Source organism: Candidatus Kaistella beijingensis, from assembly GCF_020084865.1.
Lineage (GTDB): Bacteria > Bacteroidota > Bacteroidia > Flavobacteriales > Weeksellaceae > Kaistella > Kaistella beijingensis.
Genome location: NZ_CP071953.1, coordinates 1,845,487 through 1,903,157, shown reverse-complemented (window position 1 = coordinate 1,903,157; position 57,671 = coordinate 1,845,487). Strand labels below are relative to the sequence as shown.

General features: G+C 37.7%; 48 protein-coding genes (2 of these 48 only partly in view). 17 read left to right on the top strand and 31 right to left on the bottom strand.

The features are described 5' to 3' along the window. From J4771_RS08860 to J4771_RS08835, 6 genes are all read left to right on the top strand, one after another. Window positions 1-518 carry the 3' portion of a GLPGLI family protein gene (locus tag J4771_RS08860; protein WP_224134620.1) on the top strand. The gene continues 379 nt to the left of window position 1, outside the view, so only the last 518 of its 897 coding nucleotides appear in the window; its start codon lies off the left edge, out of view; its stop codon occupies window positions 516-518. 141 nt (window positions 519-659) lie between these two features. Continuing rightward, the gene (locus tag J4771_RS08855; protein ID WP_224134619.1) at window positions 660-914 is read left to right on the top strand and encodes a FeoA family protein; all 255 of its coding nucleotides are present in this window, start codon (window positions 660-662) and stop codon (window positions 912-914) included. Window positions 915-968: 54 nt separating this feature from the next. Then, on the top strand, window positions 969-3,005 hold the full coding sequence (feoB, locus tag J4771_RS08850; protein WP_224134618.1) for a ferrous iron transport protein B: 2,037 nt from the start codon (window positions 969-971) through the stop codon (window positions 3,003-3,005). Between the two features lie 121 nt (window positions 3,006-3,126). Continuing rightward, window positions 3,127-3,276 carry a hypothetical protein gene (locus tag J4771_RS08845; protein ID WP_224134617.1) on the top strand — a complete coding sequence of 50 codons (150 nt, stop codon included), beginning with the start codon at window positions 3,127-3,129 and terminating at the stop codon, window positions 3,274-3,276. A gap of 87 nt (window positions 3,277-3,363) precedes the next feature. Next, the gene (glmM, locus tag J4771_RS08840; RefSeq protein ID WP_224134616.1) at window positions 3,364-4,746 is read left to right on the top strand and encodes a phosphoglucosamine mutase; all 1,383 of its coding nucleotides are present in this window, start codon (window positions 3,364-3,366) and stop codon (window positions 4,744-4,746) included. 98 nt (window positions 4,747-4,844) lie between these two features. After that, entirely contained in the window at window positions 4,845-6,215 is a 1,371-nt protein-coding gene (locus tag J4771_RS08835; protein ID WP_224134615.1) for a CDC27 family protein, read from the top strand. 28 nt (window positions 6,216-6,243) lie between these two features. Here the strand turns inward: J4771_RS08835 and J4771_RS08830 are convergent, their stop codons facing one another. The 16 genes from J4771_RS08830 to mraZ all read right to left on the bottom strand — a co-directional run bounded on the left by J4771_RS08830 (window position 6,244) and on the right by mraZ (window position 26,157). Then, window positions 6,244-7,758 (bottom strand): GH3 auxin-responsive promoter family protein, encoded by a 1,515-nt coding sequence (locus J4771_RS08830; RefSeq protein WP_224134614.1) that lies wholly within the window; start codon window positions 7,756-7,758, stop codon window positions 6,244-6,246. Between the two features lie 104 nt (window positions 7,759-7,862). Then, complete coding sequence (locus J4771_RS08825; protein ID WP_224134613.1) at window positions 7,863-8,273, bottom strand: BrxA/BrxB family bacilliredoxin; 411 nt, start codon at window positions 8,271-8,273, stop codon at window positions 7,863-7,865. 379 nt (window positions 8,274-8,652) lie between these two features. Then, window positions 8,653-9,099 (bottom strand): GatB/YqeY domain-containing protein, encoded by a 447-nt coding sequence (locus tag J4771_RS08820; RefSeq protein ID WP_224134612.1) that lies wholly within the window; start codon window positions 9,097-9,099, stop codon window positions 8,653-8,655. 97 nt (window positions 9,100-9,196) lie between these two features. Beyond that, window positions 9,197-11,083, bottom strand: coding sequence for a cell division protein FtsZ (gene ftsZ / locus J4771_RS08815; RefSeq protein WP_224134611.1), 1,887 nt, complete (start codon window positions 11,081-11,083; stop codon window positions 9,197-9,199). Between the two features lie 118 nt (window positions 11,084-11,201). Continuing rightward, the gene (ftsA, locus tag J4771_RS08810; protein WP_224134610.1) at window positions 11,202-12,569 is read right to left on the bottom strand and encodes a cell division protein FtsA; all 1,368 of its coding nucleotides are present in this window, start codon (window positions 12,567-12,569) and stop codon (window positions 11,202-11,204) included. A gap of 74 nt (window positions 12,570-12,643) precedes the next feature. Continuing rightward, the gene (locus J4771_RS08805; RefSeq protein ID WP_224134609.1) at window positions 12,644-13,699 is read right to left on the bottom strand and encodes a cell division protein FtsQ/DivIB; all 1,056 of its coding nucleotides are present in this window, start codon (window positions 13,697-13,699) and stop codon (window positions 12,644-12,646) included. Window positions 13,700-13,763: 64 nt separating this feature from the next. Continuing rightward, window positions 13,764-15,122, bottom strand: coding sequence for a UDP-N-acetylmuramate--L-alanine ligase (gene murC / locus J4771_RS08800; protein WP_224134608.1), 1,359 nt, complete (start codon window positions 15,120-15,122; stop codon window positions 13,764-13,766). 107 nt (window positions 15,123-15,229) lie between these two features. Further along, the gene (gene murG / locus J4771_RS08795) at window positions 15,230-16,369 is read right to left on the bottom strand and encodes an undecaprenyldiphospho-muramoylpentapeptide beta-N-acetylglucosaminyltransferase (protein ID WP_224134607.1); all 1,140 of its coding nucleotides are present in this window, start codon (window positions 16,367-16,369) and stop codon (window positions 15,230-15,232) included. Window positions 16,370-16,531: 162 nt separating this feature from the next. After that, window positions 16,532-17,767: an FtsW/RodA/SpoVE family cell cycle protein gene (locus J4771_RS08790; protein ID WP_224134605.1), complete on the bottom strand. Its 1,236-nt coding sequence runs from the start codon at window positions 17,765-17,767 to the stop codon at window positions 16,532-16,534. A 53-nt stretch (window positions 17,768-17,820) separates the two neighbouring features. Then, window positions 17,821-19,152 carry a UDP-N-acetylmuramoyl-L-alanine--D-glutamate ligase gene (gene murD / locus J4771_RS08785; RefSeq protein ID WP_224134604.1) on the bottom strand — a complete coding sequence of 444 codons (1,332 nt, stop codon included), beginning with the start codon at window positions 19,150-19,152 and terminating at the stop codon, window positions 17,821-17,823. A 142-nt stretch (window positions 19,153-19,294) separates the two neighbouring features. Beyond that, window positions 19,295-20,536: a phospho-N-acetylmuramoyl-pentapeptide-transferase gene (gene mraY / locus J4771_RS08780; protein WP_224134603.1), complete on the bottom strand. Its 1,242-nt coding sequence runs from the start codon at window positions 20,534-20,536 to the stop codon at window positions 19,295-19,297. A gap of 111 nt (window positions 20,537-20,647) precedes the next feature. After that, entirely contained in the window at window positions 20,648-22,108 is a 1,461-nt protein-coding gene (locus J4771_RS08775; RefSeq protein WP_224134602.1) for a UDP-N-acetylmuramoyl-L-alanyl-D-glutamate--2,6-diaminopimelate ligase, read from the bottom strand. A gap of 183 nt (window positions 22,109-22,291) precedes the next feature. After that, window positions 22,292-24,283, bottom strand: coding sequence for a penicillin-binding transpeptidase domain-containing protein (locus J4771_RS08770; RefSeq protein WP_224134601.1), 1,992 nt, complete (start codon window positions 24,281-24,283; stop codon window positions 22,292-22,294). Continuing rightward, the gene (locus tag J4771_RS08765) at window positions 24,267-24,632 is read right to left on the bottom strand and encodes an FtsL-like putative cell division protein (RefSeq protein ID WP_224134599.1); all 366 of its coding nucleotides are present in this window, start codon (window positions 24,630-24,632) and stop codon (window positions 24,267-24,269) included. The genes J4771_RS08770 and J4771_RS08765 overlap by 17 nt, the downstream gene beginning before the upstream one ends. 109 nt (window positions 24,633-24,741) lie before the next feature. Continuing rightward, on the bottom strand, window positions 24,742-25,635 hold the full coding sequence (rsmH, locus tag J4771_RS08760; protein ID WP_224134598.1) for a 16S rRNA (cytosine(1402)-N(4))-methyltransferase RsmH: 894 nt from the start codon (window positions 25,633-25,635) through the stop codon (window positions 24,742-24,744). Window positions 25,636-25,689: 54 nt separating this feature from the next. Next, window positions 25,690-26,157: a division/cell wall cluster transcriptional repressor MraZ gene (mraZ, locus tag J4771_RS08755; RefSeq protein WP_224134596.1), complete on the bottom strand. Its 468-nt coding sequence runs from the start codon at window positions 26,155-26,157 to the stop codon at window positions 25,690-25,692. A 257-nt stretch (window positions 26,158-26,414) separates the two neighbouring features. Here mraZ and J4771_RS08750 point away from each other — a divergent pair, with 257 nt between their 5' ends. The 6 genes from J4771_RS08750 (at window position 26,415) to J4771_RS08725 (ending at window position 32,649) form a co-directional block, all read left to right on the top strand. Then, window positions 26,415-27,182, top strand: a complete 768-nt coding sequence (locus J4771_RS08750) for an alpha/beta fold hydrolase (protein ID WP_224134594.1) — start codon at window positions 26,415-26,417, stop codon at window positions 27,180-27,182. A 55-nt stretch (window positions 27,183-27,237) separates the two neighbouring features. Further along, the gene (gene yihA / locus J4771_RS08745) at window positions 27,238-27,861 is read left to right on the top strand and encodes a ribosome biogenesis GTP-binding protein YihA/YsxC (RefSeq protein ID WP_224134593.1); all 624 of its coding nucleotides are present in this window, start codon (window positions 27,238-27,240) and stop codon (window positions 27,859-27,861) included. After that, window positions 27,858-28,325 carry a GNAT family N-acetyltransferase gene (locus J4771_RS08740; protein ID WP_224134592.1) on the top strand — a complete coding sequence of 156 codons (468 nt, stop codon included), beginning with the start codon at window positions 27,858-27,860 and terminating at the stop codon, window positions 28,323-28,325. The genes yihA and J4771_RS08740 overlap by 4 nt, the downstream gene beginning before the upstream one ends. 121 nt (window positions 28,326-28,446) lie before the next feature. Beyond that, window positions 28,447-29,778 carry a T9SS type A sorting domain-containing protein gene (locus J4771_RS08735; protein ID WP_224134591.1) on the top strand — a complete coding sequence of 444 codons (1,332 nt, stop codon included), beginning with the start codon at window positions 28,447-28,449 and terminating at the stop codon, window positions 29,776-29,778. A 108-nt stretch (window positions 29,779-29,886) separates the two neighbouring features. Beyond that, window positions 29,887-32,025: a S46 family peptidase gene (locus tag J4771_RS08730; protein WP_224134590.1), complete on the top strand. Its 2,139-nt coding sequence runs from the start codon at window positions 29,887-29,889 to the stop codon at window positions 32,023-32,025. Window positions 32,026-32,079: 54 nt separating this feature from the next. Next, window positions 32,080-32,649 carry a DUF3267 domain-containing protein gene (locus J4771_RS08725; RefSeq protein WP_224134588.1) on the top strand — a complete coding sequence of 190 codons (570 nt, stop codon included), beginning with the start codon at window positions 32,080-32,082 and terminating at the stop codon, window positions 32,647-32,649. A 224-nt stretch (window positions 32,650-32,873) separates the two neighbouring features. Here J4771_RS08725 and msrA read toward each other — a convergent pair whose 3' ends face one another. From msrA to J4771_RS08700, 5 genes are all read right to left on the bottom strand, one after another. Further along, window positions 32,874-33,527, bottom strand: a complete 654-nt coding sequence (msrA, locus tag J4771_RS08720) for a peptide-methionine (S)-S-oxide reductase MsrA (RefSeq protein WP_224134586.1) — start codon at window positions 33,525-33,527, stop codon at window positions 32,874-32,876. 113 nt (window positions 33,528-33,640) lie between these two features. Further along, a complete protein-coding gene (locus J4771_RS08715) occupies window positions 33,641-34,609 on the bottom strand; it encodes an ROK family protein (RefSeq protein WP_224134585.1) in 969 nt (322 codons plus the stop codon). Window positions 34,610-34,709: 100 nt separating this feature from the next. Then, entirely contained in the window at window positions 34,710-37,781 is a 3,072-nt protein-coding gene (secA, locus tag J4771_RS08710) for a preprotein translocase subunit SecA (protein WP_224134584.1), read from the bottom strand. A gap of 108 nt (window positions 37,782-37,889) precedes the next feature. Continuing rightward, window positions 37,890-38,111 carry a DUF2795 domain-containing protein gene (locus J4771_RS08705; protein ID WP_002662059.1) on the bottom strand — a complete coding sequence of 74 codons (222 nt, stop codon included), beginning with the start codon at window positions 38,109-38,111 and terminating at the stop codon, window positions 37,890-37,892. 170 nt (window positions 38,112-38,281) lie between these two features. Continuing rightward, window positions 38,282-39,304: a GDP-mannose 4,6-dehydratase gene (locus J4771_RS08700; protein WP_224134583.1), complete on the bottom strand. Its 1,023-nt coding sequence runs from the start codon at window positions 39,302-39,304 to the stop codon at window positions 38,282-38,284. 83 nt (window positions 39,305-39,387) lie between these two features. Here J4771_RS08700 and J4771_RS08695 point away from each other — a divergent pair, with 83 nt between their 5' ends. From J4771_RS08695 to scpA, 4 genes are all read left to right on the top strand, one after another. Continuing rightward, on the top strand, window positions 39,388-40,239 hold the full coding sequence (locus J4771_RS08695; RefSeq protein WP_224134582.1) for a DUF389 domain-containing protein: 852 nt from the start codon (window positions 39,388-39,390) through the stop codon (window positions 40,237-40,239). 228 nt (window positions 40,240-40,467) lie between these two features. Beyond that, window positions 40,468-41,259, top strand: a complete 792-nt coding sequence (locus J4771_RS08690; RefSeq protein ID WP_224134581.1) for a DUF2797 domain-containing protein — start codon at window positions 40,468-40,470, stop codon at window positions 41,257-41,259. Between the two features lie 61 nt (window positions 41,260-41,320). Beyond that, window positions 41,321-43,963: an AsmA family protein gene (locus J4771_RS08685; RefSeq protein ID WP_224134580.1), complete on the top strand. Its 2,643-nt coding sequence runs from the start codon at window positions 41,321-41,323 to the stop codon at window positions 43,961-43,963. A gap of 147 nt (window positions 43,964-44,110) precedes the next feature. Further along, a complete protein-coding gene (gene scpA / locus J4771_RS08680; protein ID WP_394369764.1) occupies window positions 44,111-46,240 on the top strand; it encodes a methylmalonyl-CoA mutase in 2,130 nt (709 codons plus the stop codon). A 114-nt stretch (window positions 46,241-46,354) separates the two neighbouring features. Here the strand turns inward: scpA and J4771_RS08675 are convergent, their stop codons facing one another. The 5 genes from J4771_RS08675 to J4771_RS08655 form a co-directional block, all read right to left on the bottom strand. Further along, complete coding sequence (locus tag J4771_RS08675) at window positions 46,355-46,864, bottom strand: hypothetical protein (RefSeq protein ID WP_224134579.1); 510 nt, start codon at window positions 46,862-46,864, stop codon at window positions 46,355-46,357. Window positions 46,865-47,058: 194 nt separating this feature from the next. Then, window positions 47,059-48,378 carry a Fe-S cluster assembly protein SufD gene (sufD, locus tag J4771_RS08670; RefSeq protein ID WP_224134578.1) on the bottom strand — a complete coding sequence of 440 codons (1,320 nt, stop codon included), beginning with the start codon at window positions 48,376-48,378 and terminating at the stop codon, window positions 47,059-47,061. Window positions 48,379-48,472: 94 nt separating this feature from the next. Further along, entirely contained in the window at window positions 48,473-49,216 is a 744-nt protein-coding gene (gene sufC / locus J4771_RS08665) for a Fe-S cluster assembly ATPase SufC (protein WP_224134577.1), read from the bottom strand. A 109-nt stretch (window positions 49,217-49,325) separates the two neighbouring features. Beyond that, window positions 49,326-50,774, bottom strand: a complete 1,449-nt coding sequence (sufB, locus tag J4771_RS08660) for a Fe-S cluster assembly protein SufB (RefSeq protein WP_224134575.1) — start codon at window positions 50,772-50,774, stop codon at window positions 49,326-49,328. A 3-nt stretch (window positions 50,775-50,777) separates the two neighbouring features. Continuing rightward, complete coding sequence (locus J4771_RS08655) at window positions 50,778-51,107, bottom strand: HesB/IscA family protein (protein ID WP_224134574.1); 330 nt, start codon at window positions 51,105-51,107, stop codon at window positions 50,778-50,780. A gap of 147 nt (window positions 51,108-51,254) precedes the next feature. Here J4771_RS08655 and J4771_RS08650 point away from each other — a divergent pair, with 147 nt between their 5' ends. Further along, the gene (locus J4771_RS08650) at window positions 51,255-52,103 is read left to right on the top strand and encodes a GLPGLI family protein (protein ID WP_224134572.1); all 849 of its coding nucleotides are present in this window, start codon (window positions 51,255-51,257) and stop codon (window positions 52,101-52,103) included. A gap of 6 nt (window positions 52,104-52,109) precedes the next feature. Here J4771_RS08650 and J4771_RS08645 read toward each other — a convergent pair whose 3' ends face one another. The 5 genes from J4771_RS08645 to bamD all read right to left on the bottom strand — a co-directional run. Further along, a complete protein-coding gene (locus J4771_RS08645) occupies window positions 52,110-53,759 on the bottom strand; it encodes a DNA repair protein RecN (RefSeq protein ID WP_224134570.1) in 1,650 nt (549 codons plus the stop codon). 154 nt (window positions 53,760-53,913) lie between these two features. Beyond that, the gene (porD, locus tag J4771_RS08640) at window positions 53,914-54,816 is read right to left on the bottom strand and encodes a type IX secretion system protein PorD (RefSeq protein WP_224134568.1); all 903 of its coding nucleotides are present in this window, start codon (window positions 54,814-54,816) and stop codon (window positions 53,914-53,916) included. 37 nt (window positions 54,817-54,853) lie between these two features. Beyond that, the gene (gene coaBC / locus J4771_RS08635; protein WP_224134567.1) at window positions 54,854-56,056 is read right to left on the bottom strand and encodes a bifunctional phosphopantothenoylcysteine decarboxylase/phosphopantothenate--cysteine ligase CoaBC; all 1,203 of its coding nucleotides are present in this window, start codon (window positions 56,054-56,056) and stop codon (window positions 54,854-54,856) included. A 359-nt stretch (window positions 56,057-56,415) separates the two neighbouring features. Further along, entirely contained in the window at window positions 56,416-56,739 is a 324-nt protein-coding gene (locus J4771_RS08630) for a DNA-directed RNA polymerase subunit omega (RefSeq protein WP_224134566.1), read from the bottom strand. A gap of 42 nt (window positions 56,740-56,781) precedes the next feature. After that, a protein-coding gene (bamD, locus tag J4771_RS08625) for an outer membrane protein assembly factor BamD (protein WP_224134565.1) crosses the window boundary here: on the bottom strand, window positions 56,782-57,671 show its 3' portion. Its footprint extends 85 nt past the window's final position; only the last 890 of its 975 coding nucleotides appear in the window; the start codon falls outside the window, past its right edge; its stop codon occupies window positions 56,782-56,784.

The window sequence follows — 57,671 nt, the reverse complement described above, 5'->3', positions numbered from 1 at the left end:
TAAAATTTGACTGGAAAATCTCCAACGAAAAACAAAAAATCGGATCTTATAACGCACAGAAAGCCACTACAGATTTTGGCGGCAGAAAATGGATCGCATGGTTTACAACCGACATTCCTTTGCAGGACGGACCATATAAATTCCATGGACTTCCTGGTTTAATCGTGAAAATTGAGGACGACGCTAAAAATTATTCCTGGGAGTTAAAAGGAAACAAAAAAGTTAATAACTTCAGTGAGATCACTTACCTAGAATCCATTGCTCCCGGTGGAAACGGTGGAAAAGTGCAGGAAGTGAGCCGAGAAAAATTCGAGAAAACCTTTGCAGATTATAAAAAAGACCCATTCGCATCAGCAAGACCCATGTTGAAGCCAGAAATGTTGTCGCAAAAAATGCCAGGAAGCGACCTTACCATCGGTGAGATGGTGAAACAACAGGAAAAAATGTTAAAGGATTTCTACGGTGCAAACAACAATCCGATTGAAATTCCCGCGGCTCCCGTGAAAGCCAAAAAATAGCATTCATATTCACTAAATTATATTTTTAAAACCTTGATTCAGTTTCTGTTTCAAGGTTTTTTATGACTAAAATCAGTTCTAAGCAAAACCTTATTTAGATTTAATTTAAATAACGTATATTTGCCCTTCAAAAGATCAGAATTGAAAGGAGAAATTTCTAATAAATTGTGCTGCTTCCCGAGAAATAAAAACGGGAAAATTCTCGGCTATCAAAACGACGACCTGAAAATGCCCAACAAAATCATCGAAATGGGACTTTTACCGGAAACCGTTTTCAAGATTCTTTATCAAGCACCTTTCAAGGGTCCGCTTTATATCGAGTTTGGCGACGAGAAAAGTAGAATTGCACTTCGAGAAGAAGAAGCAAGGTTTATTATTGTGGAATCTTTAACCTAAATAAAAACGTCCTGAAAGTCCCTCTCCTTTGGAAAGGGATTTAGGGAGAGGATAATGCAGCAAACTGAAAACAATAAACAGATTCTTCTAGTCGGAAATCCCAATGTGGGAAAATCCACTGTCTTCAATTTGCTCTGCAACAAAAAGCAAAAGACCGGAAATTACGCCGGAGTTACCGTTGCAAGTCATTCCGGAAAATATGTTTTTAAAGATGAAGAAGTTGAAGTCATTGATTTGCCTGGTTCTTACAGCATTTATCCTACTTCCGAAGACGAAGCGATTTTCTCCAAATTTTTGATTGATGAGCAGCAAAATTATGCGGGAGTTGTCTATATTCTCGAAGCATTGAGCATTAAAAGAGGGTTGCTCCTTTTTCAGCAAATTCAAGATTTGGGAATTCCTATTTTACTTGTTGTCAACCAAATTGACCAAGCCGAAAGACGCGGAATCAATATCGATTTAGAAGGGCTTTCAAAAGAATTGAATGTAAGAGTTCTGCAAACCAACGCAAAACAAAATCAAGGAATTGAAGAGCTTCGTGATGAAATCTTTAAAAATAGTTTTACTAAATCAGAAACCGTTTCTTTTGAAATTCCGTTAGAACAAAAAGGTTTGGTTTTCAAAATTTTAACCGAAACCAAAGAAAAAAATCAATACAAAATCTGGACTTTGCTCGCATCCGAAACTTATCTCGGAAAATTGGAGACGGTAAAAGACCAAATGAATGACGATGAGGTTAAATGTTTGGTTCCGAAAAGATTACAGACCCAGGAAACAATCAGGCGTTACCAAAAAATCGATGGAATTATTTCTAAAGTTCTTTCTAAAAAACCACAATTCAAGGAACTCTTAACGGAGAAACTAGACAAAGTTTTAGTTCATCCGTTTTGGGGATATGTAATTTTTGCGACGATACTTTTAATTATTTTCCAAAGTGTTTTCTTTTTGGCGGAATATCCTATGAATTGGATTTCAGATTTTTTCCTCGGGCTTTCAACTTTTGCCAACGAACATCTTCCGGAAGGACCAATCAATTCCTTAATTGCAAACGGAATTATTCCTGGAATTGGTGGTATTGCAGTTTTCGCTCCACAAATCGGGATTCTTTTATATTTTCTTTATCTCCTCGAAGATTCGGGATATATGGCGCGAGTTATTTTCTTGATGGACCGCTTTTTACGACCGTTTGGGTTGAACGGGAAAAGTATCGTCCCGCTCGTTTCGGGAACGGCGTGCGCAATTCCTGCAATCATGTCCACGAGAAATATTGAAAATGTAAAGGAAAGGTTGATCACCATTCTCGTAACGCCTTTTATGACGTGTTCTGCGCGACTTCCTGTTTACAGTATTATTATTGGTTTGATTATCCCCAACAAATATTTTGGTGGAATCAGTTACAAAGCATTGGCTTTAATGGCGATGTATTTCCTTGGATTTTTTATGTCTTTAATGGCGTCATTGGTTCTAAAAAAAGTCATTAAAAGTAAAGGAAAATCGTTTTTAGTAATGGATTTACCGTCCTATAAAATGCCACTTTTTGGTTATGATTTAAAATTGACTTTAGGAAAAGTTTGGGAATTCATCACAGGAGCAGGGAAAATTATATTCCTGTTTTCGATCGTGATTTGGTTTTTCAGTTACATTGGTCCCAAACAGAAGGAAAATGAAATCGTTGCCACAAACGTGAAATTGGAACAATCTTATCTTGCCAAAATGGGACGAGGAATTGAACCAGCCATTGCACCACTCGGTTACGATTGGAAAATGGGAGTTGGAATTTTGACAAGTTTCGTAGCGAGAGAAGTTTTTGTAGGAACCATGTCCACTTTATATTCTCTTGATGATGAAGCTCCAGAAGGAAAAATAATCGACAAAATGCGAAGCGACGTAAAACCAAACGGCGAAAAAGTCTTCAGTTTTGCGACGGGAATTTCGATTCTTTTTTTCTATGCTTTTGCAATGCAGTGTGTTTCGACTTTAGCTGTTGTTTACCGGGAAACCAAATCCTGGAAATGGACGATGGCGCAACTTTTCGGAATGTCGGGATTCGCTTATATTGCGTCTTTGATTGTTTATCAGCTATTAAAATAGTTTGATTTTATTTGATAAATTTGGTCTTGTTTGAATTTGTTGTATCTTGACATAAGAGACAAAAATTTATATTTTAAAGATTTTCAACTTGCAACAATTGCACCCATCTGCACCAAAAATTATGGACTCACTTATTTTTCAGTACATTCTCATCGCCGCAATCGTTTTGTTTGCAGGATATTCTTTGTTCAGAATTATTGCTAAAAATTTTGGACCGAAAAAATTCAAAAATGGAAAACCGGGATGTGATTCGGATTGTGGGTGTTCGTAAACAATTCATTTCTCCTTTTTTATTTATTCGTATTTTTGCAGAATTACAAATCCCGAATTTTAAACTTAAAAATTTCAAATTTTTAGCATGGCTTTAATTAAATCGATTTCAGGAATCCGCGGAACCATCGGCGGAAAAGTTGATGAAAACCTTACGCCGCTCGATGTGGTAAAATTTACTTCCGCATTTGGAACCTGGCTTCAGAATAATAAAAACAAAAAAGATTTAACGCTTGTTGTTGGTCGTGATGCCCGAATTTCAGGAGCAATGGTGAATTCTTTGGTTACCGCGACGCTTCAAGGATTGGGAATAAATGTGGTTGATTTGGGACTTTCTACCACTCCTACCGTGGAAGTGATGGTTCCCGAATTGAATGCAGATGGCGGAATTATTTTAACCGCTTCCCACAATCCAAAACAATGGAATGCTTTGAAATTACTCAACGAAAAAGGAGAATTCATCAACGGAGAAAACGGTGCAGAAGTTTTAGCTTTAGCAGAAAGTGAAGACTTTACTTACGCAGAAGTTGATGATTTAGGAAAGTATGAAACGCGTGATGACGCTTTCAATATCCACATCAAAAAAATCCTTGATTTACCGATGGTCGATGCAGAAGCGATTAAATCGAAGAAATACAAAGTCGTTGTTGATGCCGTAAATTCCACAGGAGGAATCGCGATACCACAACTTCTGGAAGAACTTGGTTGTGAAGTGGTAAAACTATATTGCGAACCAAACGGTCATTTTCCGCACAATCCAGAACCGTTGAAAGAACATTTAGGCGACATCTGTGAACTGGTAAAAAAAGAAAAAGCAGATTTGGGAATCGTTGTCGATCCTGATGTAGACCGATTGGCTTTAGTGGATGAAAACGGGGAACTTTTCGGTGAAGAATACACATTGGTTGCCGTTGCTGATTATTTGTTGAAACACAAAAAAGGTGCGGCAATTTCTAATTTAAGTTCGAGTCGTGCGTTGCGAGATGTGGCAAGAAAACACGATTCAGAATATTTCGCAAGCGCAGTGGGAGAAGTGAATGTGGTGACTTTAATGAAAGAAAAAAATGCGGTGATCGGCGGCGAAGGAAACGGGGGAATTATTTATCCAGACCTTCATTACGGAAGAGATTCTTTGGTGGGAGTTGCCTTGTTTTTGACCCATTTGGCAAAAGAAAACAAAACGGTTTCTGAATTGAGAGCAACTTATCCGAGTTATTTCATGGGGAAAAAGAAAATTGAACTGACTCCCGATATCGACGTGGATGCACTTTTAACCAAAATGGAAAAGGAATATCAAAACGAAGAAGTTTCTACTGTAGATGGCGTGAAGATCGATTTTGAAAAAAATTGGGTTCACTTGAGAAAATCGAATACAGAACCGATTATCCGAATTTATACGGAAGCATTTTCACAGGAAGAAGCGGATGATTTAGGAGATCGAATGATCGACAAAATAAAAAGTTTGATTTAGAATATTTTTTCTAAATTAGAACAAAGAAATTTTAACTAAAAAAGTTTTTCAAAGCCTGCAAGATAATTTCGGGCATTGAAATAACGAGAAAAAATAAATTGGAAGAATTTTTTGAAAATGAACTTGTAGAAAAGTTCGAAAAGATGGTTGAAAATAATGAGGAATTCTACTTCGAAACTGAAGAATTTGAAGAAATCATTATCTACTATCTTGAAATCGGGGATATTTCTTATGCGGAAATGGCGACAAACTACGCACTGAAAATTCACCCCAATTCTATTGAATTAAAAACAAAAAAATTCGAAGTCCTTTTGGAACTCGAAAACTATACGCAGGCAAAAGAATTGATGGAGGAACTCAAAGAGCCTTCCATGGAAAATACTGATTTCTTGGTTTGCTGTGCGAAATATTACTCCAATCTCGGAAACCCGAGAAGAGCAATTGAATACTGCGAAAAAGCTTTGGAATTGGAAGAAGAGGAAAACTTTCTACACAATTTTATTGCCGATGAATACGTGAATTTGGAAGATCCTTTCAATGCGCTTAAACATTACAAACTCGCTTTACAGTTTGATCCACAAGATGAATATTCTTTGGAAAACGTGATGTATTGCTACAATCAGCTGAACCGAAGCGAGGAAGCGATAGAGTTTTTGAACGATTATCTCGACAAATATGCGTTTTCTGAAACCGCGTGGTACGAATACGGACAGTTTTATTTCAACCGAAAAAATTATGAGGAAGCGATTAAAGGGTTCGATTATCTTTTAGCCATTAATTCAGAATCCATCGGAGTTTATGCCAACAAAGCGGCGTGCTACGAAGCGATGGGAGAATGGCAAAAAGCGATTTCCGTTTACGAGGAAATGTTGGATTTGGAATACACGAAATCCTTCACTTACTATAAAATTGGGTTGTGTTACAAAGAAAACAAGCAACCTGTTTTAGCTTTAAATTCCTTCCAAAAATCTTTGAGAGACGATCCTCAATTCTATCTTTCAATGATGGAACAATCCTATATTTATGAAGATATGGGTGGAATGAAGGAGGCGCTGCATTTTGCCAAAGAGGCGGTTTCTCTCAACGAAAACAATTTGGATTACCAAAAACGTTTAGCTTTTCTCTACATTGATTCAGGGAGATTTGAGGAAAGCTTGGAATGCCTGAAAAAACTCGTCGATTTTGAGCCGCAAAGGTTTTATAATTGGTACGCTTATTCCGAAGTTTTGATGTTGATTGGCGAATTCGAGGAAGCGATTTCTGTCTTGAAAAAAGCGACGAAACTCCACAACAGAGCCGAATTGTATTATCAGTTGAGCAACTGCTATTTCCAGCTCAACAATCAGAAAGAAGGGCGAAATATCCTTTCCATCGCTTTAGGACTCGACCCAAATCTGTTGGAAGATATGCAGCAGAAATATCCTTTTATTAAAGAGGAAGCGGAGAAAGTGAAAACGAAGAAAAAATAATATAAGAACTCGCCTTGAGAAAATTTTTTTATTGATTCATTTTTAAAAGCGGATCAATGTATTCCCGGTCGTTACTCAATCTCGGGACTTTATTTTGTCCGCCCAATTTTCCACGTTCCGACATCCAATTGTAAAAAAGTTGCGGTTTTGCAACGTGAACGACAGGTTTTTTTAAGGTCATGTTATTATAACGTTTCGCTTCATAATCTGAATTGACAGATTTTAAATGCTTGTCGAAAATTTCTGTAAAACGGTCTAAATCAGAAGGGCTTTTGCTGAATTCGAAAATCCATTCATGTGCACCGCTTTCGCCATCTTTCATAAAAACCGGAGCTCCGGTAAAATCGATGATGGTAGAATCGGTCGCTTCACAAGCTTTTGTTAAAGCCGTTTCCACGTTATCAATCATCAGTTCCTCACCAAAAGCATTAATATAATGTTTGGTTCGCCCTGAAATTTTAATTCTGAATGGCTGAATGGAAGTAAATCTCACCGTATCGCCGATTAAATAGCGCCAAAGTCCGCTGTTTGTCGTAATGACCATCGCATAATTTTTCCCGATTTCAACTTCTTCCAAAGGAATTGCCTGCAAATTATTTGGGTTAAATTGCTCCATTGGAATAAACTCGTAAAAGATTCCGTAGTCGAGCATCAGCAACATTTCATCACTTCCCGATTGGTCCTGAATTCCGAAAAAACCTTCAGAAGCGTTATAAATCTCGTAGTAATTGATGTCTTTTCCGATGATTTTCCTGTACTGTTCTCGGTAAGGTTTAAAGCTAATTCCGCCATGGAAAAAAACTTCAAGATTGGGCCATAATTCCGAAATATTGGAATAACCAGTTTCGGTTAAAGTTCTTTGCAACAAAACCATCATCCAACTTGGAACTCCGGTTAAGCTTCCCACATCTTCATTTTTTACTTCAGAAATAATTGCTTTCAATTTGCTTTCCCATTCCGACATTAAGGAAACTTTTCTGCTTGGAGTGGTGGTGATTTCCACCCAAAACGGAAGGTTCTCAATCATAATCGCTGACAAATCTCCAAATTTTGTGTTGAAATCTTCGTACAATTCCGAACTTCCACCGAGTCTTAAATTTTTATTGGAAAACAAAGAATTTTCAGGATGATTGTTGGCGTAAATGGAAAGCAAATCTTTTCCTGCCTTGAAATGACAGTCTTCCAAACTCTCATCAGAAATAGGGATGAACTTGCTTTTCGCATTGGTCGTTCCAGAAGATTTGGCAAATTTTCTGATGTAACCCGGCCAAAAAATATCGGGATTTCCCTGTCTTGCTTTTTCAATGTAAGGTTCGAAATCTTCGTAAGTTACAATCGGAACATTTCGGGTAAAATCATTGTAGTTTGAAATGGAATTGAAGCCGTGAATTTTCCCGTAATCTGTATTTTCAGCAAAATAAAGTTGGGAGAATAAGACGCCGTTTTGCGTTTCAACAGGATGGTTCATGAAGTTTTGAATTTGGTCTATCCTCTGTCGGATAAACCAATTCACCACCGTGTTGAAGAGCGCTTTTGTTGCCATATTGACAAATATAATATTTTTCTTTTAAATAAGATTTTAAGACTTTCTGAAACAAAAAATTCCGTTCAATCGAACGGAATTTTTATCATACCTAAAAGTTTATTTTAGCAGTATTCATCATAAGCAGCCTGCAAGTTTGCAGCGATTGCTCCTGCAGGATTTCCTTCGATGTGATGTCTTTCCAACATGTGAACCAATTCACCATCTTTGAAAAGCGCTACACAAGGCGAACTTGGCGGAAATGGCGCCAAAAATTTTCTCGCTTCTGCAACTGCATCGGTATCGAAACCTGCAAAAACAGTGGTCAAATGGTCAGGTTTTTTATCGCCTGTCAAAGAATAAATCACGCCCGGTCTTGCTGCTCCTGCTGCACAACCACAAACGGAATTAATCATCAAAAGAGTTGTACCTTCTTTTTTGATGGCGTTGTCAACTGCTTCAGCTGTCGTTAAATCTTCAAAACCTTTATCGGTAAGTTCATGCTTCATCGGCATTACTAATTCTTCTGGATACATATTATATTGTTTAAAGTTAAATTTTATGGTTGGGTGTTAGATGATGGATGTTGGGTGAAACATCAAATCATCCAATTGCAAATTTAATGATTATTAAAATGACTTTTCATCTATACTGTTTATCAAAATCATTCCAAATTCCTATAACAGACAAATTGGCAAACCTTATAGGATTCCGAAACCTATAAGGTTTAACAACAAAAAACCCGGAACAAAAAAAATTCCGGGTTACAATCAAATCGATATGCAAAGGTTGAATATCCTGTTTAAGTACGAATTACGAAGTTTGAATTACGAATGGTGAATCGAAAAATTTGAATTTCCACTTTCTACTTTAAGGAGTATGTTTTTTCGTTATTCGCATTTCGTCCTTCGTATTTTAAGAAAGTAATTTCTTCGCCATTTCGGAAATGCTTTTTCCGTCACTTTTTCCGGCGAATGCTTTGGAGGCAATTCCCATTACTTTTCCTAAATCTTTCATCGTTTCTGCTCCTGTTTCGGCGATAATTTTCTTCATTTCAGCTTCCAATTCTTCCGGTGAAAGTTGGGCAGGAAGGTATTTCTCAATCACTTTCATCTGTGCTTCTTCCACTTCCGCTAAGTCGTTTCTTCCCTGTGCGACGAACTGCTCGAAAGAATCTTTTCGCTGCTTAATCATCCGCTGCAAAATGGCAATTTCCTGTTCGGCGGAAACATCTGCACCTTTTGCTTCGGTTTTTAATAATAAAATCTGTGACTTCACCGCTCTCAGAGAATCCAAAGCCACTTTGTCTTTCTCTTTCATGGCGGTTTTTATCGCGTCGTTGATGGTATTTTCTAAACTCATTTTTTCCAATTTAACAATCTAAAAATTTACCAATGTAGCAATGATGCTGTAAGTAACCATTTTGAATGTTGCATTTTCACATTGGTCAATTGATACATTAATCCACGTCTTTATTCAAAAACCTGTTTTCTCTCACCTGCATTCTGCCGTCGTTTTCAGAGAGGAAAGTGTTGATTTTCTGTTCAGAAGCGTTTTCTTGTCCGATAGAAATATTTTTTCTTCTGAATGCAGGAACCGTTTCGAAATCACTTTCTTGGTCGAGGTTTTGGTATCTTGAATTAAATTCTTTCAATTTATTTCTTCTCTCCTGAACTTTGTCGTTTGAAGTTTTTTTGCTGATGAAGGTAAAATCATTTTCCACCTCAAATTGTATAGGTTCTTCGATGGTTTGAGCTACTTTTTCTTCCACCTTTGGCTCAATTTTTTGAACCGGTTCAGGTTTGATTTCTGCCTTTGGTTGAGGTGTTTCAACAATTGGCTCCTCAATCGGTTCGTTTACGAAAAAACTGAATTCTATTGGCTTTTCTTCAGAAAAAGATGATTTAATATTAATTGGTGTTTCTTCTTCCTTTGATGAATTTACTGAAGTCGAAGCGTCTTTAACTTTATCTTCTGTTTCAAAAGTGAAAGATTGTGAAAAAGGCTCTTCGTAAAGGTCGTCTTCATAAGAAAACAAGTCTAATTCAGCGGTGGTTTCCTCTTCGTCAATCACCATGTTTTTGGTAGGCATTACTTCCTCTTCTTCTAAATCAAAGTACTTAATTTCCGCAGGTTTTTCAACCTCAATTACGGTTTTCTTTTCGACCGTTTTTACTTTGAATTCGGGTGTGTTTAAATCCTCTTCATCATCCAAAACGAAAAGGCTTTTTCTTGCAAAATCTTCTCTCTTAATTTCCTGCTTTTCAGTTTTTGGTTTGAAAGGGGATTCTTTTTGAACCGATTTTTCCATGGAATCTGCTAACGAAAATTTGATTTTCTCGGTAGTTCCTGCATGTTTGTGGTTGTCTTTTGCGAAACCTGTCGCAATGACCAAAACGCTTACTGAATCGCCCAATTCTTCATCCGTACCCACCCCGAAAATAATATCCGCGGTGTTGCCCGCTTCTTTCTGAATGTGATCCATAATAACTCCGATTTCGTCCATCGTAACTTCTTCGGTGCCGCTTCGAATTAAGAGAAGAACATTTTTCGCTCCCGTAATTTTGTTGTCGTTCAACAATGGAGAGTCCAATGCTTTTCTTACCGCGTCTTCGGCTTTGTTTTCGCCGGATGCAACACCATTCGACATTAATGCAGTTCCTGAATTTTGAAGAACCGATTTCGCATCACGGAAGTCGATATTGACGTCGAAGTAACCAGTAATTACTTCTGCCATTCCTTTTGCGGCGTTGGTTAAAACTTCATCGGCTTTCGAGAAACCTGATTTAAAGCCAAGATTTCCGAACTGTTGACGAAGTTTATCATTATTGATGACGATTAATGAATCAACATTGCTTCTTAATTTGTCAAGACCGAGTTCCGCTTGTTCCAGACGACGTTTCCCCTCAAAACTGAAAGGAACGGTCACGATTCCCACGGTAAGAATTCCCATGTCTTTGGCAATTTTTGCGATAACGGGAGCAGCTCCGGTTCCGGTTCCACCTCCCATTCCTGCGGTGATGAAGACCATTTTAGTATTTTGTCCCATCGCAGCTTTGATTTCCTCGATGCTTTCGATGGCTGCTTTTTCACCAACTTCAGGATCAGCTCCGGCTCCAAGTCCTTCTGTCATTGAGATTCCCAACTGAACTTTGTTGGAAACCGGGTTGTTGTCAAGCGTTTGTGAGTCGGTGTTGCAGATAACGAAATCCACGCCGTGAATTCCGCGTTCGTACATGTGTTTCAAAGCGTTGTTTCCACCGCCACCAACTCCGATTACTTTTATAATTGATGAATTTCCTTTTGGCAAATCAAATGAAAATCCTGGGTTTACTGTATTTTCCATAATATTTATAATTGATGGTTGATAAATGATAATTGATAGGTTTTGTGTCTATATTTTTTGATTCCCGATAATTGAAGAGTATTTGAATCATTCATCAATTATCATTCATCATTTATGATTATTCTACTTCTTCAAAGAATTTTTTTACACTTTCCATAATTTTTTGACCGATGGTGAGTTTGTTTCTGCGTTTTTCTGCGGCTTTAGAAACTATTTCCTCTTCGGTACGGAATTCTGGCTGCTCCACTTCTATATGATTTGGAGCGGCTGTAACTTCCTGTTTTTCAATAATTTCTTCAGGTTGTTCAATTCCGTTTTTCTTGTCTCTAATTTTTAAACTTTCCATCAATAAACCAATGGAAGTCGCAAATTCCGGACTTTTCAGATGTTGGTTTTTGTCGTTCGCAACATATTCGTTCGCAAAACCAATTCTGCTGTCGAAACCGGTCGTATAATTCGCCAATTGACGAAGGTGACGAAGATTTGAACCGCCTCCTGTCAAAACAATTCCTGCAATCAACTTTTTCTTTTGTTCAAAAGCGCCGTATGCTTTCAACTCGGTATTCACCATTTCTAAAATTTCTTCAACGCGTGCATTAACAACTTGCGCCAAAGTTTTCAAAGAAATTTCTTTATCCGGTCTTCCGTGAAGTCCCGGAATCGTAACGAAGGTGCTGTCTTTTTCCAACTCAGGAACGGCAGAACCGAATTTTACTTTCAATTGTTCCGCATGTTTTTCAATGATGGAGCAACCTTCTTTGATGTCGTCGGTAATTATTCCGCCACCGTAAGGAATTACGCAAGTGTGACGAATAATATTATCCTTGAAAATCGCGATATCCGTAGTTCCGCCACCGATGTCAACGATCGCAACGCCGGCTTCTTTTTCTTCTTTGGTTAAAACAGATTCGGACGAAGCAAGCGGCTCCAAAGTCAAGGCTTCCATTTCTAAACCTGCTTCACGAACGCATCTTGCGATATTTCGGATACTCCCCATTTGTCCAACCACCACGTGGAAATTGGCTTCCAAGCGTTTTCCGTGCATTCCGATGGGTTCCTGGATTTCGCCTTCAGAATCTACTTTATATTCTTGCGGAAGAACGTGGATAATTTCTTCGCCGGGAAGCATGACTAATTTTTTTACCTGCTCTTTCAGTTTTTCGATATCGTCTTCGGTGATGTATTTATCGGGATTTTCCCTCATAATATAATCCGAATGTTGAAGCGAACGGATGTGTTTTCCGGCGATCCCCACCGTAACTTTGTGAATCGGAACGCCTGAACTCGATTGCGCTTCTGCAACGGCGGATTTGATGGACTGAATGGTTTGGGAAATATTATTCACAATACCTTTGTGAACACCCAAACTTTTGGCTTTTCCAACGCCGAGAACTTCAATTTTTCCGTGGGCGTTTCTTCTGCCGACAATCGCCACAATTTTTGTGGTTCCGATGTCGAGGCCTACTGAATACTCGTGATTTTCCATTGTATGTCGATTTGATTTGTTCTTTTTTTGGAATGAATTCCAAGTTTTCTATATCGTTCGTTCCTACGGAACTTTTATTCTACTTTAACTTTTGCTTTTGGTTTGGTTTCCGGTTTCTTCGCCGGAGTTGATTTTTTAGTTTCGGTTGGTTTTTTGGTTTCTTTTTTAGGAGAAGCCGTTTCCTTTTTTGCCGAAGTTTTTGGCTTTTCCGCAACTTTTTTCTTTTCGGATGTTGCAGGCTTTGGTTTTTCTTTAGGTTTTGACTCCGTCTTTTTTACAGCCGGTTTATCTTCTTTTTTGAGAGGAGTAATATTTATTTTTTTCTCCGCTTCTTCCTTTTTCTGATTGATGACCGGAAGTTTTGCCAATTCTTTTTTGCCTACCGAAATAATGCTGTCGTTTTCTTCAAAATTCGGATTTAGAGTTGTCACAATTTGATTGTCATATTTCACCGAAACTTTTGAATATTTTTCAGGATTCTGAAAAATCAGAAACTTTTCTACAAACGCCTTGAAACCTTTTACCTTTAAATCAATATTGTCAAGGTCGCCGATTTCCACTTTGTAATTTCCTTGGCTTGTCAACAGATTATAACTGCCATTTTCCTTTTTAATGCCGATGAAATATTTTTTGCTGAAATCATCGTGGTCAATTTTATTTACCAATTCCGCCACCTTAGGATATTCCTCTTTTTTTACGTCACCTGTTACGAGCATACACGGAAATGAATAATTTTTTGAAATCGGAAATTCGGTTCCTTTTTCATCTACATAAAAATCTTTTTCGTTCTTATTTAATCGAAAAGCGGGAACCCTTTGCTTGATGTCGAGATTGAGGTTTCCATTCAAATTCAAGTAAACATTTGCGCTGTCAACTGCGGGAAGTTGGTTGAGTTTTTTCTCCAATTCCGGAATGTTGATATCGCCGATTCTTTTGTTCGGGTTTGATTTTTTTACGATTTCCTTAATGTCTTTTTCGTCGATAAAATAAACCGGGCTTTTAGTCTTCACCATATTTACAGAAACCTTTTCCATGGATTTGTCATTGAACCTCCTCAAAGAGAAACTCAATAAAAATCCGAGGATTATTACCGTGACGGCGATTTTTAGTATTCTGTATTTGTTTTTCATAACGCTGGATGTTGGGTGCTGGATGACGGGTGTTTCTGCAACCAAACCAAATATTAATTTTTATTTATTCATCATTTGAAAGCCAACTTACAATTCCGTCATACAGTGTGTCGATATTTCCGGCACCGACGGTGAGTAAGACATCAAAATCTTTTTCCTTTATTTTGTTGAAAGCGTCTCCCAAAGTGGAAACTTCCTTTTTTTCTAATTTTACTTTTTCTAAAAGCCAATCGGAAGTTATTCCTTCAAAATTTTCCTGTAATTCACGGGCAGGATAAATATCGAGAAGAATCAGTTCGTCTGCTTTATCCAAACTTTCTGCGAAACCGTCTGCAAAATCTCGGGTTCTGCTGAAAAGGTGCGGTTGAAAAGCCACCAACAATTTCTTATTCGGGTAGAAAGTTTTGATGGAACCAATCACGGCATTTAGTTCTGTTGGATGATGGGCGTAATCGTCGATATAGACTTTTCCGCTGTCGAAGGTGTGAAGTGTATAACGTCTCTTGATTCCCTTAAAACTTTTTATTCCCTTCTGTAAAGTTTCGAAATCAACCCCAAAATTATAGAGCAGCGCAATCGCCGCCGTAGCATTTTCCACATTGTGAATTCCCGGAATTTGCCACGCAAATTCTACGGTTTCATTACCATTATGAAAATCAAACATCATCCAACCATCGATAACATGAAGGTTGTCGGAATAATAATCCGCTTCTTCATTTACTGCATAGGTTTTGCAAGGACGACCGATTTCAATTCCTTTTCTCACAAATAGTTGGTTGTTTTCAGGAACTAACTCTGCAAAATCTTTGAACCCTTTTTCAATCGTTGCTTTATCGCCATAAATATCCAAATGGTCTGCATCAGTCGATGTAATTACCGCCCAATCCGGAGAAAGGTTGAGGAAACTTCTGTCGTATTCATCGGCTTCTACAACCGAAATTTCACTTCCGTTAAACAAGAAATTTGATTTAAAATTTTCTGCAATTCCACCCAAGAAACAGGAGAATGGAAGATTCGCTTCTTGGCACAAATGTGCGACCAAAGAGGAAGTCGTGGTTTTTCCGTGCGTTCCTGCAATAGCGATGCAATCCGTGTTTTCGGTAATCATTCCGAGAACTTTTGCACGTTTCAAAACAGTAAATCCATTCTCATTAAAATAATTAAGTATATCGAGTTTTTTAATTGCAGGCGTGTAAATAACAAGCGTATTTTCGGAATTCAAATTCTCGATTTTAGTAGTAATTCCGTCTTCAAAAACAATATCAATTCCTTCTGAAACGAGCGCAGAAGTCAACTTAGTTATGGTTTTGTCGTAACCCAAAACATTTTTCCCGATGGATTTGAAATATCTTGCAATAGCAGACATTCCTATTCCGCCGATGCCTACAAAGTAGAAGTTTTGATATGTTGCTAACGGTATCATTTTCTTATTGATTTCGCCCTTTCAGGGCTTCTTTACATATTTAATTCAAATTCAAAGGGCTTCACCCTTTGCTATTGATTTCGCCACTTGGTGGCTTTCTGCGATTCTCAATTAATTTCCAGACTCTTGAAAATTTCATTTACAATTTCCTCGGTTGCTTTTGGCTTTGCGAAGAATTGCAGGTTTTTGCTCATTTCTTTTCTTACGTGTTCGTTTTCGCAGATTTCCATTAAAGTCGTCCAAAATTTTTCCTTCATTTCGGAATCTTTTACCATTCTTGCTGCATTTTTGTCAACCAAAGTCTGCGCATTTTTGGATTGATGGTCTTCTGCCGCAAACGGAAACGGAACCAACAAAACAGGTTTTTGCGCAACGGCCAATTCCGAAATTGCAATGGCTCCTGCTCGTGAAACAATCACATCTGCTGCGGAATAGGATAAAGCCATGTCCGTAATGAACTCCTTCAATTGGATGGATGCCGGATGCTGGATGCTGGATGCTAACTCCTTGAATTCCAGTTTTCCGGTTTGCCAAATCAGTTGGAAGTCCTTTTCAATTAATTTTTCCAAATTTTCTTTCCATCCGTTGTTTAAAGTTCGTGATCCTAAAGAACCACCGACGGAAAGTATCGTCAATTTATTTTTATCTAAACCTAATTTTTCTTTCGCTAAATCCTTATCAATCAAATCGGTAATGATATTTTTACGAATCGGATTTCCAAGGAAAAAAGTTTTTGTGCCGTGGAAGAATTTTTCCATATTCGGATAAGCTGTGAAAACTGCTTTCGCTCTTTTTGAATGGAAAATGTTCGTTTTTCCGGGCAAAGAATTCTGTTCCTGAACAAAAATCGGAATACCTAATCTTGAAGCCGTAAACAAAGCTGGTCCGCTCGCAAATCCACCGGTTCCCACCGCAAAATCAGGTTTGAAATTTTTGATGGTTTTCTTCGCTTTTATCAGACTTGAAATCACTTTGAAGGGAAGTTTGAAATTGCTCAACAAATTTCCTCTGTCAAATCCCGCAATGTTTAATCCCACAATTTTATATCCTGCTTGTGGAACTTTTTCCATCTCCATTTTTCCGTTCGCTCCGATGAACAAAAACTCGGCGTTCGGAAATCTTTTCCTGATTTCGTCGGCAATGGCAACAGCAGGAAAAATGTGTCCACCTGTTCCGCCTCCGCTCATGAGAATTCGAGGTGCGGGATTCGGGTTACGAGTTTTTGTATGTTGCTCTTGGTTTAACATTTATTTTTTTGATGTCGCCACTTCGTGGCTTTTTATTCGGTTCTTGTTTATTGTTTCATTGGGCTTCACCCAATGCTATTGAGTTCGGTACTTCGTACCTTTTTTGCGATAAACCAATTTTAATTCATTCCCGAATTCTCGGGGCGCTTCGCGCATTCATAGTTACGCGATATCGTTTATTTCTTCAATACTTTGCTTTTTGCCCATACCTTCTTCGTCGTACACCTGGATTCTAGAACTTACGTTCAAAATAATTCCTAACTGTATGTAAGTCACCAACATTGAGGTTCCACCGTAACTTATTAGTGGCAATGGTTGTCCAGTAACTGGAATTAAGTTCACCGCAACTGCAATATTTACAGAGAGTTGCACAAAAATCATAATTCCCAAACTCAACACCAATAAACTGCCGAAAAATGCGGGCATTTTACTTGCAATCATCACGATTCTGATGATCATGATGAGGTAGAGTGCGATTAAAAACAAAGCTCCAAAAAATCCATATTCCTCAACAATAATGGCGAAGATGAAATCGGATGCAGATTGAGGAAGCATTTGTTTTAAGGCACTTTTTCCCGGTCCCATTCCGGTTATTCCGCCGTGAACGATGGCTGCTTTTGCCTGCATCACCTGATAATTTTTTGCCTTTAAACTCTCGTCTTCAACTTCGGTGGTTTTTTTTGAATTGGTGAATGTTTCGATACGACTCATCCAAGTATGGACACGGTTACTTCCGATTAAATCGGTTTTTAAAGCCAAAAACATAAAAATTGCAATGGCAACTCCTGCAACTCCGATAAAACCGAAAATATACTTTTTGCTTAATTGTCCAATCAACATTACCGCTAAAGAAACAATCAAAATCATTAAAGCAGTAGAACCGTTATCTTTCGCAACCAAACCAAAAACCAAAAGAACCGGACCGAAAATGTAGAAGATGTTTTCAATGGGGAGTCGGTCTCTTTTAATCCTTTTTGTTAAATATCTGCACAGGTAAATAATCAGCATTAAATAAGCAAATGAAGACGGTTGAAACGAAATCGGCGTTCCTGGAATCTTCAACCAACGAGAAGCGGAAGCTCCATCGATTTTTTGCCCTGTAAACATCGTCAAACCTAAAAGAACGACCATAATTCCCAACAGAATTGCGCTCAATTTTCCGATGTGTTCATATTTGAAAACACCGACTCCACGCATAATTGCCAAACCGAGAACTACGAAGAACAAATGCTTGATTAAATGCGAAGTAGTGGTTCCGTTATTTACAATATATTCCAAGTTAGAACTCGCCGAGTATACCGGGAACACGGAGAAGAACGAGATCAATAAAATCACGCTCCAAAGCACTTTGTCGCCTTTTAATAGTTCGAATTTGTTATCGTTTACTTGATCGATCATTTTGGTTTTTAAATGAATCGGAAATCCCGATTTTCTATTTTTTCTTTTAATATTTAAGTGTTTTTCAGCACCTGTTCCTTAAACTGATTTCCTCTATCCTCATAATTTTTGAACAGGTCGAAACTTGCACAACATGGCGAAAGTAAAACCGTGTCTCCATTCGTTGCCAAAGATTTTGAAACCTTTACTGCTTCTTCCATACTTGAAGTGCTGTAAATCAATTCTTTCTTGTTTTGAAAGAAATCGATAATTTTCTGGTTATCAATTCCTAAACAAACAATTGCCTTCACTTTTCTTTTTACCAAATCTTCGATTTCGGTGTAATCGTTTCCTTTATCTGTTCCGCCTACAATCCAAATCGTTGGCTGTTTCATGCTTTCTAAAGCGTAGTAACAAGCATTCACGTTGGTTGCTTTGCTGTCGTTGATGAATTTTACACCGTCGATTTCTGCTACATTTTCCAATCGATGTTCAACGGCCTGAAAAGTCATCAAAGAATTTCTAATACTTTCGTTGCTGATTTTCAAAATTTTACCTGCAATCGAAGCAGCCAAACTGTTTGCAACGTTATGATTTCCCACCAAAGAAAGTTCATCAATCTTCATGGAGAATTCGTCGGCAAGTTTTACCACGATTTTGTCGTCTTTGATAAACCCACCTTCCTTCAATTTTTCTTTTGTTGAAAAGGGAATCATTTGCGCCTTCAATTCTAATTTTTCGAGCAGATTCATGCTCATTTCGTCATCTCGGTTGTAGATGAAGAAATTATCATTTTCTTGATTTTCAGCAATTCTAAATTTCGCCAAAGCATATTCCTCGTAATTATAATTGTATTGGTCGAGATGGTCCTGACTTAAATTCAACAACAAAGAAATATATGGTCTAAAATTTTGAATATCATCTAGTTGGAAAGAACTCACTTCTAAAACATAATAGTCGAAACTCTCGTCGGCGACTTGTTTCGCAAAGCTTTTTCCGATGTTTCCACCTAAACCCACTTTTAAATCATCATTTTTTAAAATGTGATAAATCAAGGAAGTTGTTGTTGTTTTTCCGTTGCTTCCTGTGATTGCGATGATTTTGGCATTCGTAAATTCCGACGCAAATTCAATTTCGGAAGAAAGACGAATTCCTTTTTGATTGATTTTGTAAATAATTTCCGCCTTTTTCGGAATTCCCGGAGATTTGATTACCCAATCTGCTGAAAGAATTTTCGCTTCATCGTGGTTTCCTTCTTCATATTCGATTCCGGCTTCGTTCAAGAGTGTTTTGTATTCGTCTTTAATCATGCCTTTATCGGAAAGGAAAACTTCCAGTCCTTTCTTCTTCGCCAAATACGCTGCTCCGAAACCGCTTTCTCCGCCACCTAAAACAACTATTTTCATATTGTTGGTTTTATTTGGGTTTATCCCAACTGTAAAATCATTTTAAATTTTATTTCGCCACTTCGTGGCTTCTTTACTGGTCTTCTTTTAATTTTCAAAGGGCTTCACCCTTTGCTTTTGCTGTCGTCACATCGTGACTTTTTTACCTAACTTTTAATGTAATCAAACAGATAATCGCGAACAAAACGCCCATGATAATCATTCTATTTACAATTTTGCTTTCGTGATAACCTTCCTTTTGGTAATGGTGATGAAGCGGCGACATTTTGAATAATCTGTTATTCTGCGCATACTCCAAACCGTATTTTCTCTTTCTGTATTTAAAGACAGCAACCTGCAACATCACGGAAATATTTTCGACCAAGAAAATTCCGCACAGCACAGGAATCATCAGTTCTTTTCTTAAAATAATTGCCAAAACCGCAATCACACCGCCCAACATTAAACTTCCGGTATCGCCCATGAAAACTTGCGCCGGATAGGTGTTGTACCAGAAAAATCCAATCGTGGCTCCAATCAAAGCGAGGACAAAAATCGTGGCTTCGCCCATGTTTGGAAGGAACATGATGTTGAGATAATCTGCGAAAATGATGTTTCCCGACAAATAGGCGAAAAATGCCAAAGTCAAAAGTATGACGACGCTCGTTCCTGCAGCGAGTCCATCAATTCCGTCCGTAATATTAGCTCCGTTGGAAACCGCTGTTACAATAAAAATCACAATCGGGATGAAAACTGCCCATGCCCATTCATGAGCTTCTTCTGGAGTCATCCAAAACAACATTCCGCTGTAATCGAACTCGTTATTTTTTACGAAAGGAACGGTGGAAACAGTTGCTTTTTCGGTCGGCATAAAGTTTCTTTCCACATTATTTCGGTTCACTTCTTTCGCATCTGCATATTTTCTTTTCACCGTAATATCGGGATGAAAATACATCGTAACGCCTACAATTAGGCCTAAACCAACCTGACCAATTACTTTAAATTTTCCGCTTAAACCGTCTTTATTTTTTTTGATTTTCTTTAAATAATCATCTATGAAACCAATCGCTCCCATCCAAACCACCGAAATTATCAGCAAAACGATATAGACATTGAAAATTCTTGTAAATAATATAACCGGAATCAAGGTTGCCAAAATGATGATTAAACCACCCATTGTGGGAGTTCCCTCTTTTTGTTTTTGTCCGTCTAAACCTAAATCACGCACCATTTCTCCCATCTGTTTGTTGCGCAAATAGTTGATGATTTTTTTACCGTAAACCAACGCGATAATCAACGACAGCAAAACCGCCATTCCTGCACGGAAAGAGATAAATCTGAACATACCGAGTCCGGGAATGTGGATTCCTTGGGAGGTTAGATATTCATAGAGGTAGTACAACATAATTTCTATTTTTTGTCAATTCGCTTCGCTGTCAATTGTTTCATTGTCAATTTCTTCGAGTGAATTTTTTTAAAATTGACTGTTCACTGCGAAGCAAATTCACCATTCACTTTATTTGCTCATCATTCTCGCCAATTCCACAATTATTTCTTTGTCATCAAAATGATGTTTCACGCCATTTATTTCCTGATAATTTTCGTGTCCTTTTCCGGCAACGAGTACAATGTCTTTTGGTTCGGCAAATTTGATCGCCATTTTTATCGCTTCTTTTCGGTCGGGAATTGAAGTGTATTTGCTGAAATTTTGTGGCTCAACACCTGCTTCAATTTCTTTTATGATTTCGGACGGTTTTTCCGTTCTCGGATTGTCGGATGTGATGATTGCCAAAGTGGATTTTCTCGTCGCAATTTTTCCCATTTCAGGACGTTTTGCGTGGTCTCTGTCTCCACCGCAACCGAAAACAGTAATCAATCTTTCATTTTTCGTTCGGATTTCGTTGATGGAATCTAAAATGTTCTCCAACGCATCGGGAGTGTGCGCATAATCCACGATGAAAATAATTCCACCATCTGATTTCAGGGTTTCAAATCTTCCTTTTACCCTTTTTAATTTTGAAATGGCCTGTAAAACATCGTCTTCATGAAAACCACTTTCCACCGTAATTGCATAAGCCAAAAGCAAATTGTAGGCATTGAATTTCCCGCTTAAAGTCGTCCAAAATTCTTTTCCGTTGAAATTTAACAACATTCCATTAAAGTCGACTTCCAAAATTTTTCCGTGGAAATCTGCCACTGTTTTTAAAGCAAAAGTTTTCTTGGTTGCTTTGGTATTTTGAAGCATCACGTTTCCATTTTTGTTATCCAAATTGGTGATGGCGATGGCTTCAGGATTTAATTCGTCGAAAAATCTTTTCTTAACCTTCAAATATTCGTCGAAAGTTAAATGATAATCCAAATGATCGTGAGTGATATTGGTAAAACCTGCAATTTTGAAATGAAGGCCTTCAATTCTGTCCTGATGAATTCCGTGTGAAGAAACTTCCATAAAAGCGTATTCACAACCACTTTCCACTGCTTTATTTAAAATCTTATTTAAAGTCAAAACATCGGGAGTCGTGTGAGTTGAAGGAATAATTTCTTCACCGATTCTATATTCAACGGTTGAAATTAATGCCGATTGAAATCCTAAATTTTTGAAAACATCAAAAAGCAGAGTAGTTACCGAAGTTTTTCCGTTGGTTCCTGTAACTCCAATTAAATTGAGTTTTTCTGAAGGATTCCCATAAAAGTTGGAAGCGATTTGTCCTAAAGTTTTAGAGGAATTTCTCACATTTACATAAGTGATTTTTTCGTTCAAATTATCGGGTAAATCTTCGCAAACAATTATTGTTGCTCCTTTTTCTATGGCCGAATTAATAAAAGAATGCCCATTGGAAACCGTTCCTTTCACTGCGACATACAGGGAATTCTCGACTGCTTTTCTGCTGTCGAAAACGATTTCTGAAACTTCCGGATTTTCATTTCCGAAAATTTCTAGAACCGGGATTCTGTTTAATAATTCTTGTAAATTCATTACCAACATTTCGGTGCTTCGCACCTCTTTATTTTATCAATTCTTGTTTCTACCAAGATGTCGCGGCTTCGCCGCTCCCCATGTTTTAGCTCTATTTTGCTACCGACATTTACCTACGATGAGCCACTTTGTTGGGTTTCGCGACTTCGTCGCTTCGTTATCTAAAATTATTTGCAAAAAAAATTAATTCTGCAATTGCAGATAAATTCTCTGATTCTTATTGATTACAGTTCCTTCTAAAGGAAACTGTTCCTTAATTCTTCCAACGCCTTTATAATCAACTCGATACCCTTGATTTTCCAATTGAGGGATGATGTTCTTTCCAATCAATCCGACCACGTTTGGCATTTGGTTTGCGTTTACTGCTAATTTTACATTTGGTTCTACCATTTTGCTCAAATCCACTTTTTTGTCCACCAACATTTCCTGCTCGACATTTTGTGGGGTTTTCAAGAAAGTTTTTCCTGCAATCTCTTTAAAAACCGGCGCAGAAACGGTTGCTCCGTAAAATCCTTTCGAATTATCCGGTTGGTTAATCATCACGATACAGGTGTATTTCGGATTGTCGCTTGGATAAAATCCTGCAAAACTCGCCTGATATTTCGGTGGTCCCGGTTTCCAATATTCAAATCTTGCGGTTCCGGTTTTTCCTGCCATTTTTAAATTCGGCGTGAAAATACTTTTCGCGGTTCCTTTTTCAACGGCTTTGGTGAGCGAGGTCGTCATTAAATCAATCGCTTTTGTGGAAGCCATTTTGTTCACCATAACCTGTGGTTTCGCCTCATATAGAGTTCTGCCGTCTTTCATAATTTTTTCGATGAAAAGCGGTTTTAGCATTTTACCTTTGTTGGCAATTCCGTTATAAAAAGTAGTGAGTTGCAATAAGTTAAACCTCGATGAATATCCGTAAGCAAGAGAAGCCAAAGTCGCGGCGTTCCATCTTTTGTTTTCAGGCGTCACCACAAATGGTTTCGTCACTCCCGGAAGTTCGATATCTAATTTTTCAAACATTTTCCATTTTTTCAAATGGTCTAGGAAAACTTGTGGTTTGTCAGCATAAAATTTGGTGATCAATTTCGCTGAACCCACATTACTCGATTTAGCCAAAACATCGGAAATCTCATAAGTTCCGCCGCCATGACCATCTGAAATTCTTTGTTTTGCATAAGTCCAAACTCCGTTTCCAACATTTACTGTGGTGTTTTCGTCGATGAAGCCATCGTCCATTGCAGCCAAAAGGGAAACGGTTTTAAAAGTAGACCCAGGTTCAGTGGCGTCTTTTAACGCGTAATTGTAGGCATCCACGTAAATTCCCGGTTCGGTTCTTCGAAGGTTGACCATTGCTTTTACTTTTCCGGTCGCCACTTCCATCACCACGACACAACCGTGATCTGCATCGAAATTCACCAATTGTTTTTCCAAAGCGGAATGTGCGATGTCTTGAATTCTTAAATCGATGGTGGTATAAACATCCTGTCCGTCAATCGGCTCATTTACTTTCCAATAATCGATTGGTTTCCATTGACTTGAGTTTACTCTTTGTTCTAATCGAGTTCCGTCTGTTCCCGTTAAATATTTTGAAAAGGCACCTTCCAAACCGGATTTTGCAATTCCATTATCCATTCCAATCGTTCCCGCTCCAATTTGGGTCGTTGCCAATTCTCGTTTGTAATTTCTATCGACGATGAAACCACCTTTATTTTTTCCTTTTTTGAAAATCGGGAATTTTCTGATTCGGTCATAATCATCGAAGTCAAGACCTTTAACTAAAGAATAATATTGGTTTTTTGCCTTTTTTTGTTGATCTAATCTGTCTCGAAAATAAGCCCTCGGTTTGCCAAACATTTTTGACAATGAATCCGTCAAAGCACCGATGTTATTGGAATAAACCGTGTCTTTTATTGTTTTAAAGTCGAGATAAACATCGTAACGCATGACGGTCGTCGCCAAAATAGAACCATCCGAAGCGTAAAGATTTCCGCGCGCTGCTTTCAAAGTGGCTTCCCGATAATTTTTGCTGATGTAGTCGTTTTTGATTTCCTCAACATTGGTGTTCTGCAAAACAAGAATTCTTCCCAAAAACACCACAAACAAAATGAAGGCAAAACCCGCGAAAAGGTAGCCCCATCTCAATGTCATTGAGCGTTTTTTTTCAAATTCATTTTGCACCGCCATCTGTACTGTCTAATTTTATCAAAAGTTTATGTGGGTGATTTTCAAGGGATAACAAGGAATCTTGCACCATTTCTTTTCCCAATTCCGATTCTAATTTTACTTTAATCAATCTGCTTTGTGCGTAAGCGTTCCTTGATTTGTATTCTTCGGTCTGTTCTTTTAAATCATTGACTTGCTCGATTTTTTTGCTCACCAAATGGTTGCTGTAAATCATAATCATCAAAAGCACGAATACCAACAAAAAATAACGGTAATGAATTTTGACTTCATCACGGTTCAGAAAATTTCCCTTTATGATGTCTATAAAGGTGAGTTTTTTCTGTGGTCGATAGGTGTTTCGTTTTGCCAATTTTTCAAGTCAATTTATTTCATGGTCAATTTGCTTCGCAGTGAATTCGCTTTGATGTCAATTTTTTTAAATTTACTATTCACTCTTTAGAAATTTACGCGGAGCCAATTCACACTTTTATACCTGTTCTCATTTTCGCGCTTCTTGCACGTGAGTTTTCTTCTATTTCTTTATCGTCGGGAATGATTGCCTTTGTTTTTAATAATTCAAATGCTTTGTCATAATTACCGTATATATCTCTCTTTGGTTCGCCTTCGAACATTCCGTTTTTTAAAAATCTCTTTACCAATCGGTCTTCCAGGGAATGGTAAGAAATCACGACCAATCTTCCCCCGGGTTTCAAGATTTTGTAGGATTGAAGAAGCATTTCTTTCAAAACCTCCAATTCCTGATTCACTTCAATTCGCACTGCCTGGAAAACCTGCGCAAAAAACTTGTTCTGCTTATGTGGCGGAATATAACTGAACAATTTTTTCAATTCTTCCGTTGTTTCAATCGCTTTATTTTTTCGGTGGTGAACGATTTCTCTCGCCAATTTTCTCGCTTCCCGAAGTTCGCCGTAATGGTAAAAAATATCCGCCAAATGTTCTTCTTCATAATCATTGATGACTTTTTTGGCGTCCAAACTTTGCATCACGTTCATCCTCATGTCTAAAGGTGCGTTGCTTCTTGTTGAAAATCCACGTTCTGCCTCATCAAATTGATGGGAAGAAACGCCCAAATCTGCCAAAATTCCATCAACCGCGGTGATTCCATAAATCAAAAGCGAGTTTTCCAAAAAGCGGAAATTTTGATTAATCAGCGTGAATCTTTCATCATCAATCGTATTTTTAAGAGCGTCTAAATCTTGGTCGAAACTGAACAATTTCCCTTTATCTGAAAGCCGATTCAAGATTTCTCTTGAATGACCACCTCCTCCGAAAGTCACATCCACGTAAATTCCGTCCGGATTCGTCACCAAATCATCAACACTTTTCTTCAGCAATACGGGATTGTGATACACTTTCTATAGATTTGAGATTAAGAGATTTGAGATTTATCAAATCAAATCAAAATTTTATTTTTCATCGTCATCAAAATTCACGTCGCCCATAACTTCCTCGGTGAGTTGAGCGAAATCGGCTTCGTTGGTTTTTATGTTTTCTTCGTACGCGGTTTTGTCCCAAACTTCAAAATAATCAATCATTCCGGCGACTACCACTTCTTTTTCTAAATTTGCAAAAGTTTTGAGGTCTTTTGAAATCAAGATCCTTTCTGCTTTGTCAATTTCTACGGTCTTCAAACCAGCGGTAAATTTTCGGATGAATTCTAGGTTTCTGGCTTTAAATCTGTTTACTTTGCCGATGGTTTGGATGGTTTGTTCCCAAGTTTTCACGGGATAAACTTCAAGACAAGTGTTGAAAACCGAACGTTTCACCACGAAATTTCCACCGAGATTTTCCAAATGCTTTACCAATGACGAAGGCAGTTTCAGTCGGCCTTTGTCATCAATTTTGCACTCGTATGTCTCGAAGAATTGAATCATTTGGGACAAATTTATATAATAATTTTGAAATTTTCCCACTTTTTCCCACTTTTTGACATATTGTTAATAAGTTTTGGAATTTTCGATTAACCATTTGATTGAAAACGATTTATGGCAGCAGAAAATAAAAAGAATAAATTGCAAAGAAAATCGTGTTCTGAATATAAAAGTGGCATAATAATTATTACTTTTAATGCCAAAAAAATTGATTTTACCGTTAAATTCGTATTTTTGCAATCGCCTATTTAGGAAAACATATGTTATTCAAGACAAAAAAAAATAAACAATTCAAATTTCTCGCAGAAGGTGAAGGGAGACCAATCGTTCTGTTGCAGGGATTAATGGGAGGATTGAGCAATTTCACCAAACTGATTTCCTATTTTTCGGCGAGAGGGTACCGCGTATATTTTCCTGAGTTACCAATTTACGATTTACCCGTTTTAAATACGAACCTGACTTCCATTGCGAAATTTGTAGCAAGGTTTATCGAGGAAGAAGTAGGAGAATCTGCAATTATTGTGGGGAATTCGATGGGAGGACACGTTGGCTTGATTTTGACTTTGGCGCGTCCGGATGTTGTAAGTGATTTGGTTTTGACGGGCAGTTCCGGTTTATATGAACGTTCATTTGGAGACAGTTTCCCGAGGAAAAATGACCGAGATTATATCAAGAAAAAAGCGGAGGAGGTATTTTACGATCCAAAAATTGCCACGGAAGAATTGGTAGACGAAGTTTTCTCGATTGTTAATGACCGCGGAAAAGGAATTAAAACCGTGATGCTTGCAAGAAGCGCCATTAAACATAATATGGAAAAGGAACTTCACAAAATTCAAGTTCCAACTTGTCTAATTTGGGGTAAGCAAGATACCGTAACTCCACCAGAAGTCGCGATCGAAATGAACCGATTGATTCCAAATTCGGAATTATTCTGGCTCGATCAATGCGGACACGCCGCAATGATGGAGAAACCAGACGAGTTCAATGAAATTCTCTACAGTTGGTTAAAGAAAATTGAAAACAAATAGGTGGAAGTTTTAAGCTTCCATTTTTTATTTGATTAAATTTGAAAAAAATTCAAGGATGGTTATCAAAACAGCGGAATTTGTGAAAAGTAGCGGAAAATGGCAGGATTGCCCTGAACCCAACTTACCTGAATATGCATTTATCGGAAGATCCAATGTGGGGAAATCTTCCTTAATCAATGCGATGATGAATCACAAAGATTTGGCGAAAACCTCTCAAACCCCAGGAAAGACACAACTTATTAATCATTTTTTAGTGAATGAGAGTTGGTATTTGACCGATTTGCCCGGTTACGGTTACGCGCGGGTTTCGAAAAGTTTAAGGAAAGATTTCGAGAAGCTGATCACCAATTATATCCTGAACAGAAAAAACCTGGTGAACCTTTTCGTCTTGGTTGATTCCCGACATACGCCACAAAAAATCGATCTGGAATTTATTGAATGGTGTGGCGAAAACGGAATTCCCTTCTCTATAGTTTTTACTAAAGCTGATAAACTAAAACCCAACGCAGCAATTTCTAATGTTGAAAACTATCAAGCAGAACTTCTGAAAACATGGGAAGATCTGCCGGAAACATATGTTACTTCTGCAGAAAAAAAGGTGGGAACGGATGAGATTCTAAACTTCATTTCCAAAACGAATAAGTTTTTAGAAGAAAACCATGTAAATTTTAAGGGATGAAAGATATTCTTTGGAAAGTCAAAAAATTTGATCAACTGACTTTAAATGAGCTTTACTGCATCCTAAAAATTCGGCAGGAAGTTTTTATCGTGGAACAGGCATGCTACTATCTTGATGCAGATGGTTGCGATGATCAGGCCGTTCACCTTTGGGCAGAAAGGAATGGAGAAATTTTGGCCTATTGCAGGGTTTTTGACGAGGGTGTTAAATATGGGGAGTCGTCAATAGGACGAGTTCTTACAGGTCAAAAGTTTAGGAACTTAAAATTGGGAAAAGTTTTGATGAAATTTGCTCTGGAAGTTATAGAATCAAGATTTAAAAGTAAAAGGGTGAGGATTTCTGCACAAGATTATTTAATAAAGTTTTATACCGAGTTTGGTTTCTCAGAAACCGGAAAAAAATATTTCGAAGACGATATCCCGCACACGGAGATGTATCGACAAATAGAAGGAAGCGCTTTATAGGTAACTATCAAAAGTGTTTTTTGACACGAATTCAAGCGATTTGATTAAAAAATGGCAATATTGTTTGCATATTATTTTCAAATAGTATAATTTTACAAAAAATCATTAAACTTATAAGATTATGAAAAAACTTTTACTTACAGGATTTGCACTTGTTGCAATGATGACACAGGCACAGACTTGGACGACACAGAACTCCAATTTTCCTGCAGCTGGAACATATCCTTTGTCTTTTTCTGTAGTTGATGCCAATACAGTATGGGCAATGGGAGCTGATGGTTCTGGAGGGGGCGCAAACGTACAAGCATACACAAGAACAAGCAATGGAGGAACAACTTGGACAGGAGGATTAATTAATGTAGGCAATACCGCATTGCTTATTTCCGACATTAGTGCAACTTCTGCTACAACTGCTTATGCTGTAGCTACCAATTCCAGCGGAGGCGCAGGTGGTGGTGTATGGAAAACCACAGACGGAGGTGCAACTTGGGCAAAACAAACCGTTCCGGGATTTAATGCATCTACTGCTTTCCCAAATGTTGTTCATTTTTTTGACGCTAATACAGGTTACTTAATGGGTGACCCAGATGCATCAGGAAGGTATGAAATTTACAATACAACAAACGGAGGAGCTACCTGGACCAGAAACCCGGCCGCTAATTCCCCTGCTATTTCAAACGAATTTGCTTATACCCATTTGAAAGCAGCCGCAGGAAATGTTTCATGGTTTGGAACTGACCTTGGAAGAGTGATGAAATCGAATGACAAAGGAGTTACTTGGACAATTTCTTCGACACCAATCGTAGATTTTGGCGGGGTTACAACTCCAGGAGCAAGCGGACAAATTGCATTAAAAGATGCAAACACCGCTTGGGTTATGGATCAGGATGGCCTAATTTACGCTACAACTGATGCCGCAGCAAACTGGGCAGTGGTGGATGTTACTGCGGGTACTTCTTTTACAGGAGATATTGCTTATGTACCTGGAACAGCAAACACGTTAATTACAGCGGGTGCTTCATCAACTTCAAGAGGTTCTGCTATTAGTACTGATGGAGGACATACTTGGACAGCCCTTACTCCAGCACCAGGAGATACGGATGGAATCGCTAACTTAGGTGTGTTTAATGCTTCAGCAATTTGGGGAGGTGGATTTAAAGATGCTGCTACAGGAGGAGGAATGAATAAATTAGGACCACTTTTGGCAACTGCAAACGTTAATGCAGCGAAAAATGCAGTTACAGTTTATCCAAACCCAACTAAAGGACAAGTTAACATCCAGTCTAAGAGTACTGTGAAATCAATTTTATTGGTTGATATGAACGGAAGAACAGTAAAAACTTTTGAAAACATCAAACAAATTGATTTGTCAGGCTTACAAAAAGGAGTTTACATGCTAAATGTGACCTTATCTGATGGACAAAAAACATCAACAAAATTAATCAAAGAATAACTTTTTGAATAAATCTGAGAATAAAGGATGGGGAAACTCATCCTTTTTTATTTTATTAATTTCATCTGAAATGATTTTCTTAAATTAGCGAACATAAAAAATTTATCAATGAAAAGAATATTATTACTGCTCACTTTCATGTTGAGCTTTTTCCAGCTAAAAGCTGATGAGGGAATGTGGCTTTTGTCGATGGTCAAAAGACTTAATGGGGTTGATTTGAAAAAACAGGGATTAAAATTGACGGCTGAAGAAATTTACTCCATCAATAATTCTAGCTTAAAAGATGCTATCGTGCAATTTGGTGGTGGTTGTACTGCTGAAATCGTTTCTAAGGAAGGTTTGCTTTTCACCAATCATCATTGTGGTTACGGTAATATCGCGGCTCTTTCAACTCCTGAAAAAGATTATTTGACCAACGGTTTTTGGGCAATGAAAAAATCTGAGGAACTTCCTGCAAAAGGACTTTCTGTAAGATTTATGGTGAGAATGGATGATGTCTCTCAAAGAATTAATGCAAAATTAAACAACAGCATGACTGCCGAAGAAAGAAAAGCGGTTATTGATGCAGAATACAAAGCCATTCAAACAGAAAACTCAGAGAACGGAAAATATACAGTGGTAGTAAGAGATTTCTACAATGGAAATGAATTCTACTATTTTGTTTACCAAGATTTCAAAGATGTAAGATTGGTAGGAACTCCACCAAACGCTTTAGGAAAATATGGCGGCGATACTGATAACTGGGAATGGCCAAGACATACCGTGGATTTTTCAGTGTTCAGAGTTTACGCAGATGCAAACGGAAATCCAGCGGAATATTCTCCGAACAACGTTCCAATGAAGCCAAAACATGCGCTTCCAATTTCTCTTAAAGGCTACAAACCTGGAGATTTCACGATGATTGTTGGTTATCCCGGAAGAACAAACAGATACCTTACTTCTTACGGAATCGAGCAAATGGTAAATAAAGATTATCCAGCTTGGGTTGAAGCCTCAAAAATGGCCATGGATGTGATGAAAAAGTACATGGACAAAGACCAGGCTACAAAACTTCATTACGCTTCCCAATACGCTTCTGTTGCAAATTATTGGAAGAACAGACAGGGAACAATTGATGCAGTTGAAAAAAACCAAACCATAGCAGGTAAAAAAGATTTAGAAAGCAAATTCCAGGTTTGGGCGTTACTTCCTGAAAATCAAGCTGTTTATGGCGGAGTTTTAGAAGATATTAAAGGAAATTACACCCAGTTTTCAAACAGAAACGTAGAGAGAAACTACTCTTCCCAACTACAAAGAAATGCGAAATATCTTCCCATTGCTTACCAGTTAGGTTCTTTGTTGAAAACTTATGTTGATCAAGATGATGCCGGAAAAGCTGGAATGAAGACCAAAGTTACCGACGCAATCAACAGAATGTACGATGGTTTAAACACCCAATTAGAGGGCGAAATGTTGAACTCAATGGTTGGTCTTTATCAGCAAAGAGTAAACAAAGACGTTGCTTCACCATCTTTAATGTCGGTTGATGCAAAAACGTTGTCAAACATAGCATTCTCTTCGATTTTCGCAACTAAAGAATCAGCACTGAATTTCGTAAACAGTCCTGATAAATTAAAACTTGATGCAGACCCATTATTAAAAATTGCAAACAGCTTCATCGAAGATCAAAAATTAATGGGAGAGAAGTTCGCAAAAGTTGATGACGCTTTCGCGAAAAACAGCAGAATATTTTTGGATGGTTTAAGGAAGTCTCAACCTGAAAAAGCATTCTATCCTGATGCCAATTCTACGATGAGATTAACTTACGGTTCTGTAAACACTTTGCCTGAAAGAAGCGACAGAAAATATTACGGAATTAGCGAAAAAAACAATTACTACACCGACATCAACGGAATGGTGGCGAAGTACAAGAAAGGTGATGAAGAATTCGATTTGCCACAAAGATTCCTGGATTTGGTGAAGAAAAAAGATTTTGGTCAGTACAAAGACAAAAAAGGTTTCATGCCTGTAAACTTCTTGTCAAACAACGATATTACCGGTGGAAATTCAGGTTCGCCAATTCTTGATGGTAGCGGAAATCTTTTAGGTCTTGCTTTCGACGGAAACAGTGAGGCTTTAAGCGGCGATATTATTTTTGACCCGAAATTGCAGAAAACCATCAACGTTGACGTGAGAATGGTTCTTTGGACGATTGAAAAATACGGTAAAGCAGGTCACTTGATCAGTGAGATGACTTTGGTAAGATAAAATTTTAAAATACTTGAAAAGCCGCTGATTTTTTGGCGGCTTTTTTTATGAAAAATGAATTTAGAAAATTATAATAAAGACCAGAAAACGATCGACTTGATGAAAGCCAATCTTGTCGCGATAAAATATCTCATTTTCTTTGCGATAATATTTACCGTTCCCTATTATTTGATTTGGGGAAACAATTTATCTGAAAGTTTTTATAAAGGAGCAAATCCGTTTCTAAAAATGTTTTTTCCCTTGATTGCATTTATTATTGGAATTGTAATTCACGAATTTGTGCACGGAATTTTCTTTGCGAAATATGCTACGAAAGGATTTAAATCGGTAAAATTTGGCGTGCTTTGGAAAATGTTGACGCCTTATGCACATTGCAAAGAACCTCTACAAATCAAACATTACATCATCGCTTTATTGGCTCCACTTGTTTTAGTGGGGATTTTACCCGCAATTTTAGGAATGGTTCTTGGAAATCCAGGTTTGCTACTGTTTGGAATTATATTTTCCGGTTCTGCAGCGGGGGATATCATGATTTATAACCTCATCAAAAAAGAAAATCCTGAAGATTATGTTCAGGACCATCCATCGGAAGCGGGTTATTATATTTTTAGAAAGAAGTTATAACACCATGCTGATCTCTAAAAAACTTATAAAATGAGGTTAAGTACCAAAAATTATACGTTCTGAACGCCAAATTATATCTTCTTCAACCTAAAATTATACGTCAGCTACTCCAAATTTTATATCAAAAACCGAAACGGAGGTCTACAAGACCGAAACCAACTGTTTTTGACTAAATCACCAAAATAAAAAGCCGTCTTTCACGAGTTGTGAGACGGCTTTTTTATTTAATTTGCGACTTCTGATTTCAACATTCCAAGTTCACCGTAATGTTTTTTGAATTTGGCGATTTTTGGACCAACAACTGCGCTGCAATAGGGTTGGTTCGGGTTGGCTTCATAATAGCCTTGATGATATTGTTCAGCTGGCCAAAACTTCTCAAATTTTGCCAGTTCCGTGACGTATTTTCCGTGCCATCTTCCGCTTGCTTCGGATTGTTTGATGGCTTCTTCGGCTTTTGTTTTTTCGGCATCGTCTTTATAGAAAATTACTGAACGATACTGTGTTCCGATGTCATTTCCCTGTCTATTCAATTGCGTGGGATCGTGCAGGAAAAAGAACACATCCATCAACTGTTCATAAGAAAGTTCCTTCGGATTGTAACCGATTTGCACCACTTCTGCATGTCCTGTTTCGCCGGTACAAACTTCTTCGTAAGTAGGATTATTTTTATGTCCACCGGAATAGCCAGAAACTACCGATTCAACTCCTTTTAAATATTGAAAAGCGCCTTCTACACACCAAAAACATCCGCCCCCGAAAGTGATATATTTTAAATTTTGTTTATCCATTTTTTGATTTTTTGTTAAAGATTTCTTGGATTCCTGTCCGCTACAGGAACTCAAAATAAAGCTCATCAAAATTACTAAAATCTTATTCATGATTTGATAACGGTTTTCTATGAAGGAAATTTTATAAATGAATGGTGAAAAAAGATCGCCACAAAAGCACTAATGATATTCGTGGCATAAAATTTTTAGTTAAACCAATTCAGTCACTTTTCCCAAACCAAAGCACTTGCGCCCAAAATAGCGGCATCAGCTTCGTCCAGTTCACTGAAAACGAGTTTTACCTTATTTCTGAAAATCGGCAAAAGATTTCGTTCCATGTTAAGTTTGGTAGGCTTTAAGATAAAATCTCCCGCTTTAATTACGCCCCCAAAAAGTAGAATTGCTTCGGGAGAAGAAAACATTACGAAATTTGCCAAAGCTTCCCCTAATTTCTGCCCTGTATATCGGAAAACTTCAATTGCCGTGGGGTCGCCTTTTAACGCACATTCATGAACCACTCTAGAATCGATTTTTTCTTCAGGATAATCATTGAGCATCGAATCGGGAAATTCTGCCCGCATTTTTTTTGCGGTGATTGAAATTCCTGTTGCGGATGCGTAAGCTTCCAAAGAACCTTCAGAACCGGTGCTCCAATGTTTTCTTCCGCCTGGTTTTATAATCGTGTGTCCCAATTCACCTGCGAAACCATCGTGACCGTAAATTAATTGTCCGTTGGAAATAATTCCGCTTCCAACGCCGGTTCCGAGTGTAATCATGATGAAATCCTTCATTCCTCTTGCTGCACCGAACATCATTTCACCTAAAGCCGCTGCGTTTGCATCATTGGTCATTTTACACGGGACACCAAACTTCGCCGTCATTAATTCAGCAAAAGGAACAATTCCTTTCCAACGAAGATTTGGAGCCTGTTCAATGGTTCCCCGATAATAATTTGCGTTGGGTGCACCGACTCCAATTCCGTCAAACTGTCTTTCCGTGCAGTATTCATCAATAAGTGGTTTTACTTTATTGTAAAGCGCCTCGATGAAGTCTTCCACTTTCTCAAATTCATCAGTTCTGATGCTTCCTTTATCTAGAATTTCGCCGCGGTGGTTTACCAAACCGAATTTGGTGTTAGTTCCGCCAATATCTACTCCTAATGCGACCTGTTTCGACAAATCTATTAATGACATCCGTTGTAATTTTAGTTTTTAAAAGTACAAAAAATTAATATTCGTTAACAAAAAAACTTCTCCATTTCTGAAGAAGTTTTTAAAGGTTATATTGTATTTCTTATTGCGGAATTTCTCCTTTGAACAAGAATGACACTATTTCTTTGTTTACTTTTTCCACCATTTCGCTGAAAAGATAGAAAGATTCTTGTTTGTAAATTACCAACGGATCTTTCTGTTCGTAAACTGCACCTTGTGAAGAACGTCTTAAGTCGTCCATTTCTCTCAAGTGAAGTTTCCAGTTCTCATCGATGATGGCGAGTGAAATATTCTTTTCAAAGTCATTCACCAAAGAATCGCATTTTGTTTCATAAGCTGCTTTCAAATCGGTAACAATGGTCATCGTTTTAATTCCATCGGTAAAAGGAACCTGAATCATCTTAAACATTGAACCTTGGTTTTGGTAAACGTTTTCAATGATTGGGAAAGATTTTTCTTTCAAAAGGTTCAGCTTCATTTGATAATCTTCTTCAGCTGCTTTAGAAAGGATTCTCGTCAATTCAGGAACTTGTTTTGTCTTAAATTCGCTTTCAGAAACCGGCGCTTCCATCGTGAAATGTTTGATTACTTCATATTCGAAATCTTTGTAGTCACCTTCCATTTTCGTTTTGGTAACGATGGATTGTGACACATCGTAAATCATGTTCGAAATATCGTATTTCAAGTGGTCACCGAACAATGCGTTCTTTCTTCTTTTGTAGATCACGTCACGTTGTTTGTTCATCACGTCGTCATATTCCAAAAGTCTTTTTCGGATACCGAAGTTGTTTTCTTCAACTTTTTTCTGCGCTCTTTCAATCGATTTGGAAATCATCGAATGCTGAATCACTTCGCCTTCTTTGTGTCCCATTCTGTCCATCATTTTCGCGATTCTTTCCGAACCGAAAAGACGCATCAAATTATCTTCCAAAGAAACATAGAATTGTGAACTTCCCGGATCTCCCTGTCTTCCTGCACGACCTCTCAACTGACGGTCAACACGTCTTGAATCGTGTCTTTCCGTTCCGATGATCGCTAAACCGCCGTTTTGTTTTACGTCGCCCTGCAATTTAATGTCGGTTCCACGTCCTGCCATGTTTGTTGCGATAGTTACCACACCCGGACCTCCTGCTAAAGCAACGATTTCCGCTTCTCTTGCGTGAAGTTTAGCGTTCAAAACATTATGTTGAATTTTTCTCAACTGAAGTGCTCTCGACAGCAATTGAGAGATTTCCACCGAAGTTGTACCCACCAAAACGGGTCTTCCTTGAGCGGTTAATCTTTCGATTTCCTCGATTACGGCGTTGTATTTTTCACGATTGGTTTTGTACACCAAATCTTGTCTGTCATCTCTTTGAATTGGTCGGTTTGTAGGAATTACCACTACGTCGAGTTTATAGATTTCCCAAAGTTCGCCTGCTTCTGTTTCTGCAGTACCGGTCATTCCCGCCAATTTGTTGTACATACGGAAGTAGTTCTGTAGCGTGATCGTTGCAAAAGTTTGAGTCGCCGCTTCAATTTTTACGTTTTCTTTTGCCTCAATCGCTTGGTGAAGTCCGTCAGAATAACGTCTTCCTTCCATGATACGACCTGTTTGTTCGTCCACGATTTTTACTTCACCGTCAATAACTACGTATTCATCATCTTTTTCGAATAAAGTATATGCTTTCAATAACTGACTTAAAGTATGAACTCTTTCAGATTTTACGGCAAATTCGCTGAATAACTTTTCTTTGGCTTCGAACTCTTCTTCTTTGCTTAAACCTTTAGATTCAAGTTCTGCAATTTCAGTTGCGATGTCATTCAAAACGAAGAAATCTTTATCTTCGTTTCCTGCAGACATGTATTCAACCCCTTTATCGGTAAGGTCAATCTGATTGTTTTTTTCGTCGATAACGAAATACAAATCCTTGTCAACAATTGGCATATCCCTGTTGTTGTCTTGCATGTATTGCGCTTCGGTTTTTTGAAGAAGTGATTTGTTTCCGCTTTCGGAAAGGAATTTAATCAACTGACGGTTTTTCGGCAAACCTCTGTAAGCTTGCAATAATTTGAAACCGCCTTCTTTGGTGTTTCCGTTTGCGATTAATTTTTTAGCTTCATTAAATATAGAAGTCACTGTCTTTTTCTGAATTTCTACAATTCTGTCAACAGAAGGCTTCAACACATCAAATTCCTGGCGGTCCCCTTGCGGAACAGGTCCTGAAATAATCAACGGCGTTCTTGCATCATCCACCAAAACGGAATCCACCTCATCCACAATCGCAAAATTTAATTCCCCTTGAACCAATTCTTCGGGTGAAGTCACCATGTTATCTCTCAAATAATCAAAACCGAATTCGTTATTCGTTCCGTAAGTGATACTTGATTGATAGGCTTTTCTTCTCGCGTCGGAGTTGGGTTGATGATTGTCGATACAGTCAATCGAAAGTCCGTGGAATTGGTAAAGTGGTCCCATCCAAGCCGAGTCACGTTTCGCCAAATAATCGTTTACGGTCACTACATGAACTCCTCTTCCAGGAAGTGCGTTTAAATAAATAGGTAAAGTTCCCACCAAAGTTTTACCTTCACCGGTTGCCATTTCCGCAATTTTTCCGCTGTGAAGAACGACACCACCAATGAACTGAACATCATAGTGAACCATGTCCCAGGTTACGGCGGTTCCGTGTGCATTCCATTGGTTTTTCCAAATGGCGGTATCTCCCTGAACTTCAACGAAATCTTTAGTTGAAGCAAGTTCTCTGTCCATTTCGGTTGCAGTTACTCGGATTTCACCATTTTGGGCAAGCCTTCTTGCGGTTTCTTTCACTAAAGCAAATGCTTCGGGAAGAATTTCGTTCAAAACTTTCTCCTCGATTTGGTAGGAATCTTTCTTCAAAGCTTCAACCTTTGAGAAAAGCGCTTCTTTTTCATCAACGTTGGTGGAGTTTTTTATTTGTTCCTTAATATCCTCAATCTGCTTGGTGATATTTGCGGTGGCAGATTTAATTTTATCTTTAAATTCTGCGGTTTTTGCCCTTAAACCGTCATCAGAAAGTTCCTGAATTTTTGGTTCAACAGCTTTGATTTTGTTTACAACTTTTTTTACTTCCTTAAGGTCGGTGGCGTTTTTGTCGCCCAAGAAACCTTTCAGAACTTTGTCTAATAAACCCATATTGTTTGCATTCGGCTGTCTGCATTTGCATTCAGCGTTAATTTTTCTGCTTTAAAATATTTGGGGCAAAAACAGCAGAAAGCAGACTGCTGATTGCCGACTGCATTCTTAATATTCGTCTTCGTTCCAAAGGAAATCTTCGTCCGTTGGATAATCGCTCCAAACTTCTTCGATCGACTCATAGATTTCTCCTTCGTCTTCGATTGCCTGAAGATTTTCTACCACTTCCATGGGTGCACCTGTTCTGATTGCGTAATCAATAAGTTCTGCCTTCGTCATTGGCCAAGGTGCGTCGCTTAAATAAGATGCTAATTCTAATGTCCAGTACATATATTAAATTTTTTGCAAAAGTATAAAATTAGGTGAGAAATCAAAGGTTTTTGTCGTTGATTTTCAATCTTTTTGAGGTTCGAGTTGCGGGATGCGGGTTTCGCGGTTTCATCACGTAAAAACTGAATGTTGACCTTACCATTCTCCCAACTGGTATCTCGAATCTCGAATCACTTTCCCAAAAACCATTCCACAAATTTTTTTATGCCATTTTGGAATTTTGTGGTGGGTTTATAACCGATTAAATTTTTAGCTTTGGTAATATCGGCGTTGGTTTTCATGACATCTCCCGCTTGAAGTGGGAGCATTTTCTTTAAGGCATTTTTTTGAAGACTGGCCTCAATGGTGGAAACCATTTCATTCAGATTAATAACTTCATTTTCACCGAGGTTGATGATTTCATAAACGTTGTCATGAGTTTCAAGGTAGTGAATGGATTTCAACATTCCATCAATAATATCATCGATAAAAGTATAATCGCGCGAAGTAGCGCCATCGCCATAGAAAGGGATTTCTTGGTTTTCGGATATTAATTTAGTGAATTTATGGATGGCTAAATCAGGTCTTTGTCTTGGTCCATACACGGTGAAAAACCTCAACTGAATCATATCAATTTTATAAAGATGATGATAAACGTGTCCTAGAATTTCACCACATTTTTTCGTGGCTGCGTACGGGGAAATCGGGTTGTCAACGTTATCGGTTTCAGAAAAAGGAATGGTTTTATTATTTCCATAAACACTTGAACTTGAAGCGCATATAAATTTATTAATATTAAATTCTTTACAAAGTTCCCACAGATTCATCGTTCCTTTCACGTTCACCTCTTCGTACTCTAAAGGTCTTTCTATTGATGGGCGAACTCCCGCTAATGCCGCCAAATGAATAACGAAATCAATTTTATGTTTTTGAAAGATTTTTTCTAAACCATTTTTGTCTCTAATGTCCTGATAATAAAGCTGATAATTTTTTGATGAGGTTTCAAAAATGAGCTTCTGAATGTCGGTGCTTTTATTATGAAAAGTAAATTCGTTGGTTTTCCCAACCGATTCCAAAGTGTTTTCTATTTTTATTTTATAATCATAGAAATCATCGAAATTGTCAATATTAATGACAGAATGTCCGTTTTTCAGAAGATGTTCTACAAGGTGCGAACCGATAAATCCGCTTCCGCCTGTGACGAGGTAATTCATTTGAGTTTATTGTAAAGGCAAATTTAACGAATTAAAAAATCAAATTCACTCTTCTTTTTTTCTATTTTTACTAAAAATAAACCATGCCTTTTTATAATATTAAACGCAAGCTTTCGCTTCCCAAAGAAGAATCCGAAGAATTTACTTTTAGAGAAATCGAAGATGGAATCTATTTTCAGGGGCATAATTTATGGCTTCTTGTTTTATCGATGCTCATTGCCTGTATCGGTTTGAATATCAACAGTTCTGCCGCCGTAATTGGCGCGATGCTCATTTCTCCTTTGATGGGACCCATTGTTGGAATTGCTTTTGGGCTTTCTATCGGTAACAAAAGACTTTTAAAACTTGGGGTTTACAATTGGATACTCATGATTGCGGTCGCTTTGATCTCCTCAACGCTTTATTTTTTGATTTCTCCTTTTCATGCAGAAACTTCACAGCTTGAAGGTTTCAAAAATGCTACGGTTTTCGACTGTTTTTTGGCACTTTTTGGTGGATTTGCCTGGTTTTTAGGAATTATTAGAAAGGAAGCGATAAAGGTTATTGCGGGAGTTGCAGTTTCCACGGCATGTATTCCGCCGCTTTGTACGGCAGGTTTTGGAATTGCAACGGGAAATTGGGATTATTTTGTTGGCGGTTTTTATTTTTATGTCATCAACTGTTTTTTCATCGGGGTGGGAACTTGGATTTTGAGTATTATTTTAGGTTACCAAAAGTATTATTTAGCACAAAACCGCAAAAACAATAAAACCACTTCCGTATTAATTTCTATTTTTTCGGTCATTATTTTGATTCCGAGTATTCTATTAACTAAAAAGAAATGGGATAACGAAAATTTTCGTGAGCAGTCGGAAAATTACATTTCCATGATTAAAGCAGAACATCCTGATTTGGCGATTGTTAATTACGAACCATTTGAAGAAAAAGGAAAATAATTTCTGAAAGTCACTATTTTAAATGACAGCACTTATATAAGCAGGGAACAGCTTAATTCTCATAATTCTCTTGTTAAAGACATTGATTTAATTTGGCGTTATTCCCGCGGAAATGCCGAATTAAGTTCAGAATTCAAGCAACTTCAGCAACAAATTTCTGACCTTCAGTCACAAGTGAAAACTTTGCAGGCGAAGACAGAATAGATTAAATTTACAAAAAATAACGACATGCATTTCCACGGACAAATCCTAAAAATGACCACCCAAAACGGAAAACCCATCCAATATTTTCTCAATCTCTCCAATGATTTAATCAATATGAATCAGCTGATTGGAAGGAATTTGAAAATAAAACACGTTGGTTATCAATGTGTAAACTGTGGAAGTGAAGAGAAAATCTACAGAATGGGTTTCTGCAAAAAGTGTTTTTTCGAAAGTCCGTATGCAAGCGACACGATTATTCGTCCTGAACTTTCTACTGCACATTTAGGAATCGCCGAACGGGATTTGGAAATTGAACAATCCATTCAGTTACAACCGCATGTGGTGTATCTTGCTTACACAGGCGACGTGAAAGTGGGCGTTACAAGAGAATCGCAAGTTCCGACACGTTGGATTGACCAAGGTGCAACTTTCGCTTTACCGATTGCAAAAACCGAGAATCGCTACGAGGCGGGAATGATTGAAGTCGCATTAAAAGAACACCTTGCCGACAAAACCAATTGGCGAAAAATGTTGGAAGATGATTTTGAAGATGATTTGGATTTGGTCGATTTCCGTGAAAAAATAAAAAATTACTTTCCTGAAAATTTTCAAAATTTTTATCGCGACGAACATGAGATGATTCGTCTAGACTATCCTTACGAAAAACCTGAAAAAATCAACTCGTTTACTTTAGACAAAAACCCTGAATTCGAGGGAATTTTAAAGGGAATTAAAGGACAATACCTTGCTTTCGATGGCGGAAACTTCATCAATGTGAGAGGACATGAAGGTTATGTGATTGACTTGGAAGTTTAAAAATGACCATGATTAAATAAATCACTCCGTTAAATGGCACAAAATTTTAATCTTCAACGAAATGAAGAAAAACTACCTCAAAATTATCGCCATTTTTCTCGGGATTTTTCTCGCACTCTTCATTGTTGCCAATTTTGGGATTAATTATTGGCTGAAATCTCAGCTCCCGCAATATGTTAAAAACAATTCACATTACCTAATTTCCTACAAGACATTGGATGTGGACATTGCTACGGGAAACATTCATTCCACAGGAATTTCAATTAACAACAAAAACCCTCAAAATCAAAACGTTATAGGATTGCAGGGAACGATTGACACCTTATCAATTTCCCGACTAGGAATTTATGACGCGATTTTTAATAAAAGAGTCAATACCTCCAATTTACTTCTCAAAAGTCCCAACCTTAATATCGTTCTCGCGAAACCTATTGATGAAAAAACGGGCAAACAAAGAAATCCCGTCGCTTTTGAGAATATTAAAATTAACAACGGGAATATTCAAATTTTCAGGCATACCAAACAAAAATTTCTTTCAGTAAATGATTTGAATTTGAATGTCGAAAACCTACAAATGACCGAAGAATCGGTGGAGAAAAAACTTCCTGTGGTTTTCGACAAGTATGATATCAACGGGAAGAATTTCTTTTTCCGTCCCGATAATGTTTACGCATTCACGGCGAATTATGTTACCACGAAGGAAAATCAGATGAGTATTAAGGATTTCGCTTTGGTTCCACTTCTTTCTTATCAAAATTTTACAAAATTTTATCCAAAAAAAAGAAATCTTTTTGACTTTACATCTTCTGAAATGGAGTTTAAAGACATCATTTTGAAGGACAATAAAATCAATCTCACCAATGTACGTTTCGAGAATCCAGAGCTGAAAATGTACACGACGAATGTAATAATAAGTGAGAAAAAAAAGAGTTTTACCTACGACGTAAATTTAGAAGATGTGTTGATGAATAACGCCAAAATCAAAATTCTAAAACCAAACGGAACCCCTTTGTTTATCGCAGAAAATCTCACTATGAACATCAATAAATTCTTGATGAACGATGAAACTGCTAAAGGAAATATTCCCTTTAATTATGACAATTTTAAAATGAACGGGAAGAATTTAAACTATATTTCCGACCGTGAAAATGTGAAAGTTTCGGCTTTGGCGATTAATCCGAAATCGGCGGACTTAAGAAATGTTTCGGTAAAACCTACGGTTTCGGTGTCTGATAAAACCTTGATGGATTTGAATGCGAATCGAATTAACCTGAAAATCAACGAATGGAACTTTCTGAACAATAAGCTGAAATTGGATGTTCAAAATGTTTTGATAAATGGCTTAAACGGAAAAGTTACCGCCGCAAAAAACCCGAACAAAAAGAAACCAAATTACAGCGGAATTCAGTTGCCATTGAAGATTAAAAATATCGATTTAAAAAATTCAAACCTTACGATTGACAATCTCGACAAACCATTAGTTTTCAATGATTTGAATGCAAAAATTCAGAATCTTGAAATGAATGAAAAAACCGTTCGCGAAAAAATCCCCTTTAAAACCGAAAATTATCGATTGACGACAAAGAATTTCAGTTTTAAAATCAACCAATTTTATCAAATAAATATTGGTGCTTTGACGCAGAATAAAAACGCTTTGTTGGTCAGTAATTTTTCTCTAAAACCTTTGGTTTCCAGAGCGCAGTTCATCCGAATGATTCCTGCGGAAAAGGATCTGTATGATTTAAAAATCAATCAAATTTCCGCAAAAGGAAATTGGGATTTGGCTTCGGAAAGTAAGTTCCTTGATGCGTCTGAAGTTACTCTAAACGGGATGAACGCCGATATTTTCCGCAGTAAAATTCCAAAAGACGATTTGACGGAGAAACTGCTTTATTCCAAATTGTTGCGAACGATTAAGTTCCCGATGTTTATTCAGAATTTGGATGTAAGAAATTCAGTTTTGGTTTACGAAGAAGACACCAAAAAAAGCGATGGTCCCGGAAAATTAACCTTCAACAATTTTAACTTGAATGCAAAAAACTTGAATTCGGGGAAGATGAAGGGTAAACCAACTTTGGTTCCAATTTCTATCAACTGTCGATTCATGAACGCATCGCCGATGAAAGTGAAATGGAGTTTTGATACGGCAAACATGAACGACGCTTTTGCGATTTCGGGAAATATTGCGGATTTGCCTGCAGCAGAAATTAATTCTTTTATTGAGCCATATCTAAAAATTCGCGCAACGGGTCTAATTTCTGACCTCATTTTTAATTTTAGAGGGAATTTTAGTGGAATTCATGGAACTTTAAAAATGGTACACCAAAATCTTCAAGTTGCGGTTTTGAAACCGACCGGTGAAAAAAACAAGATGCTATCAGCAGTTGCGAATATGGTAGTAAAAACCAATTCTGGAAATTATCCCGAATCTGTTGCGGTAGAAAATGTGGAGCGGGATAAAACGAAATCTTTCTTCAACCTTTTTTGGCGCGGAATCGAGCAAGGTTTAAAGAAGACGTTGATTGGCAAGAATGCACCAACAACAGAGGTGAAAGTTAAAAATGCAGTTGAAGTCACCAAATCAACCCTGAAACAAACCAAGGAAGATATCGCTGAAACCAAAAGCGATGTAAAACAAAAAGTTCAGGACACCAAAGAAAAGGTTAAGGAAAAGGGAATTTTCAGAAATATTTTTAAAAAGTAGAGACTTTCTCAAAAGTGAGGCGTCCATTTTTTAATGGAAATTATTTATTCGGCATAAGGCAGATTTAACAGCCAGTTTTTCATCTATATTAAAGTAGCAAGATCAAAATTCATTTTCTTCAAAAATTCGTAACTTTACTTTTCTATAATGCAAAGTAAAATGCGCCAAAAAATCCAAAAACAAAATCCAGATTTCACAAGCAGTTTCGAAGATAAACTTCCTTATTTCTTTGAAAAAGATGGTTTGGAAATGAAGTCTTCTTACACCGAACACGACTCCAAAAGTCTTACAGAAAAAGAATACTCCGCAGGAATTGCACCGTATTTGAGAGGGCCATATTCCACCATGTATGTTCAAAAACCCTGGACCATTCGTCAATACGCAGGTTTTTCTACAGCGGAAGAATCGAACGCGTTTTATAGAAGAAATTTGGCGGCTGGACAAAAAGGACTTTCCGTGGCGTTCGATTTGGCGACACATCGCGGTTACGATTCCGACCATCCAAGAGTTGTAGGCGACGTTGGAAAAGCAGGAGTTGCCATAGATTCCGTGGAAGATATGAAGATTCTTTTCGATCAAATTCCGTTGGATGAAATCTCCGTTTCAATGACCATGAATGGAGCGGTTTTGCCAATTTTGTCTTTCTATATCGTAGCTGCGGAAGAACAAGGAGTTTCACAAGAAAAACTTTCAGGAACGATTCAGAATGATATTTTGAAGGAATTCATGGTTCGGAATACGTACATTTATCCACCGACACCATCGATGAAAATTATCGCCGATATTTTTGAATATACCGCTAAAAATATCCCCAAATTCAACTCGATTTCTATCTCTGGTTATCACATGCAGGAAGCAGGAGCAACGCCAGTTTTGGAAATGGCCTATACTTTAGCCGATGGGTTGGAATACGTTCGAACCGGAATAAAAGCAGGAATGAATGTAGATGATTTTGCACCAAGACTTTCGTTTTTCTGGGCAATTGGAATGAATCATTTCATGGAAATTGCGAAAATGAGAGCGGCGAGATTTATTTGGGCGAATCTTTTAACTCAATTCAATCCACAGAATCAGAAATCTTTGGCATTGAGAACACATTCTCAAACTTCGGGGTGGTCTCTAACGGAACAGGAACCTTTCAACAATATTACCCGAACTGCAATTGAAGCACTATCTTCCGCATTGGGTGGAACACAATCTCTACATACGAACGCTTTAGACGAAGCAATAGCTTTACCAACCGACTATTCTGCGAAGATTGCAAGAAATACCCAAATTATCTTACAGCAGGAAAGTGGAATTTGCGATGTAGTGGATCCAATGGGAGGAAGCCATTTGGTGGAAACTTTAACTCAACAAATGATTGATGAAGCCATGAAATTCATTGATGAGGTGGAAAAAGAAGGCGGAATGACAAAAGCAATAGAAGCCGGAATTCCAAAGATGAGAATTGAAGAAGCTGCTGCAAAAAAACAGGCGAAAATTGATAGTGGCGAAGAATTCATCATCGGTGTAAATTCCTTTAAATCAAATCTTAAGCAAATGGAATTGGAGATTTTGGATATCGACAATTCCGAAGTTCGCCGAAAACAAATCGAAAGATTAAACCAGATCAAAGCCGAAAGAGATCCTGTAAAGGTTGCAGAAATTATTGAAAAACTTAAAGAAGCGGCAAAATCCGGCAATGGAAACCTTCTCGAAATCTGTATCGAAGCGGCAAGAAGAAGAGTAACTTTGGGAGAAATGAGCGACGCAATGGAAGAAAGTTTCGGTCGTTACAAAGCCAATATCAGAACAATCCAAGGAGTTTATGCGATGAATGCAGGTAAAAACGAATATTTCGAAAAGGCGGTTTCTTTAACCCAAAAATTTGAAGACCAAGAAGGAAGAAGACCAAGAATCATGGTCGCAAAAATGGGACAAGACGGTCACGATCGTGGCGCTAAAGTCGTGGCAACCGCATTTGCGGACATGGGATTCGACGTGGATGTCGCTCCGCTTTTCCAAACTCCGGAAGAAGTGGCGAAACAAGCTGTAGAAAACGATATTCACATTTTAGGTGTTTCTTCTTTGGCTGCAGGTCACAAAACTTTGGTTCCGCAGGTGGTGGAAGAACTGAAAAAACTCGGTGCAGGTGATATCACCATTGTGGTGGGAGGTGTAATTCCGCAGCAGGATTATGAGTTTTTGTATGCCAATGGCGCGGATTTTATTTTTGGTCCGGGAACGAACTTGCCGAAATCTGCGTGCAAGATTTTGGAGGGGTATTTGGGATAAGATTCTCGCAGATTTAGCAGATGGCGCAGATTTTCAAATATCAATAGGAGCGGACTTTAGTCCGTTTTTTTTTGTTAAAAATTCGTTTGGCTTTAGTCAAAATTTATTTATTTTTTACGGTAAGCTTCCAATCAAATCCTCAACTTCCTTCTTCTGTTCCGAATATTTTTGTTGAAGCTCAGAATTTTCACCCATTCTTTTGTAATATTCCAACGCTTTTTCGCCGAAGAATTTTTTGTGGAAATCGGAAACATCGGGAATGTTTGGAAAAACTTTATGGAAAAGCATCTCGTAATAAGCTTGAAATTCTCTTTCGTTTTTATCTTCCACCAATGTTTCTGGCGCTTTTTGACGTACATGTAACATTTCGTGAGCGACCATATTGGCGACCAAATTCAAATCGAAATCGAACAAATTTTTAGGAATCATCACCATTTGTTTTTCTCCTAGTGCACCTTCTGTTGTTAAAAGCATTTTGTTCGGTTCCAATTCGGGTCGAAACCCGAAACCTGCGAAATTGTCACTTTCAAGACCGAAAGTTCGGATGAGGAAATTTGCCGCATCAAAAATTTGGTCATTTTCTTTGTAGGCGGAAAGATGGTTGGAAATGTTTTCGAGATTCATTTTTTTCACGGAGATTTGATATTAGGACAAAAACGCGACCCGACTTGAGTGGAGCTCTTTTTGTGAAAAGAAGTGGAACAAAAAAGCGGGAATACTTCGACATGCTCAGTATAAACTCGATGCGGAAATTGTCGCCCAAAAATAAAGAAAAAACGTGTCCCAAAACACGTTTTATATTTTTTAAATGTATTGGATTAAAAAATATCCTCAAAAGCCAAATTCACTTCTAATTTTTCTGCTAAAAGTTTGGATATTTTTAATTTAAGTGGTTCGATATCAATGTTTTCCATTGCATCATTAGCAAAAGCGTACAGTAATAAAGCTTGCGCTTCTTTCTTGGAAATTCCTCTTGCTCTTAAGTAAAACAAAGCGTCGTCGTTCAACTGACCAACGGTACAACCGTGCGAACATTTCACATCATCGGCGAAAATTTCAAGTTGGGGTTTGGTGTCGATTGTTGCGCCTTCGTTGAGTAAAACGTTGTTATTCTGTTGATAAGCATTGGTTTTTTGAGCAATTTTATCTACAAAAACTTTCCCGTTGAAAACGCCGTGAGATTTGTCCTTGAAAATTCCCTTGTAATTTTGGTAAGATTCGCAATTCGGCGTGTTGTGGTGAACTGCGGTGTGATGGTCAACCAGCTGCTCATTCCCGATAATCGTGATTCCGTTCATGAAAGAGTTGATATTCTGTCCGTTATGAATGAAATCCAAATTATTTCTCACGATTTTTCCACCGAAAGAAAAGGTGTTCACTGTCGTCAAACTGTCGCGTTCCTGTTTTGCAAAAGTGTGGTCGATTAAATAGGAAGTGTCGCTGTCATTTTGCAATTTATGCCAATCTGCTTTTGCATTTTGGTAGGTAAAGATTTCCGTCACGGAATTGGTTAAAACAAAAGTATCGTCAAAATTGTGGTGACTTTCGATAATTTCAATTTTGGAACCTTCTTCCGCGATTAAAAGATTTCTTGTGTTGTAAAACGTGTTTTCATCTTGATTTTGAGAGAGATAGAAAACGTGAATTGGTTTTTCTATCACCACATTTTTTGGAACTTTCAGGAAAAATCCTGTTTTTACGTATGCCAAATTCAAATTCACGAAAGCCAAATCTTTGTTGGCGATGGTGTTGAAATATTTTTCGAAAACGTCTTTGTGTTCAGGGCTGTTCAATGCGTAATTGAACGAAAGAAGTTCCACATTTTCAATAGAAATTTTTGATAATTCCTTGTGAAGATGCCCATTTACAAACACAATCCAATCAAAATTTTCTTCGCCTAAATGCAGTTCGTCTATTTGCTGTTTTGAAATCGTGTGGTGTTCGTTCGGAAAGAAATTGTAGTTCTTTTCGGTGATTTCGCGAAGATTGGTGTATTTGTATTCCTCATCTTTTTTGGTGGGAAAACCTTGTTGAAAGAAGTTTTTCAAAGCAGATTTACGGTTTTCATCCAAGAAGCTATGCTTCAACGTTTCAAGAAAAGACGAATGATTGTTTTGTATGTTTTCTAATAAAGCCATGTTTTTGTTTGATTTTGTTTGATATGATTTGAACTTGTTTGATACGGTTTAGAAAAGGATTTCAAGCCATATCAAATTTTCAAACGATTTCAAACTAATTTAAAAGCCAATCGTAACCTTTTTCTTCCAATTCTAAGGCTAAAGTTTTGTCGCCTGTTTTGATGATTTTTCCATCAGCTAAAACGTGCACGAAATCAGGTTGAATATAATCCAAAAGTCTTTGGTAATGGGTGATTAAAAGAACAGCGTTTCCTTCATTTTTGAAAGAATTTACGCCGTCTGCAACAATTCTCAAAGCGTCGATATCCAAACCTGAATCAGTTTCGTCGAGGATTGCCAGTTTTGGATTCAACATCAACATTTGGAAAATTTCGTTTCTTTTTTTCTCGCCGCCTGAAAATCCTTCATTCAATGAACGAGAAAGAAAATCTTTTTTAATTCCCAATTTTTCGGAGTTTTCGCGGATCAAACCAAGCATTTCTTTTGCGGGCATATCTTCCTGTCCGTTTGCTTTTCTCGTTTCGTTCATCGCTGCTTTGATGAAGTTTGTCACCGAAACTCCAGGAATTTCCACCGGATATTGAAACGACATGAAGATTCCTTTGTGCGCTCTTTCTTCCGGCGCATCTTCCACGATGTCTTCACCTTCGAAAATAATTTCACCATCGGTTACTACGTAATCTTCTTTTCCTGCAATTACAGAGGAAAGGGTGGATTTTCCTGCTCCGTTCGGTCCCATAATTGCGTGAACTTCGCCCGGATTGATTTTTAAATTAATTCCTTTTAAGATTTCTACGCCGTTTTCGATTTCGGCGTGTAGGTTATTGATCGTTAACATTCTATAACTCGTTTGATTTTATTTGACTTTGTTTGATTTTGTCTGATTTTGATTGAAAAAACGAACTTTATCGCACGGTTTCAAAATTTCAAACAATTTCAAATTAATTTTATCCGACACTTCCCTCCAATGAGATTTCCAATAATTTCTGTGCTTCGATAGCAAATTCCATTGGAAGTTTATTTAACACTTCTTTTCCGAAACCATTGACAATCAAGGCGATTGCTCGTTCCGTGTCGATTCCTCTCTGGTTACAGTAGAAAATTTGGTCTTCACCGATTTTTGAAGTAGTGGCTTCGTGTTCCAACTGTGCAGAAGGATCTTTGATTTCGATGTAAGGAAAAGTGTGCGCTCCACATTCATTTCCCATCAAAAGCGAATCACACTGCGAAAAATTTCTCGCTCCTTTCGCAGTCGGCATTACTTTCACCAAACCGCGGTAAGAATTGTTGGATTTTCCTGCCGAAATTCCCTTGGAAATAATGGTAGATTTCGTGTTTTTTCCGATGTGAATCATCTTCGTTCCTGTATCTGCATATTGATGATGATTGGTCACCGCGATGGAATAAAATTCGCCGATTGAATTGTCTCCTTTCAAAATACAGCTCGGATATTTCCAAGTTACGGCAGAACCGGTTTCCACCTGCGTCCAGGAAATTTTTGCATTATTCTCACAAATTCCTCGTTTTGTTACGAAATTGAAAACGCCACCTTTTCCTTCTGCATCTCCGGGATACCAGTTTTGAACGGTGGAATATTTAATTTCCGCTCCATCCATTGCGATTAATTCAACAACGGCGGCGTGAAGTTGATTCTCGTCTCTTGACGGCGCAGTGCAGCCTTCGAGATAGGAAACGTAGCTTCCTTCATCTGCAATAACCAACGTTCTTTCAAACTGTCCGCTTCCGGATTGGTTGATTCTGAAATACGTGGAAAGTTCCATCGGACATTTCACGCCTTTTGGAATGTAACAGAAACTTCCATCAGAAAACACTGCAGAATTTAAGGCTGCGTAGAAATTATCGCCTCTTGGAACCACCTTTCCGATATATTTTTTAACTAAATCCGGATAATTTTGAATCGCTTCAGAAATCGGACAGAAAATAATTCCTTTTTCCTTTAAGGTTTCCTGAAAAGTCGTTTTCACCGAAACGGAATCCATTACGATATCAACTGCAACTCCGGTCAATCTTTTTTGTTCTTCGATGTTGATTCCCAATCTTTCGAAAGTTCTCAATAATTCAGGATCCACTTCGTCCAAACTTGCCAATTCAGGTTTTTTCTTTGGTGCTGCGTAATATCTTATCGCCTGAAAATCAGGCTTTTCGTACGTAACATTAGCCCAATTTGGTTCTTCCATTTTCAACCAAACTCGGAAAGCTTCCAATCTCCATTCCGTCATCCATTCCGGTTCATTTTTCTTTGCCGAAATCATACGGACGATATCTTCATTCAAGCCAACCGGGAAATCTTCATACTCGATATCGGTATAAAATCCCGCTTCATATTCTTTTGTTTTAAGATCTTCTCTTAAATCATCTTCTGTATACTTCGCCATAATTTATAGACTAAAAGATTCTCCGCATCCACAAGTTCTGTTCGCATTTGGATTGTTGAACACAAATCCTTTTCCATTCAATCCTCCTGAAAATTCAAGCGTTGTTCCTGCAAGATAAAGGATGGATTTTTTATCGACAATGATTTTAATTCCATTATCTTCAAAAACTTGGTCGGAATCTGTTTTTTGGTTATCAAACTTTAAAACATATTCCAAACCGGAGCAGCCACCGCTTTTCACGCCGACTCTTATGTAATCCTCAAAAGGTTTGAAGCCGTCTTCGGTCATCAACTGAATGGCTTTTTCTTTTGCTTGATCGCTTACTTTTATCATTGTTTTTATTTAGAATGATTTTAGATTGCAAAATTACTAATAATATAATGAATATCAAATTCACCGCTGTATATTTGTCTATCGCTTTTATAGACGATAATATTTAACTTTTCAGAAAAACTCTCATCAAAAACTCAAATCATTCAAATGAAAAAATTAGGAATCCTCATTTTGGCATTTTCCGCCCAAATTTTCTTGGCACAAGCAAGCCGTTTTGTTTACCAGGTCACCATGAAACCAGATGCTGCGAATCCTTCCGACATCAAAACAGAAAACGCTTATCTCGATGTAAATAAAGAAAAATCAATTTTTTATTCTGAAAATCGAATGAAAAGAGATTCTATTTTTGGAAGAGCTCGACAAACAGGAAGTTTTAATTTTGATAGAAGTCAGATGCAAAGTTTGCGTTCCAACATCGATTTCACGATCGAGAAAGATTTTAAAACAGGTACAAAAACTTTTACATCAAGAATTGCAAGAGACCAGTATTCCTACGATGAAGACCGACCAATGGAATGGAAAATTCTTCCTGAAACAACAAGAATTGGCGACTACAAAACTCAAAAGGCAGAAACCAATTTTGGCGGACGAACTTGGTACGCTTGGTTTACAACAGATGTTCCCTTCCAAGACGGGCCGTATAAATTTTCGGGACTTCCGGGATTGATTGTGAAAGTGGAAGATTCAAAAGGTGACTATTCATTTGATTTAAAAGAGACGAAAAAAATTGCAGAACTTCAAAATTTGGATTCTTTTGGAAGCGTTATTAAAGTAAAAAGAAAAGATTACGAGAAACAAAATGCGGCTTTCCGAAACGACCCGGTTTCGTTTTTTCAGGCACAAATGAGTTCTGGAAGAGGAGGTTCAGGAATTTCTGCTCCAATGAGTAGAAGTGGAGGTGGAATGAGACAACCCGATCCAAATCAGCGCAAACAAATGGAAGAAAGAATTAAGGAGGAAATCAAGAAAACGAATAATCCGATTGAGATTCAGTAAAATTGCTTACTTCATCAATTCCTTCGCCTGTAAAACAGCGGCTTCCGTAATTTTTGAGCCCGACAAAAGTTGTGCGATTTCCTGTAATTTCTCGTCTTGGTTTAAAGAAATAATGTTCGATTGCGTTTTCCCGGAAACGTCTTGTTTCACTACTTTGTAATTGTTGTTTCCCTTTGCGGCGACTTGAGCGAGGTGCGTAATGACGATGAGCTGCATGTTTTCAGCCATTTCTTTCATCACATTTCCCATTTCCTCGGCGACTTTCCCGGAAACTCCTGTGTCGATCTCGTCTAGAATTAAAGTGGGAAGTTCCGCATTTTCCGCCATCAGTTTTTTGATGGAAAGCATCACTCTTGACCTTTCTCCACCAGAAATTGCGGTTTGGATCGGCTTTAACGGAAATCCCGAATTCGCCTGAAACAACAGTTGAATATTTTCTTTGCCGAATTGGTTAAAGTTTTGACTGTCTGAAAGTTCGACCTCGATTTTTGCTTTTTCAAGACCGAGTTGCTTCAGCAAAACTTCGACTTTTTTAATGAAAACAGGAACTGATTTTTTTCGGTTTTTCGATAAATCGGAAGAAATTTCTTCCAATCGGATTGTTGCATCGGCAATTTTCTCTTCAATATCGGCAATATCATTTTCAAGTTCCGCAAAACCGCTTTGTTCGCCGGAAATATCATCACGGATTTTCTTTAAATCCTCAACAGAATTCACATTGTGCTTTACAAATAGCGAATTGATTCTGTTGATTTTAGAATTTAATTCAAATAAAATTTCGGGACTGGTCTCCATTTTTTCTGCTCCGTTTTGAAGCTCGAAAATAATGTCTTTAAACTCAAGAAAATTTTCTTCTAAACGCTGATTTAAAAGAGAGAATTCATGCGACAATCCCGCCACTTTTGAAAGTTTATTTTTGATTTCAGCAAAGGAATCCAGAATTCCGATTTCCTCCAAGTCGAGTTTAGTAAAGATTTGGGAGAGGTTTTCGGTGATGGCTTCTGCATTTACTTGTTTACTGATTTGGTTTTGAAGTTCCTCGAAATCGAGCTCGTCAAGGTTTGCTTCATTCAATTCATTCAACAGAAAAGTTTTGTAGTCGCTTTCTTTATTTCCATCGGAAAGTTGTTTTTTGAAGTTTTCTAAATCTTTCTGAAGTTTTTTATAATCTGAAAATTCTTTCTGATAACTAAGAATAAGCGTCTTGTTCTTGGATAGTCCATCAATGATTTTAAACTGATATTCCTCGTCGAACAAATTGGATGTTTCAAATTGCGAGTGGATATCAATGAGTTTTGACGAAAGCATCTTCAGTGTTTCCAAAGTTACGGGAACATCGTTTACAAATGCTCTCGATTTTCCTGTGGGTAAAATTTCTCTTCGGATAACCGTTTGATTTTCAAAGTCTAAATCGTTTTCTTCAAAGAAATTTTTAAAATTTCCATTGATGTTGAATTCTGCTTCAACAATACTTTTGGTTTCAGAATTTTGGATTGATTTGGCATCGGCTCTCTCCCCCAAAATCAAACGCAACGCTCCAAGAATGATCGATTTTCCGGCACCTGTTTCACCCGTGATTACCTGTAAACCTTTGTTTAAAGTAATTTCAAGAGAATCGATAAGCGCAAAATTTTGAATGAAAATTCTTGACAGCATGCGAGATACGAGTTACGAGATAAGGGTTTCGAGCTGCAAATTTATGGTTTTTAAAACAGATTATGAAAATTTGAAATATTGAAAAATAAATATCAGCGTTTGAAGATTGTGATTTTTTAGACTTCCATCATCAACCGTCCATCTTCCAGTTCTTTTATTTCCATTTGTTCCACTTGCTGTCGATATCTTTTGGAGATAGAATTACAAAAAGTGCCTTCAAATCGTTGATGTTCACATTGGCGTTATTTCCCGTGCTGAAAATATCGAAGATTTCCTGCTTTTTGCTATCGATGAAAACATTTACAGGATAGTTCATCTGGAAATTATTCTCGTATGCTTTTAGCTGCATCAAGGCATCGAAAATTATTTTTTTTCCGGATGACTGGTCTTGTTTTCCTAAGTTGTCTAACCCCGCTCTGTGATAGGTATAATAAAGATTTCGCAAGGTGTTTTGTTCAGGCTTCATCATGTTGTCGATTAGGGCACCTCGAGTTTTCGGACCTTCCATTACCGACCATCCCGCAAAATTCTGGTTCATCGAATTGTTTGAGATTTTCTGAGCTTTTTCAAACCAAGGTTGCCCACCTTGAACTTTGAAACTGTCGCCATCATAACCCAAAATCGTGTACACATAATAGCTGATGACATCAATTAAATTCTTCCCCGAAAACTGCCTCTCATTGAAAGTTAAGTTTTCATTTTCCAAATATTCAAATCCGAAATTGGTATCATTGATGTTCATCAGAGGTGTTTCGTAAGTAGTTCCGAATACAGGTCGAACCGCCTGTACAACAAGGCTGCCTTTGAAATTGTTACCCGTTCTTTCATTTACCACCAATGCAAAATTGCACTTGATTTTCTCAAAATTTTGAAGTTTTTTCCCTGTCCAACTCGTATTGTTGATGAAATCGCGAAGGTTTTTCTCCAAAGTTTTGAACACCTGAGTGTTACTTCCGCCAAGTTGCTGTGCATTAACTTGTACAGTCGCTAAAAGTTCCTGCGAAAAATTCAGATTAAAACTAAAAATAAGGACGAATATCGTAAAAAGTTTCTTCATTATAACGGTAAAATTTGAGAACGGAAATTTAGCAATATTATTTCAGAATCTGCGCCTCAATGAAGTTTAAAATATCTTTTGCCACTTCATTTTTTGATTTGAGTTGAAATTCTTTGAGGCGGGTTTTTGTGAAGATTTTAATTTTGTTGGTATCAATTTTAAAACCTGCACCTTCATCACGAAGAGAGTTTAGAACAATCATATCAAGGTTTTTCTTCTCCAGTTTTCCTTTGGCGTTTTCTTCCTCGTTTTGTGTTTCTAAAGCGAACCCAACCAAAAATTGTTTGGATTTTCTTTCGCCCATCGTTTTCAAGATGTCGGGATTTTTTACCAATTCAATAGTTAAAGAATCTTCGCTTTTTTTGATTTTCTCTTTGGCAACTTCTTTCGGTGCGTAATCTGCAACTGCGGCACTTGCAATGGCGATATCTGCATTTTGGTAATGTTTAAAAACTTCGTCAAACATTTCCCTTGCAGAAGATATCCGATGAATTTCAATGTTTGGATCGGCGGTTTTCTGCGAACTTGGCCCCGAAATCAAAATTACTTTTGCTCCTCTTTTTGCCGCTTCTTCTGCTATTGAAAAACCCATTTTTCCGGAAGAATGATTTCCAATAAATCGCACAGGATCAATGGCTTCATACGTTGGTCCCGCTGTAATTAATACCGTTTTTCCCATTAAACTTTTATTAGAATTTGAATGAAAGAATTCCTCAATTTTTTCAGAAATTGTATCCGGTTCCGCCATTCTTCCCTGCCCGAAAAGTCCGCTCGCTAATTCGCCTGATTCTGCCGGAATAATGAAATGCCCAAAATCTTCCGCCAATTCTAAATTTTGTTTGGTGGACGGATGTTGGTACATATCCAAATCCATTGCAGGTGCGATGAAAACGGGACATTTTGCCGACATGTAAGTTGCAATGACCAAATTATCGCAAATTCCATGAACCATTTTCGCCAAAGTGTTTGCAGTACAGGGCGCAAACAAAATCAAATCTGCCCAAAGTGCAAATTCCACGTGATTGTTCCACGTTCCGTTTTCTGAATAAAAATCTAAAAAAACCGGATTTTTTGAAAGCGTGGAAAGCGTGAGTTTAGAAACAAAATTTTCTGCGGAAGGTGTCATTAAAACCTGAACTTCTGCACCTTTTTTAATCAAATCCCTAATGAGAAGATTGATTTTGTAGGCGGCAATTCCACCCGAAATGCAGATGAGGATTCTTTTTCCCTGAAGTGTCATTTAGCGAATTTTAGGTGAAACGAATTTAGTTAAAATTTTAGAACTGAAATTGGTAATAATCAAACTTAAAATTTTAACGCAATGACGCAAGGAGTTTTCTGATTTTTTAAGTAATTTCGTTCGCAAAGGCGTTTCACTTAGCAATTGAAACACCCAAATTCTTAAGAAGGATAAAAATTAAAATAAGATGGAAACTCATACTTTTCTTGAACTATGATTTGTTGAGCGGAACGCATTTGCGAACCTTAAAAATAATGTTGCATAATTAATAAATTGCGTCTTTGCGTTTGAAAAAACCACAAAAAAAGTCGCAAAAGTGAAACTCTGCGACTTTTATAATAATTAAGAAAAATAAATAATTAATTTCTTTCGTCTGTTTTTCTGAAATAGATTTCACCGTCCAACCATTCCTGGATTGCGATAGAAGTTGGTTTTGGCAATTTTTCGTAATGTTTTGAAATCTCAATTTGCTCTCTGTTTTCGAAAACCTCTTCAAGAGTTGAGTTGTGCACTGCGAATTCATCTAATTTATTGTGAAGTTCCGAGCGGATTTCTGCATTGATCTGTTCTGCTCTTTTTCCCATCACCACGATTGCTTCGTAGATAGAGCCTACGTTTTTTTCGATTTTATCTCGGTCGTAAGTTATTGTACTTAATTCGGCTTTAGAATCTTTTACGCTCATTTTCAGTTCGTTGTTATATTTTGAGTTTGCAAATATACATTTTTATTTTCTAATCGGAAAAGTTGCTGAAGGTGCTGGAGTTGCAGATTTAGCGCTGTCTCTTGCTGCTTGTTCGCCTTTTTTCACGGCATCACGCAAATCTTTTTCCTGATTTTGTTTTGCCTCCGCTTCTCTTTGCTTGTCCTGAAGCTCTTTTTTACGCGCTTCTACTTTCTTTTCAAGTTCTATTAAACTGACTTTCTCTTTTTCCAATTTCGTTCTTAAATCTGTTGCATTTTTAGCATTCGCAGAATTTGGAACTTCTCTTTCAACCTGTTTTGTAAAGGCAATTGCATTTTCAATTCGGTCTTTCTTTAAATCATAAATTGAGTTTACAGCAAGCTCATATTTAGACTTCAACATGTAGTCGTAGATTTTTTCGCGGAGTTTTGTACTCGGGAAATCTTCTAAAACATTTTCAAAGGCGACACTTGCTGCTCTGTAATCCGCCATCTTGTAGTATTGCCGAGCGTTTTCGTATGCTTTGAATTCAAGTTTGTAAGTGAGTTCATCAATCAATTCATTAATGTTTTTTGACTTTTCAGAATTCGGATAACTGTTAAGAAAATTTTGCAGCTCGTTAATCGCCAATTCTGTACTCGATTGGTCCAAATTGTAATCCATCGAACCTTGATAATAGCAAAGAGCCGACATGTATGAAGCGTCTTCTGCACGTTTGTCTTGAGGAAAAGTCACTGCGAAATTCTTAAACTGATGTCCCGCCAATTTGTAGTTTTTGTCGTAATAATTTGCATAAGCTGAATTGTAAACCACGTTTGCCGCGTCATCGGTTCCGGCTACCAAATTAGAAAGTCTTTCGTAAAGCGCGATGGCGTCTTTCCATTTTTTCTTTTCAAATTTTTCGTTGGCAACTTTTAGGATAAAGTCCTTGT

Coding starts and splice junctions, on each gene's coding strand:
- feoB (WP_224134618.1), top strand. CDS start 969: ATGCAGCAAACTGAAAACAATAAACAGATTCTTCTAGTCGGAAATCCC.
- J4771_RS08845 (WP_224134617.1), top strand. CDS start 3,127: ATGGACTCACTTATTTTTCAGTACATTCTCATCGCCGCAATCGTTTTG.
- glmM (WP_224134616.1), top strand. CDS start 3,364: ATGGCTTTAATTAAATCGATTTCAGGAATCCGCGGAACCATCGGCGGA.
- J4771_RS08830 (WP_224134614.1), bottom strand. CDS start 7,758: ATGGCAACAAAAGCGCTCTTCAACACGGTGGTGAATTGGTTTATCCGA.
- J4771_RS08825 (WP_224134613.1), bottom strand. CDS start 8,273: ATGTATCCAGAAGAATTAGTAATGCCGATGAAGCATGAACTTACCGAT.
- J4771_RS08820 (WP_224134612.1), bottom strand. CDS start 9,099: ATGAGTTTAGAAAATACCATCAACGACGCGATAAAAACCGCCATGAAA.
- ftsZ (WP_224134611.1), bottom strand. CDS start 11,083: ATGGAAAATACAGTAAACCCAGGATTTTCATTTGATTTGCCAAAAGGA.
- ftsA (WP_224134610.1), bottom strand. CDS start 12,569: ATGGAAAATCACGAGTATTCAGTAGGCCTCGACATCGGAACCACAAAA.
- J4771_RS08805 (WP_224134609.1), bottom strand. CDS start 13,699: ATGAAAAACAAATACAGAATACTAAAAATCGCCGTCACGGTAATAATC.
- murC (WP_224134608.1), bottom strand. CDS start 15,122: ATGATACCGTTAGCAACATATCAAAACTTCTACTTTGTAGGCATCGGC.
- murG (WP_224134607.1), bottom strand. CDS start 16,369: ATGTTAAACCAAGAGCAACATACAAAAACTCGTAACCCGAATCCCGCA.
- J4771_RS08790 (WP_224134605.1), bottom strand. CDS start 17,767: ATGATCGATCAAGTAAACGATAACAAATTCGAACTATTAAAAGGCGAC.
- murD (WP_224134604.1), bottom strand. CDS start 19,152: ATGAAAATAGTTGTTTTAGGTGGCGGAGAAAGCGGTTTCGGAGCAGCG.
- mraY (WP_224134603.1), bottom strand. CDS start 20,536: ATGTTGTACTACCTCTATGAATATCTAACCTCCCAAGGAATCCACATT.
- J4771_RS08775 (WP_224134602.1), bottom strand. CDS start 22,108: ATGAATTTACAAGAATTATTAAACAGAATCCCGGTTCTAGAAATTTTC.
- J4771_RS08770 (WP_224134601.1), bottom strand. CDS start 24,283: ATGGCGGTGCAAAATGAATTTGAAAAAAAACGCTCAATGACATTGAGA.
- mraZ (WP_224134596.1), bottom strand. CDS start 26,157: ATGATTCAATTCTTCGAGACATACGAGTGCAAAATTGATGACAAAGGC.
- J4771_RS08750 (WP_224134594.1), top strand. CDS start 26,415: ATGTTATTCAAGACAAAAAAAAATAAACAATTCAAATTTCTCGCAGAA.
- yihA (WP_224134593.1), top strand. CDS start 27,238: ATGGTTATCAAAACAGCGGAATTTGTGAAAAGTAGCGGAAAATGGCAG.
- J4771_RS08740 (WP_224134592.1), top strand. CDS start 27,858: ATGAAAGATATTCTTTGGAAAGTCAAAAAATTTGATCAACTGACTTTA.
- J4771_RS08735 (WP_224134591.1), top strand. CDS start 28,447: ATGAAAAAACTTTTACTTACAGGATTTGCACTTGTTGCAATGATGACA.
- J4771_RS08730 (WP_224134590.1), top strand. CDS start 29,887: ATGAAAAGAATATTATTACTGCTCACTTTCATGTTGAGCTTTTTCCAG.
- J4771_RS08725 (WP_224134588.1), top strand. CDS start 32,080: ATGAATTTAGAAAATTATAATAAAGACCAGAAAACGATCGACTTGATG.
- msrA (WP_224134586.1), bottom strand. CDS start 33,527: ATGAATAAGATTTTAGTAATTTTGATGAGCTTTATTTTGAGTTCCTGT.
- J4771_RS08715 (WP_224134585.1), bottom strand. CDS start 34,609: ATGTCATTAATAGATTTGTCGAAACAGGTCGCATTAGGAGTAGATATT.
- secA (WP_224134584.1), bottom strand. CDS start 37,781: ATGGGTTTATTAGACAAAGTTCTGAAAGGTTTCTTGGGCGACAAAAAC.
- J4771_RS08705 (WP_002662059.1), bottom strand. CDS start 38,111: ATGTACTGGACATTAGAATTAGCATCTTATTTAAGCGACGCACCTTGG.
- J4771_RS08700 (WP_224134583.1), bottom strand. CDS start 39,304: ATGAATTACCTCGTCACAGGCGGAAGCGGATTTATCGGTTCGCACCTT.
- J4771_RS08695 (WP_224134582.1), top strand. CDS start 39,388: ATGCCTTTTTATAATATTAAACGCAAGCTTTCGCTTCCCAAAGAAGAA.
- J4771_RS08690 (WP_224134581.1), top strand. CDS start 40,468: ATGCATTTCCACGGACAAATCCTAAAAATGACCACCCAAAACGGAAAA.
- J4771_RS08685 (WP_224134580.1), top strand. CDS start 41,321: ATGAAGAAAAACTACCTCAAAATTATCGCCATTTTTCTCGGGATTTTT.
- scpA (WP_394369764.1), top strand. CDS start 44,111: ATGCAAAGTAAAATGCGCCAAAAAATCCAAAAACAAAATCCAGATTTC.
- J4771_RS08675 (WP_224134579.1), bottom strand. CDS start 46,864: ATGAATCTCGAAAACATTTCCAACCATCTTTCCGCCTACAAAGAAAAT.
- sufD (WP_224134578.1), bottom strand. CDS start 48,378: ATGGCTTTATTAGAAAACATACAAAACAATCATTCGTCTTTTCTTGAA.
- sufC (WP_224134577.1), bottom strand. CDS start 49,216: ATGTTAACGATCAATAACCTACACGCCGAAATCGAAAACGGCGTAGAA.
- sufB (WP_224134575.1), bottom strand. CDS start 50,774: ATGGCGAAGTATACAGAAGATGATTTAAGAGAAGATCTTAAAACAAAA.
- J4771_RS08655 (WP_224134574.1), bottom strand. CDS start 51,107: ATGATAAAAGTAAGCGATCAAGCAAAAGAAAAAGCCATTCAGTTGATG.
- J4771_RS08650 (WP_224134572.1), top strand. CDS start 51,255: ATGAAAAAATTAGGAATCCTCATTTTGGCATTTTCCGCCCAAATTTTC.
- J4771_RS08645 (WP_224134570.1), bottom strand. CDS start 53,759: ATGCTGTCAAGAATTTTCATTCAAAATTTTGCGCTTATCGATTCTCTT.
- porD (WP_224134568.1), bottom strand. CDS start 54,816: ATGAAGAAACTTTTTACGATATTCGTCCTTATTTTTAGTTTTAATCTG.
- coaBC (WP_224134567.1), bottom strand. CDS start 56,056: ATGACACTTCAGGGAAAAAGAATCCTCATCTGCATTTCGGGTGGAATT.
- J4771_RS08630 (WP_224134566.1), bottom strand. CDS start 56,739: ATGAGCGTAAAAGATTCTAAAGCCGAATTAAGTACAATAACTTACGAC.